A 55324-nucleotide genomic window follows, 5' to 3' on the forward strand; every position below is an offset into this window, starting at 1 on the left:
CGGAAGCCACCATCGAGCTGATGGCGCGGGCCGGACACAAGGCGGCAGGCGTGCTCTGCGAGGTGATGAACCCGGACGGCACCATGGCCCGCCTGCCGGAGCTGATCGTCTTCGCGGAAGAGCAGTCGATGCCCATCGTCAGCATCGCCGATCTGGTGGCGGAGAGCGGCCTGCAATCGGAGCGCTGAGCGGGTCCGGCCGCAGGCAAACGGGGACCGCCCTGTCGGAGCGATTGTTTCCGACAGGGCGATCCCCGTTGTGTGGCGTCGAGGTGGGGAGAGACCGGTTACTCGGCCGCCGTCTTCTGGCCGACGACAGTCAGCTCGGCCGGGGTGTGCTCGCCCGCCGGCTCGACATAGGCGCGCCCATAATAGCTGTCGACCAGCAGCTGCCTGATCTCGGCGACCAGCGGATAGCGCGGGTTGGCGCCGGTGCACTGGTCGTCGAAGGCGGCTTCGGCAATCGCATCGACCCGCGCCAGGAAGGCCGCCTCCGGCACCCCCGCCGCCTGGATCGAGGCCGGGATCTCCAGCGCCCGCTTCAACTCCTCCACCCAAGCAATCAGCTTCTCCACCCGCTCATGATCGCGGCTGCCGCCCAACTCCAGATGGCGGGCGATCTGCGCATAGCGCGCCACGCCCTTCGGACGGTCGTACTGGCTGAACGCCGTCTGCTTGGTCGGGATGTCCGCCGCGTTGTAGCGGATCACGTTGGCGATCAGCAGCGCGTTGGCGATGCCGTGCGGGATGTGGAACTCCGCACCCAGCTTGTGCGCCATCGAATGGCACACCCCCAGGAAGGCGTTGGCAAACGCGATGCCGGCCAGCGTCGCCGCGTTGTGAACCAGCTCCCGCGCCTTCGGATCCTGCGACCCGTTGCGGTAGGCCGAGGGCAGATGCTCCTTCAGCAGCTTCAGCGCCTGCAGGGCCTGGCCGTCGGAATACTCGTTCGCCACCACCGAGACGTAAGCCTCCAGCGCATGGGTCACCGCGTCGATGCCGCCCGCCGCCGTCAGACCCTTGGGCATGTCCATCACGAGATTGGCGTCGACGATCGCCATGCTCGGCGTCAGCTCATAGTCGGCAATCGGGTACTTCGTCCCGGTGCGCTCGTCGGTCACCACGGCGAAGGGCGTCACCTCCGATCCCGTCCCCGAGGTGGTCGGCACCGCCACCAGCTGCGCCTTCATGCCGAGCTTGGGGAAGGTGTAGATGCGCTTGCGGATGTCCATGAAGCGCAGCGCCAGATCCTCGAACGCCACTTCCGGCGCCTCGTACATCACCCAGATGATCTTGGCCGCGTCCATCGGCGAGCCGCCGCCCAGCGCCAGGATCACGTCGGGCTGGAAGGCGTTGGCGAGCGCCACGCCCTTGCGCACCACCGCCAGCGTCGGGTCGGCCGAAACCTCGAAGAAGGTCTCGACCTCCAGCCCCAGCGATTTCAGCACGCGGACGCTGTCGTTGACATGGCCGTTCTCGAACAGGAAGCGGTCGGTGACGATCAGGCAGCGCTTCTTCCCGCGCAGCTCCTCCAGCGCGAAGGGCAGGCAGCCGCGGCGGAAATAGATCGACTTGGGCAGCTTGTGCCACAGCATGTTCTCGGCCCGCTTGGCCACCGTCTTCTTGTTGATCAGATGCTGCGGCCCGACATTCTCCGAGATCGAGTTGCCGCCCCACGAGCCGCAGCCCAACGTCAGCGAGGGTGCGAGGCGGAAGTTGTAGAGGTCGCCGATGCCGCCATGGGACGACGGCGTGTTGATCAGGATGCGGGCGGTCTTCATCTTGTCGCCGAAATGGCGGATGCGGTCGGCCTGCCGGTCCTGGTCGGTGTAGAGCGCCGAGGTGTGGCCGATGCCGCCAAGCGCCACCAGGGCTGCGGCCTTGTCGCAGGCCTCGGCGAAGTCCTTGGCGCGGTAGAGCGCCAGGGTGGGTGACAGCTTCTCATGGGCGAAGGGTTCGCTGTCGTCGACGTCGGTGACCTCGGCGATCAGCACCTTGGTGGCGAGCGGGACGTTCAGCCCGGCCATGGCGGCGATGGCGTGGGCGGGCTGGCCGACGATGTCGGCATTGAGATGGCCGTCGGTCAGCAGCACCTTGCGCACGGCGTCGGCCTCGCGCGGCGACAGGATGTAGCCGCCATGGTGGGCGAAGCGGTCGCGCACGGCGTCATAGACGGCCTCGACCACCACCGCCGACTGTTCGGACGCGCAGACCACGCCATTGTCGAAGGTCTTGGACATCAGGATGGAGGCCACCGCGCGCTTGATGTCGGCGAACTCGTCGATGACGGCCGGCGTGTTGCCGGCGCCGACGCCGATGGCGGGCTTGCCCGACGAATAGGCGGCCTTGACCATGCCCGGCCCGCCGGTGGCGAGGATCAGGGCGATGTCGGGGTGGTGCATGACGGCGTTGGAGAGTTCGAGCGAGGGCTCGTCGATCCAGCCGATGATGTCGTCGGGGGCGCCGGCCTCGACCGCGGCGGCGAGCACGAGGCGGGCGGCCTCGCAGGTCGATTTGCGGGCGCGGGGATGAGGGGAGAGGACCAGGCCGTTGCGGGTCTTCAGCGCGATCAGCGCCTTGAAGATGGCGGTGGAGGTCGGGTTGGTGGTGGGGACGATGCCGCAGATCAGGCCGACCGGCTCGGCGATGGTGAGGATGCCGGCGTCGTTGTCTTCGGACAGGACGCCGCAGGTCTTGTCGTCCTTGTACTTGTTGTAGATGTATTCGGCGGCGAAGTGGTTCTTGATGACCTTGTCTTCCATAACGCCCATGCCGGTCTCCGCCACCGCCATCTTGGCGAGCGGGATGCGGGCGTTGGCGGCGGCCAGAGCCGCGCTGCGGAAGATCAGGTCGACCTTCTCCTGCGGGTAGTCGGCGAAGCGCGCCTGCGCCGCCTTCACCCGCGCAATCAGGGCGTTCAGGTCGGAAAGGGTTTTAACGGTCATGGTCATCATCCACTTGCTGTCCGCGGCCCGTGCGATGACGCCGTCGCGGTGATGTGTGGGGAAGGGCACCGTTCGGGTGCGCCGCCGCGCTTCGGGACGCCCAAAAATCATTTGGAGCGCCCGGCGTGCGCGGTCAGGAATTTGAAAAGGGTGCGGTGGAGGTCAGAAGCCGCCGGCGAGGTCGGCCAGGGCGTCGCGGTCCAGCAGGTCCAGCTTGCCGCCGACCAGGATGCGGATCAGGCGGCTCGACTTCAGCTTGGTCAGGGTGCGCGACACGGTTTCGGTGGTCAGGCCGAGATGGTCGGCGATGTCGCTACGGCCCATCGGCAGGTCGATGGTGCAATCGTCTCCCTTGCCGCCGCACTTGCGGTCGCTGAGGCGCAGCAGGAAGGTGGCGACCTTCTCGGCGGCGGTCTTGCGGCCGAGCAGAACCATCTGGTCCTGTGCGGCCATCAGCTCCGAGGTGGTGGCCGACAGCAGCTTGCGGGCGAAGGCCGGCTGGGCATCCATCAGGGCGTCAAGCTCCAGGCGCGGAATGCGCTGGATGGTGGTCGCCGTCACGGTTTCGGCGGTGTAGAGATACTGGGCGGCGAAGGCCAGCCCCATCATGTCGCCGGCCTGCAGGAAGCCGATGATCTGGCGGCGGCCGTCGGGCAGCATCTTGTAGAGCCGGACCATGCCGCTCATCACCCGGAACACCGAACCGGCCGCATCGCCCTCGGTGAACACCGTGATCTCACGCTCGTAGACCTTGGCGTGGCCCAGGCTGGCGAGCGGGTCGGCGGGGTTGCGCGGCTGGATGGCGGCGCCGCCACCTGCGCCCAGGGCGGCGTTCGGCGTCATCGCCAGGGCGGAGACCAGGTAACCAGGGACGGCGCGGTTGGCGTGGGCGGCAATGGCGGCGTGCGTGGACATGGTGACCTCGGCCTTGACGGTGCGATGCGGTCCGGTTCGTTCCGGTGTGCATCCGATGGCCCGAAGCTAACTTTCCCCTGTCGCCCTGTGCAGTTCGGTGATGTACCTAAGGAAGTTTGCGTACGTAAGTGTACCTACATATCGGGTGGCCGTATCAGGCGGCGGCCGGCATCAGGCCGTTCAGCATGTCGATCAGCTGGTCCTCGTCGAACGGCTTCTCCAGCACGGCGATGACGCCGGCCTCGCGGGCACGGGCGAAGGTGGCGGGGTCGCCGCGGCCGGACACCATGATGACCGGCATGCCGTGCAGGTCGCCGCGATGGCGCTCCAGAAACTCCAGCCCGCTCATCACCGGCATGTGCAGGTCGAGAACGAGGCAGCCCTTGGGGTTTCCGTCGTAACGGTCGAGGAATTCGCGGCAGGACGAGAAGTCCCGCACATCGAAGGAAAAGGCTTCCAGCAGCGCTTTCAGCGAGTCGCGGACCGGCTCATCGTCGTCGACGATGTGGACGATGCCGGCACCCGGCATCCCGCCGGACACGCTGCCTGGCCCGCTGCCGGGCTCGTTGCCCGACTCATTGCCCAGGCGATCCATGACGGCCTCCGAACTTCCATAACAGACAAACAGCGCCGACGGTGCGGCGCGTCATGGAAGATAAAAGGAGGCCGGGGCGCCGATATACGGAGCAATGCGTATGCGGCGCGCTTTTGATGCAGATCAGCCCCCTCCGGGCACGACACCGGCGGCAATCGCCATGCGGACCAGAGTGGGCAGGCTGTCGGCCTGCATCTTCTCCATCACCCGCGCGCGGTGGATTTCCACGGTGCGCGGGCTGATCGACAGCTCGAAGGCGATGACCTTGTTCGACTTTCCGGCCACCAGCCAGCGCAGCACGTCGAGTTCGCGCGGCGTCAGGGCCGACAGGCGGGCCAGCACCTCCGGCGGGGCGGAGGCGGCCGGCGGGGGGGCCGGCTGTTCCGGGGCCGCGGCCGGCGGGGGATCCTGCGCCGTCCGGCTGTCCGCCGCGCGGGCCAGGGCGGAGCGGACGGCGGCGAGCAGCGCCTCCTCCTCGAACGGCTTCTCGACGAAATCGACCGCCCCGGCCTTCATGGCGCGGACGGCGAGCGGCACGTCGCCATGGCCGGTCATCACCACCACCGGGATGGCGTGGCCGTCGCGGGTCAGCCGTTCCTGAACGTCGAGGCCGCTCATCTGCGGCATGCGGACATCGACCAGCAGGCAGCCCGGCCGCGACGGCGCGTCGGACTCCAGGAAGCCGAGCGGGGTGGCGAAGCTTTCCGCCCGGAAGCCGGCGCATTCCAGCAGGACCTGAAGGGAATCGCGGATGGCGTCGTCGTCGTCGACGATGAAGACGGTGAGGTCGGCGGTCATGTCGGATACGGCATCGGGCCTGGCGTCAGCGGGCATCGTCGGCATCCGCTGCGGACAGGGAAGTCGAAAGGGGGACGGTGAAGGCGAAGGTGGCGCCGGTGGATGGCGGCTCGGCCGGCGGTTCGGAGAGCGATTCGGCAGCCGGCTCCAGCCACAGGCGGCCGCCATGGGCTTCGATGATCGAACGGCAGATCGACAGGCCAAGCCCCATGCCGCTGCTCTTGGTGGTGACGAAGGGCTGGAACAGCTGGGCGCGCACCGTCTCCGGCACGCCGGGGCCGCTGTCGGTGACGGAGACGCGGCGGAAACCGCCGTCCGCCGGCTCGGGGCCGGTGCGGACGGTCAGCACCCGCTGCCCGCCCGGCGCGCCGCCCATCGCTTCGATGGCGTTGCGGACGAGGTTGAGGATCACCTGCTGGACCTGCACCTTGTCGATCAGCACCTGCGGGTCGGCCGGCTCGAAGTCGAAACGGACATGCAGGCCGCGCTCCTTGGCGCCGACGAGGGCGAGCGCGCTCGCCTCCTCCACCACCTTGTTGAGGGATTCGACGGAGCGGTGGGTCTTGCCCTTCTCGATGAAGCTGCGCAGGTGGCGGATGATCTGGCCGGCGCGGGTGGCCTGGGCGCTCGCCTTGTCGACCATGTCCATCGCCTTGGACACCGTTTCCGGGCGTTCCATCAGGCGCTTGGCGGCCTTGGCGTAGTTGATGACGGCGGTCAGCGGCTGGTTCAGCTCGTGGGCCAGCGTCGAGGCCATCTGGCCCATGGCGCTGACCCGGCTGACATGCAGAAGCTCCGACTGGAGTTCCTGCAAGCGCCGCTCGGTGGCCTGCCGCTCGGTCAGGTCGCGGACGAAGCCGGTGAAGCAGCGCCGGCCGGCGAGCAGCACCTCCCCCACCGCCAGTTCCATCGGGAAGACCGAGCCGTCGCGCCGCTGGCCCGACACGATGCGGCCGATGCCGATGATGCGGCGCTCGCCCGTCCGCCCGTAGCGCTCCAGATAGCCGTCATGCTGCTCGCGGTAGGGGGACGGCATCAGCATGCTGATGTTGCGCCCGGCCACCTCCGCCGCCGCATAGCCGAACAGCCGTTCGGCCGCCGGGCTGAAGGATTCGATCAGCCCTTTCTCGTCGATGACGATGATCGCTTCCGGCACCGTCTGGAGGATCGAGGCCAGCCGCGCCTCGCGCTCGCGCAGCGCAGCCTCGGCCTGCCTGGATGCCGTCAGGTCGCGGATGATGCCGATATAGACCGGCGGGCCGTCCTGGCTCGCCTCCCCCACCGACAAATCCATCGGGAAGCAGGAGCCGTCCTTGCGCTGGCCGGTCACCTCGCGGCCGATGCCGATGATCCGGCGCTCTCCGGTGCGGTGATAGCGCTCCAGATAGCCGTCATGCTCCTCCCGATAGGGGGCGGGCATCAGGATGTTGACGTTGCGGCCGACCACCTCCGCCGCGGTCCAGCCGAACAGCCGTTCGCAGGCGGGGTTGAACGACTTGATCCCTCCGCGGTCGTCGATGATGACGACCCCGTCGGGCACGGTATCCAGCATCGCCTGCAACTGCGACAGAACTCCCAGGTTTTTGTCCCGGTCATCGGCCCGGTCATCGTCTGCCACGTCACACCCTCGACCTCTCGTCCTTCGTCGGCAACAGAGTAGTTGAGTGCAACCGTGGGTCAAGGCTGGCGATCGGGGCCGGCGATCAGGGGCCGGCGGAGGCCGGGGCGGAGATGGCGCCGCTCAGCAGGGCGTCCTGCTCCAGATCGTCGACGGCGAGGTTCTTGGCCTTGGCCTCCACCTCGAAATCGGCCCAGGAGAGATGCTCCGCCACCAGCCGGTTGACGGCATGGTTCCACATGCGCTGGGAGTGCGCGCGCAGATCCCTGGTCGTAAGCCCGCGCGCCGCCAGGACCGCATAGTCCGGCAGGCTGTCGGGCGGCCAGTCGGCCAGCAGATCCTCGCGCGACACGCTGATGTGGGCGACCGGCCGCACCCCGCGCCAGGAGCCGGCGACCACGGCGATGCGCGGATCGTCGGGACGCAGATACTGCCCTTGCGTGCGGACCCAATGGTGGTGGAGGTCGAGCACGATGGGCACACTGTCGGCCAGCGGCAGCAGGTCGTCCAGGCCGAAGGACATCTCGTCGTTCTCGACCGTCAGCAGATTGCGCGCCTCCTCCGACAGCAGGGCATAACCGCGGCGGAAGCCGGCGATCCCCTCGCCGCGCCCGCCGCCATGGATGTTGACGTGGGCGCCCCGCGAGTGCCAGCCGCCGGTCAGCCCCATCATCCGCAGGATGTCGGCATGGTACTCCAGCTCCGCCACCGCATTGTCGAGGGTGGAGGGGTTGGCGCTGTTCAGCACGCAATACTGGTCCGGGTGCAGCCCGATGCGGATGTCCGCCGCCATCGCCTTGCGGCCGGCATGCTCCAGCCCGCTCCGCACCAGCGCCTGGACACCGGGCTGGCGGTAGAGCGGCCGTCCGACCTCGTGCGTATAGGCCGGCAGTAACCCGCTGTTGACGCGCAGCAGGCGGCGGTAGGCCGGATGCCGGGCGACCTCGTCCAGTTGCAGATGCAGGGCCTGGAGGTTGCGGCGCAGGACCTCCGTCAGCTTTTCCTCGGCACGGGCCGGGCTCAGCCTGCTCAACGTCGCGATGGTGACGGTGCCTGGATTCATGCGCCTGGCAAGTCCGGCGTCGCCATCGGGCGGAACATACTGGCAGCACCAGCCGAAACGGGCGGCGGACGGCGGCATCGGAGCGGAGGTGTCGGGCATCGGTCGGCATGAGGAAGCGGACGGGCCGCTTAATATGGACCGCGGATCCGGCGCTTCCACCGCAAGCCGATTGCGGCCGGGGTCATCCTATCTGGCCCATGCGGCGCAGCGCTCCCATCGCCAATGCCCGCGGATCCTGGGCCCGCGGATCCGGCGCCGCCGCTCCGCGCGGCGCAGCGTCGGCAAGGGCTTGCAGCCGGTCGGCCAGGGCGCGTTCCGGGGCGCAGAGTTCCTCGCACAGGGCGCGCATCTCGGCGATGGAGGGGCGCCATTTCCGGCTGCGGCGCCAGTGGCGGGCGGCGGCGTCGATCACCCAGGCCGGGTATTCCCCCAGATCCTCGGCCCAGTCGAGCGCCATCATGCGCTCGACCTCGGGCGACAGACCCTTGGCCGGGAAATGGCTGAGCAGGGTCAGCACGCGGCCCAGCAGATGGTCGCTGTCGGCCGGGGCAAGCACGGTCCCGGACAGATCCTCCAGGGTCTGGCGGGCAAGCGACGCCTGCGCGGCGGTGACGCCTGCCGGGGGAAACCACTGTTCGATCATGCCGTCGAAGCCATCCTCGCCGAAGCGCGGGCGCCGGTCGGTGCGGCCCTGGGCCAACAGCTCCTGAAGCGGCGGTGGCAGCGCGGCGGTCAGCCGGAATCCGGCGCTGGGGCGCAGGCAGGGTCGGGTCGAAGGCGGCGGCCGGCGAGGTCGGAAGGTGGGGCCGCGACAAAGCGGTGACTGTCGCCCTACCGGGGGCGGCGCTTCCGGGTCTTGCGGTCATCGGTCGTCCCTTCATCGCCAAGCGGGAGTGGGGGTGGGAGCGGTGGCGGAGCGCCGGCGCAGTTCGTCGGCGGCTGCACTCCAGGCACCGAGGCGCTGTTCGGTCATGACCGATTTGTGGGCGGGTGCGGCGAAGGCCGGGCGGTTGCCGGAGAGGGTGGGAGCCTTGCCGACGGCGGCGTCCTGCGACAGCCATGCCCTCCAGGCCGAGGAGACGTCGCGGTAACGGTAGCCATGGGCCCGGCAGCGCAGGATGAAGCCCTCGACATGGCGGCCAAGGTCGATCTCGGCATGGCGGGCCCTGGCCCAGGCGAGATCGTCGGCGGTCGGCATCCAGCCTTCCGGAACCTCCTGCGGTCGTGACTGAGCGCCCGCTTCCGTGCCCGCCTGTGTCCCCGTGTGCTCGCCCGAAGCGAGCGAGTCCGGAATCTGTTTGAATTGGACCTGTTCCTGACTCGCCGGCGGACAGGGGCTGTGCGTGGCGGAGTCATCCCTGTCGGCCGCCGGAACAGGGCGATCCGTGGCGGCATCCCGCTGTTCCGCATCCGGCCCGCTGCCGTCCAGCGGGGTGAAGCGCAGGCGGTAGAGGCAGGACAGGCGGGCGCCGTCGCGGCCGCGGCGATGTTCGATGCCGACCAGCCCAAGGTCGCTCAATGCCTGGATGATGCGGTTGACGGTCGGGCGCGACCGCTTGAGCTTGGCGGCCAGCGTCGATTGCGACGGCCAGCACAGGCCGCTGTCGTCGGCGAAGGTGGCGAGCGCCGCCAGGACGGCGAAACCGTCGGCCTCCAGGCCGGGATGGTCGAGCCACCAGGCGGGAATCCGGCCCCATCGGCGGGTGTCGAGAGGGTGCCCGTCGGATGGGGGCGATGTGGATGGCGACGATTTGGACGACATGGGGAAACTCCGCAAGGCATGGGAAACGGCCGGGTGCCGGTGGGTGAGGCTGCCGGACGGCCGGTGAACTTGCGGGCAAGGATTCCGCCGGTCGTGACGGCCGTCGAATCGCGGGCAAATGGGACAGAGTCGTTTGTGTCCCGTTGGCCCGCGATTCTGTCCCATCGGCCCGCGACCCTGTCGTCTTTGCCCGCGGTTCGGTCGGCTTTGGTCGCGCCAGCGCTGCGAATCGGATCCGATCCCGTTTGCCCGCGCTTCGCCGGATTCGCGCCGCCGGTCCCCTGGACAGGTTGTCCCACTTGCTCGCGGTTCGGCGGGCGGACTGTCGTTGGGCTGAGCTTGCGGGGTGTAGTGGGTCAATGGCTGCAATAAGGTATTGTGATTGTTCGATAAAATTCATGGAAAGGGAATTGGTCAGGGGAGCCGCCGCGCGCTTTCCCGAGAATCCTCGCCGTGCATCCCCCTCACCCTGACCCTCTCCCGCCTTTCGGCGAAGCTGTGCTTCGCCTGTCGGCGCCGTAAGCCAAGCTTGCGGCGGGGGGAGAGGGGATTCGGTCCCATTTGCCCGCGGTTGGGCGGTCCGTCACACGCTGGGCGGCTTGGCTTGTGTCCTGAATGCTCGCGTTTGGCGTCAGCCGTGTCCCGGGCTGTCCCATTTGCCCGCGCTTCGTCGCTGCGGCGCGGTGGAAGCGGCGAACCCGAGTCTGTGTCCCGAATGCCCGCGCTTCGTCGTTCCGCCCGCGATTCGCGGCGGTCGGGACCAATCCGGCGGCGTTGGGCAGAGGCGCTCCGGTTCAACCGCGAGCATTCGGGACACAGGCGCGGCCTGTTCCTACACAAGCGCGGTCAAATGGGACACAGACTTCGGGCTTCAGTCCTCTCCGCCGGTTGCCTCCGTCCGACACGAGCCCCTATCGTGGCCTGTGGCGAGGAGGGATGAGGCATGAGCAAGGCGAACGCGGTCCAGCTGACTCTGTTCGAGATGGAGGACCGCAGTCAGTCCCATATGATCGCGCTTTACGACACGGCACCGCGATTCGTGTTCGTGTCGAAGGGCCGGGGGACCGAGCCGGAACTGCCGGCCGCCAACGCGTTCGTCCAGTCGGTCCACAAGGAGTTTCCCTTCAAGGACGCCCTGTTCTCGCTGACCTTGCAGCCCGCCCGCATCTACCGCCCGGCCAAGCCCGGCCCCGGCGAGGATCCGGCGGAAAAGCGCATGGTCGAGTATGAGGTGTTCCCGTCGGAGCGCGAGCAGATCGTCGAGCAGGTGGTGCGCCGCCTCGCCATGGACCGCTCGCGCCTGTCGCTGATGGGCGACAAGCAGGACCGCGTGCGCGTGCATTTCTCGCTCTACGAGATCCGGCGGGAGCTGCGCGCGGTCAACCGCACCATGGACACGGCGGAGATCCGCGAGGCGCTGGAGATCCTCGCCCGTACCCGGATGATCATCAGCAAGATGCCGGAGAACGGGCGCAAGTCGGCGCGGCCGGTTCTGGAATCCTCGGTCTTCCCCACCCTCTACATCCGTCCGCGCACCGGCGAAGGCGGGGAGGAGGACGAGAACGACACCTATCTGGAGTTCAACGCGCTGGTCGCCTCGGCCATCCGCAACCTGGAATTCAAGCCGATCTCCTATCAGTGGATCATGCGGCTGAAGAGTCCGGTGGCGCGCTGGCTTTATAACCGGTTGTCCATCGAATATGGCGACCTCGACCTCAGCCGCCTGCCCGACGGCGTTCACGATGTGCCGCCGATGACGCTGTCGGCCGACGACATCATCAACAACAGCGGCATGAACGAGTGGAGCCGGCGGCGCGACACGCTGCGCACCGTGACCTCCGCCGTCGATTCGCTGGTCGAGGAAGGCATCCTCGATCAGGTCGAGAAGACGGTGTCGAAGGATGGCCGGCGCATCAACGACATCGAATACATCATGATGCCGAGCCAGAAATTCCTCGATCAGGTCCGCCGCGGCAACGTCGTGCAGGAGGCGAACGCCGCCACCTTCCGCGCCATCGCCGGTAGCGACGAACGACCGAAGGAGTTCCTGCCGATCTCCCCCGGCCAGAGCGTCGAGCTGCGACGCCGCCGCAGCACGCTGCTGGGCGCGCGCAACGGCCAGGGCGAAGGCTGACACTGTCGAGCGTAAGGCCTGACGCATTGGGCTTTACGCTTGCCCTCGATCGGCGGGCGGGGCCGCAGTTGCGACCATTGCCGTCCTGTTCAAGTGACCAAAGACGATTGAGCAGTTACTGGCAAGTCGCCTGATATTTTGGCGTGCTCGTGCCGATGTTGAGGGCATAAGCGTGGCAGGCTTTGGTCCACTTGTTGTCTTTGTAGATTCTGACGGTGATGTGATAATAGGTCTGGTCGAGCGTCGTGCTGCCGCCCTTGTGCCACCATTTGGTAATGCCAAGGTCGGTCTTCGCGACGCTGTTGTAGCCATTCTTGATCGACTCGTCCGCTGATTGCTGCAGCGCCATTTGGACGGTGATCTTCGTATCGGGCGCGGTCAGTGCCAATTGCGTCGCCGTGATCGGAGTATAATTATCGCAGTTGGTTTCGGATGCGCAGACATAAGTCGCCGCCGACGCCGCGGTTGCGAACAGACCCGACAGGCCGACGGCAAAAGCGAACGCCAGACCAAACCGTTTTTTCATCGCTGAATCCTCCTGCACATGACCGGGGAGCATAAACGCGCGCACTCGCCCGTGAGGTTGTGCTGAGTGCGCGCATGAGGGGGACGTTAATTGCGCTGCAGGTTGTTCTCAAGAGAAAGATGCATTTTTAAGGATATAATAACAAGATGCATACAAGCATAGGTATGCGGTGCCTTGTGGGAATGGCGCGCACCGAGGCGCGCCCTGGTCGAGCGGCTTGCCGACGTGCCGCGAAGTTCGACGGTGCGAGTCATCCTCAAGCGTCGGCGCATGGCCGGTCGACATCTGCTCTAATCGCTCGGCCCCGGCGGACAACCGCAGACGGGCATGCGACTTGGGAGATGAGCGATGCAGACGTCCGATGGACGCAGCGAAAAGGAAAAGATGCTGGCCGGCGATCTCTATGACGCCTCGGCCCCGGAAATCCAGGCGGATCAGGCCGCCGCCAAAGAGTGGATGGTCCGCTACAACGCCGCACTCGCCCTGCCGCCCGGCGACCGGCGCAAGCTGCTGCTGGAGCGGTTCGCCGCGGTGGGCGACGGAGCGGTCATCCGCCCGCCCTTCCATTGCGACTACGGCTACAACATCAGCCTCGGCGCCGGGGTGTTCCTCAACTTCAACTGCGTCATCCTGGACGTCGTCGCGGTGACCATTGGCGACAGGACGCAGATCGGGCCGGGCGTCCAGATCCTGACCGCCGACCATCCGCGCGACTTCGCCACCCGCGAGGCCGGTCTGGAGTTCGGCCGGCCCATCCACATCGGCCGCAATGTCTGGATCGGCGGCGCTGCGCTGATCCTTCCCGGCGTCACCATCGGCGACGACGCCATCGTCGGTGCCGGAAGCGTGGTGACGCGCGACGTGCCGGCCGGCGCCACGGTGATGGGAAACCCGGCCAGGGTGCGCTGATCCGCTTCTTCCGCTTTTTTACAAGGGTCTGTTTCTTCACAAGACGGGGTGCGGCCTCGACCGGTGGTGGCACCCCGTTCCGGCGGCCGATGCCGCGGCCGGGTTCGGAACCTCTCCGCCCGATGCGGATCCGAAGATTACGAAGTAATCCTCTCTTTGCCGCAAAACGGGAAACGCCCTCTACGGGATGGTTGTTTTTCTCCGGTTGTCTCTTAAAATAAAACGATCCCGAGAGATCGGTAAGATAATAAATAATTCGAAATAACCGACGGCGTAAATCATCGCCGCATGTCTTTCAAAAGTCCCAAATTCGATCCGCCATGAGGCGGAGTCTGCGGGGCTTTGTCTGGGAGGATGCCGTCATGCGCGAAACGCAGCCCCGTTTTCTGCGCCGTTTCCTATCCCGTGCCGATTTTCTGCATCGCCGCCGCGAAGGGGACGCGGGCCAGTCCTTACTCCCAGGCTCAAGCACCGTCCGCCCCTGCTTTGCCGTGCTGACGGTTCTGGCGCTGCCGGTGCAACTTGACGGCGTGACCGGGCGGTTCGACGGCTGTTGCCTGCTGGCGGCCGGGGAGGCTTCGGGCGAGGATGGCGGGGCTGACAGCACGCTCGACTCCTGGCTTGTCGTGCGCGAGAAGCCGCATGGCAACAGCCGGCAGGTCGACACCGTTGCCACCCATACGACGGTTCTGCCGAAATCGGGCGAGGCAACGACCGACTGGCGGCTGATGCCCTTCGTCGCCGCCCAGACGTCGGGCGGCATGCCGGGGCAGCCGATCCCGCTGTCCATCGTCGTCACCTCTCCCTACGGCCAGCCGAACCCGCAGTACGAGGCGATCACCTTCGTGCTGATCGACAATCTGCCCGACGGTGCCAGCCTGTCGCGGGGCCAGCGGAACAGCGACGGGGCCTGGAAAGTGCCGCAGGAGGAACTGTCCGACCTGACCCTGAGTGTGCCGCCCGAAACCGTCGCTCCGCTGACTTTGCACATCACGGCGGTGACCGATCACGGCGGCGGCGTGATCGCCAGACAGGCGGTGATGCTGGCGGTGCCGGTCTCCGACACCGTTGCGGTCGCCGACGCAGCCTCCAACTCCGCTGTCGACCCTCCGGCGCCGGCACAGGGGGGCTCGTCGCAGGGAAGCCCGGCGCAGGTCGTGGAGGAGGCGGCAAAGCCGGACATGGCGGAACCGGCGGTGTCCGGAAGTTCCTCCCCGCCTGTGCCGTCGGAGCCGCAAGCGCAGGGGCCGCAGCAAAGCGAACCGGCGGTCGCCGAGGCGCCAGCCGGCGCGACATCCGACCCGGTGTCGGCCCCGGTGCCGGAGCAGAAGGCCGCTTCCGCCGCGCCACCCCCCGCGACAACGGCCGACCCACCGCCGGCCGAGGTCCCGCCAGCCGCTCAGACGGTTGCCGCCCCTCCGCCGCCGCCGGAGCCGCAGATCGCCGCCAAGGCCGCTTCCCCGCCAGCCACCGTCGCCCTCGCCGCCGTTCCGGCGGTGGCCGCTCCTCCGCCGGAGCCGCCGCGGGCGGAGAAGCGGGAGGAGGTGGTGCACAAACCGGCCAAGCTGCCGTCCAACATTCCGGAGGCGGCGCTGATGAAGCGGGGCGACGACCTGTTCGCCCAGGGCGATCTGGCGGGCGCGCGGCTCTATTACCAGATGGTCGCCGAAACCGGCAATGCGAAGGCGGCTCTCGCGCTCGGCCGGACCCACGATCCGCTGGTGCACGAGCGGCTGCATGTCCGCGGCCTGCCGCCCGATCCGGAGCAGGCCGCCGCATGGTACCGGCGGGCGGTCGCCGCCGGCAGCGGGGATGCCGAACTGCAACTGAAGAAACTGACCGACTGGCTCGCCGGAAAATCCAGATAGCCGGCTCAGACGGAGCCATCGAGGGGGAAAAGCATCATGAAGGCATCGTTCGTCCGTATGTCTGCGCTCGGCCGCATGCTTACGGTGGGAGCCTGCATCGTCGGCGGAGTGTTCGGCCTCGCCGGCACGGCGTCGGCCGCCGATCCACGCGGCGTCAATGCCAACAGCGGCACCGTCGGCATCGTGTCGGGCGGGGTCGAGGGGACCTATGTGCGCATCGCCGCCGATCTGGCGTCGGTGCTGGACGACGGCGACACGCTGCGCGTCCTCCCGATGCTGGGCAAGGGCTCGGTCCAGAACCTGAAGGACGTGGTGCTGCTGAAGGGCATCGATGTCGGCATCGTGCAGTCGGACGTGCTGGCCTATGCCAAGCGCGAACGGCTTCTGCCCAATCTCGACCGGCGCATCAAATACATCGCCAAGCTCTACAACGAGGAACTGCACATCCTCGCCGGACCCGACGTGACGCGGATCGAGGATCTGGCCGGCCGCAAGGTCAATGTCGATGTCCAGGGAAGCGGGACCTCGATGACCGCCTCGCTGGTGTTCGACATGCTGGGCATCCGGGTGGAGCCGCAGGCGAACGACCAGGCGCTGGCTTTGGAAAAGCTGCGCAAGGGGGAGATCGCGGCGATGGCCTATGTCGCCGGCAAGCCGACCCGGCTGTTCCGCGACCTGAAGGCGGGTGACGGGCTGCATTTCCTGTCGATCCCGATGAGCGCCGCGCTGCTCGACACCTATCTGCCCTCGCGCCTGACCAGCGCCGACTATGACGGGCTGATCAAACCCGGCGAGCAGGTCGACACCGTGGCGGTCGGGGCGGTGATGGCGGTCTATGGCTGGGAGCGCGACCTGGAGCGGCACCGCAAGGTCGCCCGCTTCGTCGATGCCTTTTTCAGCAAGTTCGACGAGTTCCTGAAGCCGCCGCGCCATCCGAAATGGAAGGAGGTCAATCTGGCGGCCGACGTGCCGGGCTGGACCCGGTTCGCGCCGGCCGAGCAGTGGCTGCGTCAGGCGTCGGCGGCGAAGGAGCCGCAGACCGCCGCCGCCAGGAAGGAAGAGTTCCGGACCTTCGTCGAGCAGCGCGGGGTGTCGCCCCAGCAGGCGGAGAAGCTGTTCGAGCAGTTCCTGCTGTGGCAGGCGCGCTCGCCGCAGTAAGGAGGCCGCAATAGGAGGAGGCGTCAGGCGCGAAGCTCCTCCGCCAGGAAATCGGTGAAGCGCGGATCGTCGGCATAGGCGATGTTGATCCGCATGGCGGGTGCGGTCGGCGTTTTCACCGGCATGAACAGGCTGCCGGGCGCCAGGAAGATGCCGCGCTCCGCCGCCCGGTGGGTCATGCCCAGCTCGTCGATGTGTCCGGGCAGCTCGCCCCACAGGTAATAGCTTCCCGAGGCGGCGGGCGGCAGCCGCACCCCGATGCGGCCCAGCGCCAGCATCGCCTTGTCGGCATGGTCCTCGATCCGCGTCTTCAGCCGGCGCAGGTGGCGCAGATAATGGCCGGACGCGATGAAGCCGTAGACGATCCGCTCGACGTAATCGGAGGTGCTGACGATGGTCAGCATCTTGACGTCGCACAGCCGGTCGATCAGCGGACGCTTCGCCGCCACATAGCCGACGCGCAGGCTGGCCGACAGCGTCTTGGAAAAGGTGCCGACATAGATCACCCGGTCCAACTGGTCGAGTGCGGCGAGCCGCGGGCTGGCGGCCGGCAGGACGTCGGCGAAGGGATCGTCCTCCACCACATAGAAGCCGTGCTGGCCGGCGACCTGCAGCAGGCGGTGGGCGACGGCCGGCGTGATCGAGCCGCCGGTCGGGTTGTGGGCAAGCGACTGGGTGAAGAACAGCTTGGGCTTGTGGGCGGCGGCCTTGGCGGCGAGATCGTCGAGGTCCGGGCCGTCCTGGCGGCGCTGCACGCCGACGATGGCGATGCGCGACAGCCGCAGCTTGCCGAACAGCGGATAATAGCCGGGGCTGTCGACCAGCACCGTGTCTCCCGGCTCCAGCATCTGGCGGGCGACGAGGTCGAGCGCATGGTTGGCGCCCTGGGTCAGCAGGATCTGGTCGGGTGACGCCTTGATCGAACGTTCGCCCAGCGTCAGCGCCAGCCTTTCCCGCAGCGGCAGGAAGCCCCAGGGGGAGCCGTAGCCGTGTTCCGACGCCAGTCCGCGCACCGCCGCCATGAAGCGCGGGGCGCTGCCGATCTCGAACCGCTCCATCCAGCTGGGCGGCGGCCGGCCGTCGCCGATGCGCACGGCGTAGCTCTGCACCAGTTGCTCGCGCAGGAGCGAGACGAAATCCACCGCCTCGGCGACATGGGCCGGCTGCTGTTCGGCCGAAGCCCGGCGCACGCGCGCGACGTAATATCCGGAGCCCTGCTTGGCCTCCAGATAGCCCAGCGCCACCAGCCTGTCATACGCCTCCGCCATCGTGTTCTTGGAGACGCCGTGCTCGACGGCGCCGGCCCGGACCGACAGCAGCCGCTCCCCCGGTTTCAGCAGCCCGTCGCCGATCAGGCCGGTGATCCTGTCGACGATGCTCGCCACCCTGGTCATCTCGCGCGTCATCCGGCAGCCGGCCTTTCATTGGAGTGTCCCAGCAGAATCTCTGGGACAGTGTCCCGGAGATTCCGGCAAACTGTCCCTTGATCTGTCCCTTTGTATCACTGATCATTCCGCCTGCGAACGGCGTTCCCGCAGCACTCCGCCGGGAACGCCGTACCCTCATATCCACACCGACCGTCCCCTTCGGCGGACGCCCCTCCAAGGCGTCCGGGGACGGTTCCATGCCCTCTGTTCCGCAGACGGCCCGGCAAGACAGCAAGGTTCAGCAATGTCCAACCCACACCGCAGCTCCCGCATCTCCGGATTCCACAAGAAGTCGCCGACGGAGCGGCTGGCGATCGTTTCCGAATTCGCCGGTCTCGACGGCGCGGCCGCGGCGACGCTTTCCAACACCGGCAATCTGGATCTCGACCTCGCCGACCGGCTGGTCGAGAACGTCGTCGGCTCGATGAACATCCCGCTCGGCATCGCGACCAACATGAAGGTCGATGGCGAGGATTCTGCTGATTCCGATGGCGACGGAGGAATCGTCGGTCGTCGCCGCGGTCTGCAACGCGGCGCGGCAATGCTATGACGCCGGCGGCTTCACCAGCTCGATGTCCGGCACGCTGATGATCGCCCAAATCCAGGCCATCGGCGTCGCCGATCCCCATGCGGCGCGCCTGCGCATCCTCGGCCGGCGCGACGAGATCAAGGCGGTGTGCGACGGCTGCGACCCCATCCTGCTGAAATTCGGCGGCGGCTTCCGCGACGTCGAGGTGCGGGTGATCGACAGCCAGGGCGGGCCGATGCTGATCACGCACCTGATCGTCGACACCCGCGACGCCATGGGCGCCAACGCCGTCAACAGCATGGCGGAAAAGCTGGCTCCCCACATCGCCGAGTGGACCGGCGGCCGGGTCTATCTGCGCATCCTGTCCAACCTTGCCGACCGCCGCCTGGCGCGGGCGCACGCGGTGTGGACTCTCGACCAGATCGGCGGCGAGGCGGTGCGCGACGGCATCGTCAGCGCCTATCAGTTCGCCGACGCCGATCCCTACCGTGCCGCCACCCACAACAAGGGCATCATGAACGGCGTCAGCGCCGTCGTGCTGGCCACCGGCAACGACACCCGCGCGGTGGAGGCCGGCGCCCATGCCTATGCCGCCCGCGACGGCCGCTACCGCAGCCTGACCCGGTTCGAGGTCACCGCCAACGGCGATCTCAGCGGGTCGATCGAACTGCCGATGGCGGTCGGGCTGATCGGCGGCGCCACCAAGGCCCACCCGACGGCGCAGGCCTGCCTGAAGATCCTGGGCGTCGCCAGCGCCGAGCGGCTGGCCCGCATCATCGCCGCGGTCGGTCTGGCGCAGAACTTCTCGGCGCTGAAGGCGCTGGCGACCACCGGCATCCAGAAGGGCCACATGGCGCTGCACGCCCAGAACATCGCCATGATGGCGGGTGCGGTCGGCGGTGAGATCGACCGCGTCGCCCGCATCCTGGTGGAGCGCGGCACCGTCCGCCAGGACGTCGCCCAGGCGGTCCTGGAGGACATGCGCGCGGCCGCCCAATAGGCCAACCGATAGGCGGGGCATCGACCGCGCAGGTCCGTTCAAAGGTCCATTCAAGGACCCGGCAGGGAGCCCCCATGACCGGGGCTCCCGCCCCATGAAAGAGGAAACGCAATGAAGACGGGACGATTGATAGAGGTCTGGGGCGATACGGTCGACAGCGTCCATCTCGGCTTGGCGATGGCCATCGGCTGCGCCATCAGCCTGGGTGCCTTCCTGCTGGCCAACCGCATCCTGGCCGGCCTCGTCGCCGCGCCGGAGATGGCGCGCGCCTATTCCATGCTGGTCGGGCTGGCCGGCTGCCTGGTGGCCGGCGCGCTGTGCGCCCGCCTGTTCCCGCCCAAGCGCGAGGTGGTCGACCGTGCCGCCGATCCGGCCTGGCGGGAAACGCTGATGGCCGAGCTGCGGGCCGAGCCGGGCGGCTTCGGCCGGCTTGCCGACCTGCCCCCGGCGGCGGTCGCCGAGTTGAAGGAAATGGGACTCTACGACCTGTTCGCGGCGGAAGAGCGGGAAGCGGCTGCGGCGTCCCGGAACGGGCAAGAGCTTCGTCCCGGCACCCATCGTTCGGAACCGGCGGCGCGGGAGGCGCGGGCGTGATGGAACTTCTTCTTTCCAATTCTCTCTTGGTTGACTTTCTCTGGGCCGCGGGCATGGGGCTGGTCGGCGCCGTGCTGTTCGCCGGCATCGGGCTGGTGTCCGGCACCGACGAAACGACCACCATCGCGCCGCTGACGCTGCTGGTCGTCCTGCTCGGCGTGCCGCCGGCCGGCGTCTTCACCTTCTTCCTCGCCAGCGCGGTCGCCAAGCACATGACCCACGCGGTGCCGACGGCGCTCCTCGGCATTCCCGGCGACACCATGGCGATTCCGCTGATGCAGCAGGCGGGCGTGCTGCGCAACCTCGGCGTTCCGCACATCGCCCTGCGCAAGATGGTATCGGGCGCCATCATCGCCGCCTTCGTCGCCGTGCCGCTGGCGGTGCTGTTCGCCGTCCTGCTGGCGCCCTTCGGGCCGTCGATCACCAAGGCGGCCCCCTGGATCTTCGTCGCGGCGGCCGTCGCCATCGCCTATTTCTCGGCCGGACGCTGGGCGTCGGTTGTCGCCCTGTTCCCCTTCGTGCTGGTGATCGTGGCCCTGCAGGGGCTGACCGCCAAGTTCGGGGTGAAGCTGAGCATCAGCTATTTCCTCGGCATCGCCATCGGGCCGCTGGTGGCCGATCTCTTCTCCGTCCTGTCGCCGGCTGACCGCAAGCGGATCGAGCGCGACCGCGTCCGCAGCTTCGCGCTGGCCCCGGACGTGAAGAGCTGGGGCGGCTATTTCCCGAACCCCTTCAAGGTGCTGGACGCCTCGCAGGTCCGCTGGACGCTCGGCACCGCGGCGGTGTCCAGCGCGACCTTCGTCTTCAGCCCGGTCGCCATGACCGTGCTGCTGGGCGAGGTGGTCGGCTCGCGGGTCCGCCATGTCTACCACCGCATGACCACTGTGCTGACCGCACGCAACGGCGTCACGGAATCGACCTACATCGCCGAGGCGCTGATCCCGCTGATCGCCTTCGGCCTGCCGCTGAGCCCCGTCGCCGCCGGTCCGGCCGCCCCGCTGTTCAACGCGCCGCCGCGTTTCAGCGTCGATGCCGCCACCGGGCAGGTCAACAACCTGCACAATCTGCTGACGAACTGGGAGTTCCTCGGCTATGGGCTGCTGGCGGTCGCGCTGGCGGCGCTGGTCTCCTACCCCTTCGCCATGAACTATGCCCGCAGCGCCGCGGCCTTCGTCGCCCGCCGCCTGAGCCATGAGGCGATCATCGCCACCTTCTCCGGGCTGATCCTGGTGATCGGGGTGTGGGAAGGCGGGCTGATGGGCCTGCTGGTGATCCTCGCCATCGGTCTGATCGGCGGTCTGCTCTACCGGACGCTGGGCTTCAACACCGGCGTCCAGTTCATGGGCTATTACACCGCAGTCCTGACGGTTCCCGCCCTGACCAAACTGATCGGCGTCTGACGCCGGACCTGTCTTCGCCCCCTGCCTTCGCAAGGACCGGCGATCCCGTGACCGCACGGGATCGCCGGTCCTTGCGCCATTCCGTCAAGAAACGGGAGTTTCCATGCCTATGCCCGCATCTGTCCGCATCGTCGAGGTCGGCTCGCGCGACGGTCTTCAGAACGAAAAACAGCCGGTGTCCGCCGCCGCGAAGATCGCGCTGATCGACCGGCTCGGCGCCGCCGGGCTGAAGACCATCGAAGCCGGCAGCTTCGTCTCGCCCAAATGGGTGCCGCAGATGGCGGACAGCGCCGCGGTTCTCGCCGGCATCCGGCGCCTGCCGGGCGTCTCCTATCCGGTACTGGTCCCCAACATGACCGGCTTCGACGCGGCGCTGGCCGCGCAGGCCGGGGAGATCGCGGTGTTCGCCGCAGCCTCGGAAAGCTTCTCCCGCCGCAACATCAACTGTTCGGTCGCGGAGAGCCTCGACCGCTTCGCTCCGGTCGTCGCGGCGGCGGCGCGCAACGGCATCCGGGTCCGCGGCTATGTGTCCTGCGCGCTCGGCTGCCCCTATGAGGGCGCGGTCGCCCCGTCGGCGGTGGCGGAGGTGGCGCAGCGCCTGTCGGCGCTCGGCTGCTACGAGATCTCGCTCGGCGACACCATCGGCGTCGGCACGCCCGCCGCCGCCCAGGAGATGGTCCGCGCCGTCGCCGAACGGGTACCGGTGAAGCGGCTGGCGGTCCATTTCCACGACACCTGGGGACAGGCGCTGGTCAACATCCATGCCTGTCTCGAATTGGGCGTCGCCGTGGTGGACGGCGCCGTCGCCGGGCTCGGCGGCTGCCCCTATGCCAAGGGCGCGAGCGGCAACGTCGCGACCGAGGATGTCGTCTATCTGCTGGACGGGCTCGGCATCCGGAGCGGCGTCGATCTTGCGGCGGTGGTGGCCGCCGCAGACTTCATCTCGCGCGAGCTTGGCCGCGAGCCGGGTTCGAAGGTCGCCCGCGCGTTTCTCGCCAAGACCGCTGCGGAGCGCGCGGCCTGAACGGTCAGGCGGTGGCGCCCGGTCCGGGAACCGCTCCCGGCGGGCATTTGCCGAGGATGATCATGCCCAGCACCTCGTCCTGCGTCACGTCGGAGACGCGGGCGGTGCCGACCAGCTTGCCGTTCTTCATCACATGGATGCGGTCGGCCAGATCGAACACGTCGTGGATGTCGTGGGAGATCAGGAAGATGCCGATACCCTCCTGCTTCAGCTGCTTCACCAGCTCGCCGACCTGACGGGTCTCGGCGGGGCCGAGCGCCGCGGTCGGTTCGTCCATGATCAGGACGCGGGCGTCGAAATGGATGGCGCGGGCGATGGCGACCGACTGGCGCTGGCCGCCGGACAGCGCCTTCACCGGCTCCTTGAAGCGGCGGAAATGCGGGTTGAGGCGGCCCATCACCTTGCGCGCCTCCGCTTCCATCGCGTGGTCGTCCAGCGTACCCCAGGCGGTCAGTTTCTCGCGGCCGAGGAAGATGTTGGCGGCGGCATCGACATTGTCGGCCAGAGCCAGCGTCTGGTAGATCGTTTCGATGCCGCAGCGCTTGGCGTCGCGCGGGCTGGTGATGTGGACCGGCTCGCCGTTCACCCGGATCTCACCATGGTCGGCGGCATAGGCGCCCGACAGAATCTTGATCAGGGTCGATTTGCCGGCGCCGTTGTGGCCGAGCAGCCCGACCACCTCGCCGGGGTAGAGGTCGATGCTGACGCCGTCCACCGCCTTGATGCCGCCGAAGGCGATGGAGACGTCGCGCATCTCCACCAGCGGGGCTGCCGCCGGGACTGCCGTTGCGAGAGCGGTCATTTGAGCCCCCTGCGATAGAGCGTGTCGACATAGACCGCGGCGACCAGGACGAGGCCGACGACGATGTTCTGCATCGGCGCGTCCACCCCCAGCAGCACCATGCCGGATTGCAGCGACTGCATCACCATGGCGCCCAGCATCGCGCCGAGGATGGTGCCGACGCCGCCGGCCATCGAGGTGCCGCCGATGATCGCCGCGGCGATGACGTACAGCTCGTCCAGCGTGCCGTTGGCGTTGGTGGCGGCGTTCAGCCGGGCGGTGGCGATGCAGGCGGACAGGCCGCACAGCGCGCCCATCAGCCCGAACACCATCACCATCACCCGGCGGGTGTTGATGCCCGACAGTTCCGCCGCCTCCGGATTGCCGCCGATGGCGAAGACGTAGCGGCCGAAGCGGGTGCGCCGCGACAGGAAGGTCATCCCCACCCCCACCGCCACCGCGATCAGCACCGGGATGGCGAAGCCGTGGGCGACGAAGGGAAGCCCGCCGTCGGTGGAAAGCCCTTGCGCCTCCATCATCCGGCGCACCACCGGGACGGGAAGCGGATAGGCGTTGACCACGAGCACGGCGCCGACGATGGCGGCGGCGACCAGCAGGATCACCACCCCCTCCGCCCACAAGGGCCGGACGGGAAAGCCGAAGCCGGCCCGGCGCCGCCGCGTCACCAGGATGGCGGCGACCGAGAGCAGGACGGCGGCGATGCCGACCATCCAGCTCGGCCCGGCGCCGATGGCGCCCTCGAACCCGCCGCCCAGCCGTTTGAACAGGCCGTCCATCGGCGCCACCGTCTGGCCGGTGGTCACCCACCACGCCGCCCCGCGCCAGACCAGCAGACCGCCCAGCGTGACGATGAAGGACGACACGCCGAGATAGGCGATGATGGCGCCCTGCACCGCCCCGACCGCCCCGCCGACGGCAACCGCCGCCAGCACCGCCACCACCCAGGTCAGTGGATTGTCGAATCCCCAGATCTCCGGCAGGAATCGTGCCTGGAGCACGCCGACCACCATGCCGGTGAAGCCCAGGATGGAGCCCACCGACAGGTCGATGTTGCGGGTGACGATGACCAGCACCATGCCCGTCGCCATCACGCCGACGGACGCGGTCTGCACCGACAGGTTCCACAGGTTGCGCGGGGTCAGGAAGGCGCCACCGGTCAGGATGTCGAAGCCGATCCAGACGATGGCCAGCGCCCCGATCATCCCGACCATGCGGGTGTCCAGCTCCAGCGCGCGCAGGGCGTCGCCGATGCCGGCCCGCCGTCCGGCCGGCGCTTCCGCAGGGGGCGCCGGGGACAGCGTGGTGGACGGCTCCGCCATCAGTTGCAGGCCTTGACGCTGCCGGGCTTCACACCCTGGCAAACCACGTCCTTGGTCACCCAGCCGGCGTCGATCACCTGGCCGAGGTTGTCCTTGGTGATGGCGATGGGGGTGAGGAACAGCGAGGTCATCTTCTGCTTCTTCGGACCGCCGTCGAAGGTCGTGGCACCGGAGATGTCGGTCATCTTCTTGCCGCCCGCCAGATCCATGGCGATCTCGGCGGCGCGGCGGCCAAGCTCACGGGCGTCCTTCCAGACCGACACCGTCTGGGTGCCGAGCGCGATGCGGTTCAGCGCCGCCTTGTCGCCGTCCTGGCCCGACACCGGCACGGTCCCGGCAAGACCCTGCGCCGCCAGCGCCGCGACCGCACCACCTGCGGTGCCGTCGTTGGAGGCGACCACGGCATCGACCTTGTTGCCGTTCTTGGTCAGGATCTGCTCCATGTTCTGCTGGGCGATGGCCGGCAGCCACTTGTCGGTGTAGGCCTCGCCGACATTCTTCACGTCGCCGCGGTCCATCGCGGCCTTCAGCACCTCCATCTGGCCGGCGAACAGGAAGTCGGCGTTGGGATCGGTCGAGCTGCCCTTGATGAAGGCGTAGTTGCCCTTGGGCTTCATCGCGAAGACGCTGCGCGCCTGGAGCCGGCCGACCTCCTTGTTGTCGAAGGTGATGTAGAAGGCCGACGGGATCTCGATCAGCCGGTCATAGCCGACGACCGGGATGCCTTCCGCCGCCGCCTTCTCCACCGCCGGGCGGATGGCGTCGCTGTCCTGGGCCAGGATGATCAGCGCGTTGGCGCCGCGCGAGATCAGCGATTCGATGTCCGACAGCTGCTTGGCCGGCGAGGACTGGGCGTCGGCCGACAGGTATTTGCCGCCCGCCTTCTCGATCACGGCCTTGATCGCCGCCTCGTCGGTCTTCCAGCGCTCCTCCTGGAAGTTGGACCAGGACACGCCGACGGTGGTGCCGGCGGCCAGTGCCGCCGTCGAGGTCATGGTGGTCATGGCAGCCAGCGTCAGGAACAGGCCGGCGGCGGTCGCGGTGAGGCGGTGCTTCATCGTGTTTCCTCCTTATGTGGCCGTCCGGTCATGGCGGCCTTGTTGATCGACGGAAGCAGAGGGGCTGTGGGGCTCAGACGTAGCGGTTGACGATGTTCTCCAGATACTCCTGCCGGCCGGAGCGCGGCTGGGGGTTGAGGCCCGAGGTCAGCGCCCGCTCGGCCAGTGTGGCGAGGTCGCGCTTGCCGGACAGGATCGCCTGACCCTCCGCGCTGTCCCAGCCGGCGTAGCGCTCGGCCAGCGGCCCGGTCAGGGCGCCGTCCTCCAGCATCTGCGCCGCCTGCAGCAGGGCGCGGGCGCAGGTGTCGACGCCGCCGATGTGGCCGTGCAGCAGGTCGGCGGGGTCGAGCGACTGGCGGCGGATCTTGGCGTCGAAATTCAGGCCGCCGGTGGTGAAGCCGCCGCCCTTCAGGATGTCGTGCATGACCACCGTCAGCTCGCCGACGTCGTTGGCGAACTGGTCGGTGTCCCAGCCCAGCAGCGGGTCGCCGCGGTTCATGTCGAGCGAGCCGAAGATGCCGAGCGCCAGCGCCAATCCCACCTCGTGCTGGAAGCTGTGGCCGGCGAGGATGGCGTGGTTCTGCTCTATGTTCACCCGCACGTCGGCCAGCAGGTCGTAGCGTTCCAGGAAGCCGTAGACGGTGGCGACGTCGAAGTCGTACTGGTGCTTGGTCGGCTCGCGTGGCTTCGGCTCGATCAGGATCGGCCCGTCGAAGCCGATCCTGTGCTTGTGCTCCACCACCATCGCCAGGAAGCGGCCCATCTGGTCCAGCTCGCGCTTCAGGTCGGTGTTCAGCAGCGTCTCATAGCCCTCGCGCCCGCCCCACATGACGTAGTTGGCGCCGCCCAGCGCGTGGGTGGCCTCCAGCGCCGCGCGCACCTGCCCGCAGGCATAGAGGAAGACGTCGGGGTCGGGGTTGGTCGCGGCACCCGCCATGTAGCGGCGGTTGGAGAACAGGTTGGCGGTGCCCCACAGCAGACGGACCTTGGCGGTCTCCATCTTCGCCGCGAACAGCTCGGTGACGGCCTTCAGGTTGTCGACGCTCTCGGCGAGCGTTGAGCCCTCCGGCGCGGCGTCGAGGTCGTGGAAGCAGAAGAAGGGGATGTCGAGCAGGCGGAACATCTCGAAGGCGACATCGGCCTTGGCGCGGGCCGCCGCCATCGGGTCCTGGCCGGGGCGCATCCATGGGCGCTGGAAGGTCTCGCCGCCGAAGGGGTCGCCGCCCGGCCAGCAGAAGCTGTGCCAGTAGCAGGCGGCCAGCCGCAGATGGTCCTCCATCCGCTTGCCCAGAACCACGCGGTCCTTGTCATACCAGCGGTAGGACAGCGGGTCGCGGCTGTCCGGCCCGCGATAGGCCACCGGGGACAGGTCGCCGAAGAATGAGGCGGTGCTCAAGACGCGAACTCCTTGGCAAGGGGGTAGAGCCGGCGCCAGCGCAGCCAAGCCTGGCTGTACGCCTCGGCGCGGGCCGGATCGGGGGTGAAGGTCTCCAGACGGCGGGGCTTGCGGCAGACGGCGGCGGGGGATTCTCCGGTCGCCGCCATGCGGCCGAGATGGGCGGCACCCAGCGCCGCCCCGACCTCGCCGTCCTCGATGCGGTGGATGGTGACGCCGAGCGCGTCGGCGCAGATGCGCGCCCACAGCCCCGAGCGGGAGCCGCCGCCGGCAAGGTCGAAGACTGTCGGGGCGCCCTCCCCCAGCGCGACGAGATTGTCGCGGGCGGCGAAGGCGACGCCCTCCAGCACCGCCTGGACCATCGCGTCGCGCGTCGTCTCCGCCGACAGGCCGGCGAACAGGCCGCGCACGGTGGCGTCGTTGTGGGGGGTGCGCTCGCCCGACAGATAGGGCAGGAAGGCGACCGGCGACGGGCCGTCGACCGCGTCGCCGAGCGGGGCCAGCAGCGCCGCCTCCGGCGCGCCGAGGGTGGAGGCGGCCCAGGCCAGCGAGGCGGCGGACGACAGCATGACGCCCATCTGATGCCAGACGCCGGGCAACGCGTGGCAGAAGGCATGAACCGCCATTGCCGGGTTGGGCAGGAAGCGGTCGGTCGTCCGCCACACCACGCCGGAGGTGCCTAGGCTGAGGAAGCCGTCCCCCGGCGCGATGGCGCCGAGCCCGACCGCGCTGGCGGCGCAATCCCCCGCCCCGCCGGCCACCACCGGTGGATTTCGCATGCCCCAGCGGCGGGCCAGTTCGGGCGACAGCCGGGCGACGGCGTCGGAGCCTTCGGCCAGATCGGGCATGTGGGCGCGGGTCATCCGGGTGGCGGCGAGCAGATCGTCCGACCAGTCGCGCCTTGCCACGTCGAGCCACAGCGTGCCGGAGGCGTCGGACATCTCCTCCACCATCGCGCCGGTGAAGCGCCAGCGGACATAGGCTTTGGGCAGCAGCACCTTGGCCAGCGCCGCGAAGACCTCCGGCTCCTCCTCCGCCACCCACAGCAGCTTGGGCGCGGTGAAGCCGGGCATGGCGATGTTGCCGCTGAGGGCGCGCAGCGTCGGGAGGGTTTCCTCCAGGGTCGCGCACTGGCGGTGGGAGCGGCCGTCGTTCCACAGGATGGCGGGACGCAGCACCCGGTTGTCGGCGCCCAGCAGAACCGCGCCGTGCATCTGGCCGGAGAAGCCGATGCCGAGCACGGCAGCGAGCGCTTCCGGCTGGCGGTCTGACAGCTCGTCCACCGCGGCGATGGCGGCGACGACCCAGTCCTCCGGTTCCTGCTCCGACCACAGGGGATGCGGGCGCGAGACGGTGCAGGGGCGGGACGCGCTGCCGGCGACGGCCCCGTCGGCGTCGGTCAGAACCGCCTTGACGCTCGAGGTGCCGATGTCGATCCCGAGAAACATGACTGTCGACCTTCTCCGATGCCCGTCAGGGCGTTTTCCGATGTCCGTCAGAGCAAATTTCCATGTCCGTCAGGGCAGGTTGTCGCGCAGGATGACCTGGACCCTGATGTGTTCCTGCGCCGCGACGATCTCCTGGCCGGTGACCAGGGCGTGGAGCACCCGGCCCATCGAGCGCACCTCGTGCCCCGGATCCTGGGCGACCAGGGCGGCGAAGCTGCCGTCCAGCAGCATGCGGCGGGTGGCCGGCGTCAGTTCGTGCCCGACGCAGAGGATCTTGCGGGTAAGACCGGCCTCGGCCAGCGCCTCGCCGATGCCGACCGAGCCCTCGCCGGTGTTGTAGATCGCCACCAGATCGGGCGTGTCGGCCAGCATGCGGCGGACCAGATCGTGGTTGCGGCCGGGATCGTCGCGGCCCTCCACCGGGGTCAGGCAGGTCAAGTGGGGATACTCCTCCGCCAGCACCTGCCCGAAGCCGAAGCGCCGTTCGGCATGGTCGCGCAGGCTGCCCGATCCGGTGATGATGCCGACCGAACCTCCCCGATTCACGATGCCCGGCTCCCCGGCGCGCGGGGGCCCGAGGAAGCGGCCGACCAGCGATCCGGCGGTGCGGCCGGCGGCGATGTTGTCGATGCCGACATAATGCTGGCGCCGCGACGACGGGGCGTCCGACACCAACGTCACCACCGCCATCCCGCCCTCGACCAGATCGTCGATGGCAGCGCGGATGCGCGGATGGTCGAGCGCCACCAGCGCCACCCCGTCGAAGCGGCCCGGCAGGGCGGCCAGCCGCGCCGCCAGCGTGTCGGCGTCGAACACGTCGGCCTCGACGATCTCCACCCCGATGCGGCGGGCGCGGAACCAGTCGGCCTGGGCGCGGATGTTGTCGGCGATGTCCATCATGAAGCGGTTGCCACCGCCGGGCAGGATCACGGCGAAGCGCCAGGACCGCGCCCGCGCCAGTTCCGCCGCCGCCGCCAGCGGACGGAAGCCCAGCCGCTGCACCGCGTCCTGCACCTTGCGCGCGGTCTTGTCGCTGACGCCGGGCCGCCCGTTGACCACCCGGTCGGCGGTCGCAAGGCTGACGCCGGCCGCAGCGGCGACGTCGCGCAGGGTCAGGGGTCCGTCGCTGGTTTGATTGTTCATGCCGCAAACATATTCCTGCGCTTTGAGGTGCGCAACTCAAATCTTGAGCTCCAGCTTGTGCTCTGCCTTTTGATAGGTAGTTGCGGCGCTGGGCCGGTTCGCACATGCAAAATTTCAGGTGCGTACATCAGAATACCGCAAGGCGGCTTGCTCATAAGGCTTAGGCGGCGCGAATCGCTCTCCCCGGCCGGTTGCAGCATTACTCCGCCTGGGGGCTGTTACCTACGATTGCGCTCAAGACCGGGGGACTCTCGGCACTTTAGGCTTGCTCCTCCCTCGTGCCACAGCCAGCAGGGTGGAATGCCGCAGCTGAGAACCCATCAGCAACTGGTCAGCGCCATCGCCGACGCCATCGGCCAGCAGCAGACGGAGGTTCGCGACGTTCTGGCGGCGGTGACGCCCGGCGGGGGGAAATCGCTGTTGCCGGTGATCATGGCGGCGGCGCTGCACAAGGCCGGGCGGATCGACCGGGTCTGCTGGATCGTGCCGCGCGACAGCCTGCGCCAGCAGGCGGAGGAGGCCTTCGTCGATCCGCGCTGGCGCGAGGTGTTGGGACACAACCTTGCCCTGCGCGCCGCGGAGAACGGGCGCGACCTCTGCCGCGGCCTGCAGGGCTACGTCACCACATATCAGGCGGTGGCCGCCGCGCCGGACCTGCATCTGCAGGAGTTCCGCCGCCACCGCTATCTGCTGGCGGTGGACGAGCTGCACCATCTGCCGGCGGTGTTCGACACCGACCGCATGGCGGCGGTGGAGGAGGAAACCGCCTGGAGCCGGTCGATCCTGCCGCTGCTGGAGAATGCGTCGGCCCGTCTGCTGATGAGCGGGACGCTGGAGCGCGCCGACGGCCGGCCGATCCTGTGGCTGCCCTACCGTGCACCGCAGGGAACGCGCAAGGTGCGGGAGGTCGATTTCAAGGCGCCTGGCTGGGCGGTGGTCGGCTATTCGCGGCGGCAGGCGCTGGCGGAGAAGGCGATCCTGCCGGTGACCTTCGGGGCGATGGACGGGACGGCCTCCTGGCTGGATGCGGAGCGGACCAACCGTTGGGTCGATTCCCTGTCGAAGGCGGGTGAGAACACGCGCGACGCCCTGTTCACCGCGCTGCGCACCGGCTTCGCCCAGGCGATGCTGCGCGAGGCCTACCGCTCCTGCCGGGAGCATCGGGCGAAGCGGCGGGCGGAGATGAAACTGCCGGCGGGCCGCGACGATGCGGGGCTGGGCAAGCTGCTGGTGATCGCCCCCGACCAGGGGACGGCGCGCTTCTATCTGGAGACGCTGCAAGGCTGGATGCCGAAGGCGCAGGCGGGGCGCATGGCGCGGCTCGCCATTTCGGAATGCCGCGACGCGCAGGAGGTGGTGGCGGCTTTCCGCCTGCGCCCCGAACCGGCGGTGCTGGTTTCCGTCGCCATGGCCTATGAGGGGCTGGACGCGCCGTCGATCACCCATGTCGCCTGCCTGACGCACATCCGCTCCCGCCCCTGGCTGGAGCAGGCCATCGCGCGGGCGACGCGGGTGGACCCGCATGGCGGCCCCTACGACCGGCAGCGGGCGCTGGTCTACCATCCCTCCGACGCGCTGTTCGAGCAGTTCCGCACCATGGTCGAGACGCAGCAGGGTACCCGCGCCATGGTGAAGACCCGCCGCCCGCAGCAGGAGCTTCCCTTCGAACGGTCGTCGGAGCGCGAGCCGGAGATCATCCCGCTGGAATCCAACGCCACGGCGCTGAGCTTCGCGGTGGTGGCACCGGGACCGGATTTTGGCGCGCAGGGCAGGGATCCGGGGGAATTGCCGCTGACGCCGAGTGCTGCGGAGCATCACCTGCGCCAGCGCATCGGCCAGCTGGTCGCGGCCCAGGTGATCGAGGACGAGGACAACAACCTCGTCGCCGAGGGGCCGACCGGCTACCACATCTACAACGCCGTGCTGAAGCGGCTGATGAAGAAGGCGCGCTCCGAAATGACGCTGTCGGAACTGGAGGCGACGGTCGGCTGGCTGGAACGCAACCGGCTGTCGGACCACCGGCACCTGATCGTCGACGATCCGCAGTTCACATGGTCGACCCGGCGGCGGGGGTCGCACCGGGCGGGCTATGGGATGCCGGCGGCTCGCGGCGCCGGTGGAGTCCCCTCTCCCCCCCGGGGAGAGGGTTAGGGTGAGGGGGACGCACTGCGTGTCTTCCCGAGAATCCTCGCCACGACTCCCCCTCACCCCGACCCTCTCCCCGGGGGGGAGAGGGGGATATCGGGGAGGGAGTGGGAGAGCGGATAACGCCCTTCCAGCAGGTCGCGGTCGCGGGTCAGCGCGTCGGCCATGAAGTCGAGGAAGGCGCGGACGCGGCCCATGTGGCGCAGATCCTCGTGGGTCAGCAGCCAGAGCTTGGCGTCTGCCTCCTGCACCGGCTCGCCGATGCGGCGGAAGGCGGGGTCGCGGTCGACGACGCCGCAGGGCAGCAGGCCAAGCCCGATGCCGGCCCGCACCGCCTCCACCGCCCCCGCCACCGAATTGACCCGGTAGCGGACCGAACCCGCCGGCACCATCCGCTTCATCCAGTGGGCGAGGTTGGTGTGGTCGAAGGACTCGTCCAGCCCGACCCAGGGGTGGCGGTCGAGATCGCCGCCGGTGCCCGCCTCTTCCAGATAGCCGGCGCCGCCATAGACGGCGAAGGCGAGGCCGGACACCGCGCGGCCGACCAGATTCTCCGGCGGGCTGGTGGTGGCGCGGATCGCCACGTCGGCTTCGCGCCGGGTCAGGCTGAGCGAGGCCTCCGCCGCCACCAGATCGACCCGCAGGTCGGGGTGGCGGCGGCGGAAGGCGGCGATGTGGCGCGGCAGGACATAGAGCGTCAGGATGTCGACGGTGGTCACGCGCAGGCTGCCGCTGATCCGGGTGTCGCGGCCGGACAGCAGGCGGTTGGCGGCGGCCAGATCCTCCTCCATCTTCTGCGCCACCCGCTGCATCTCGTCGCCCGCCGCGGTCAGCACATAGCCGCCGGGCAGCTTGTCGAACAGACGGGCGCCCATCGCCTGCTCCAGCGCCGTCACCCGGCGCAGAACCGTGCTGTGGTTCACCCCCAGGACGCGGGCCGCCGCAGACAGCGACCCATGCCGCGCCACCGCCAGCAGATAGCGAAAATCATCCCAATTGCTGCTACCTAGCATTTATTCCCGCTCATTCCTGCATATGCTTTTTGCAAATCTCCCGAATTTGCGCTTACCAGAGCACAGGTTAGGGTCACGGCCAAGCGCAACCTGCGCCATCCTATCGAGACCCGGCCTTCCCCCATGTCCGAGCTGCTTCAAGACCCCTTCGTCCAATCCAGCGTTCTGCCGCTGCTGGTCAGCCTGATCCTGGTCGGCGCGCTGCATCTGCTGCGCCGCCCGCTGGCGGCGGCCGGCATCGCCGCCGGCTTCCTGGTCGTCTTCGCGATGGTGATCGGCCTGCCGGCCCTGCCGCCGCCGTCGAGCATGGGCAAGCTGTTCTGGGCGTCCGCCGCCGGGCTGCTGATCGGCGTGGTCGCCGACGTGGTGGGGATCCGCGGCCGGGTCGCTTCGGCGGTGCTGGCGGTCTGGCTGGCCGCGTCGCTGCTGTGGATCGCCCTGCCCGCGCTCGACTCCGCAGCGGCGATCGTCAGTCTTGTCGTCCTGCTCGGCACGGCGGCGTGGGTCGCTTTTGCCCGCGGTTCGCAGACGCAGGGGGGCGAGAGCCCGACCGCGCCGGCCGCCTCGCTGCTGGCGCTGGCGCTGGCGGTCGGCGGCACCGCGCTGATCGGCTCGTCGGCTTCCATCGCCCAGATGGCGCTGGCGCTGGCGGCGTCGGCCGGCGGGTTCCTGTTGTGGAACTGGCCGGTGGAGCGCCATGGCTGGGGCCTGTCGGGCCGGGTCGCCACCGGCATCGCCGTCCTGCTGGCTGCCGTGCTGGCCCTGTTCACCCAGACCCAGGCCGCGGTGCTGCTGCTGGCCCTGCCCGCCCTGTTCGCCGGCCATGTCCGCCGCTTCATTCCCCAGGGCGACGGCCTGATCGGCCGCGCCGCCTCGTCGGCCGCCGTCACGGTGGTCGCGGTCCTTCCGGCGCTGGTCGCCATCGGCGCGGCCTTCGCGCTGAGCGGCGGCGAAGCGTCGCCCTACTGATCCCCCTTCCCAATCAGTCAATCCTGTTTTCCGGAGTTTCGTTCATGAAGAAGACCCTGTTTGCCGCCGCCCTGTTCGTCGCGACGGCGACCGGTGCTGTTGCCCCCGCCTTCGCCGCCCCGGTCAGCTACAAGATCGATCCGGCGCACACGGCGGTCGCCTTCATCGTCAACCATGTCGGCTTCTCCAACGTGATCGGCCGCTTCAACACGGTCGGCGGCGATATCAGCTTCGACAAGGACGCCGTCGAGAAGAGCACGGTCAGCGTCACCATCGACACCACCAGCGTCGACACCAACCACGCCAAGCGTGACGATCACCTGCGGTCGCCGGACTTCTTCAATGCGAAGGAGTTCCCGAAGATGACCTTCAAGAGCACGAAGATCGAGAAGACCGGCGACAAGACCGGCAAGCTGCACGGCGACCTGACCATGCTGGGCGTGACCAAGCCGGTCGTGCTGGACGTCACCTTCAACAAGGACGGCGTCAGCCCGGCCAGCAAGCTGGAGACCGCCGGCTTCTCCGCCCGCGGCACGGTGAAGCGCACCGAGTTCGGCATGAAGTACGGCGCCCCGGCCATCGGCGACGACATCCAGCTGCTGATCGAGATCGAAGCGGTCAAGTCCTGATCGCGGGCAGTCTTCGACTGTTGCAGAGTAGGAGGGGCCGGTTCGCCGGCCCCTTCGCATATGTGCAAGATGGACAGGAGGAACCGCGATGCCGCAGCTTGTGAACGGTGTTTGGGAAAAGGGCGACATCGCGGCCAGCGAGATCAAGGGCGGCGCCTTCCACCGCGAGCCGACCCGCTTCCGCGACTGGATCACGCCGGACGGCGCGCCGGATGCCGAGGGTCGGCCTGCCTTGCCGGCGGTGGCCGGACGCTATCACCTCTATGTCTCCTATCTGTGCCCCTGGGCCTCGCGCACGCTGATCTTTCGCGCGCTGAAGGGGCTCGAGGGGGTGATCGGCATGTCCGCCGCCGAGCCGGTGCTGGGCGAGGACGGCTGGGTCTATGGCGAGGAGCAGGACGGCGGTCCGGGCGTCGGCCGCTTCCGCCACCATTACAGCCTCTACACGGCGAGCGACCCGACCTACACCGGCAAGGTGTCGGTGCCGGTTCTGTGGGACCGGCAGGAAGGCCGCATCGTCAACAACGAGTCGGCGGACATCATCCGCATCCTGAACAGCGCCTTCGATGGGCTGACCGGCAACCGGCTGGACCTCTATCCCGAGCCGCTGCGGCCGGAGATCGACCGCTGGAACGAGCTGGTCTACACGACCGTCAACAACGGCGTGTACCGCTGCGGCTTCGCCAAGTCGCAGGCCAGCTACGACGAGGCGTTCGACGCGCTGTTCGCCACGCTCGACCGGCTGGAGGAGCGGCTGTCGGCCAGCCGCTATCTGGCGGGGGAGCATCTGACCGAGGCCGACTGGCGCCTGTTCGTGACGCTGGTGCGCTTCGACGCCGCCTATCATGGCGCCTTCAAGTGCAACCTGCGGCGGATCGAGGATTATCCGAACCTGTCGGCCTATCTGCGCGAGCTGTACCAGTGGCCGGGCATCCGCGACACGGTGAAGATCGACGACATCAAGGCCGGCTACTACACCAACCCGGCGATCAACCCGACGCTGATCGTGCCGAAGGGGCCGGCGCTGGATTTCGAGCGCAGCCACGACCGCGACCGGCTGCCGGGCGAGGGCATCTGGCAGCGGGCGTGACACGGCAACGACAGGAAGGGTGGTTTCCATGAGCAGCAGCACAACAGACTGTTCCGGCGAGGTCCTGCGCCTTGCTCCGGCCTCCGGGACGGCGGCGCGGCGGCTGGTCATCCTGCTGCACGGTGTCGGGTCGTCGGGCGCCGACCTGATGCCGCTGGCCCAGGCATGGCGGGGGGCGCTTCCCGACACCGCCTTCGTGGCGCCAAACGCGCCGCAGCCGTTCGACATGGGCAACGGGCATCAGTGGTTCAGCATCGCCGGCGTGACGGAGGAGAACCGTCCCGCCCGCGTCGCCGCCGCCCTGCCGGCGCTGGCCGAGCTGATCGAGGCCGAACGGCAGCGGGCGGGCGTCGCCCCCGCCGACGTGGCGCTGGTCGGCTTCAGCCAGGGCAGCATCATGGCGCTGCATCTCGCCATGACCGCCCCGGAGCGGTGCGGCGCGGTCGTCGCCTTCGCCGGCCGAATCGCGGCGCCGGTTCCAACCCCGGACGGGGCGGGACGGCGTCCGCCGGTTCTGATGGTCGGCGGTGCGGCGGACAGCATCATGCCGCCCACCGTGGTGCAGGCCGCCGCCGCGCATTTCCGCTCCGCCGGCTTTGCGGTGGAGGAGCATCTGCTGCGTGGCGTTCCCCACACCATCACCGCCGCCGGTGCGCAGCTCGGCCTAAACTTCCTGGAGCGCGTCCTGCCGTCGGCGTGACCGCCGCGGCCGGGTGAGCAGAACCCCGGCGGTCAGCAGCTGGCCGAGGGTCCAGAAGACCGCCGCGGCGGTCAGCAGCGTCATCGACGGCCACCCGACCGCCGTCAGGCGGAGAACCGCGGCAGCGGCCATGAGTCCGACGGCGACGCTGGCGGCGGGTGGGAAACGCTCCGGCTCCGCTTCGCGCTGAAGGGTGGTGCGGATCATCATGGCGCTGGCGAGGATGCCGAGCGCGCCGACCCCCAGCATGTGCCAGCCGGCAGCAGGCGGCAGATCGAGCAGCGGGGTGCCGGCGGTCAGCAGCCAGCCGGCGCCGAGGCAGAAATAGCCCAGATGAAGGCTGGCGATCTCCGGCCGGCGCAGCAGCAGATGCGGCTTCCAGCGGGCGAGCCGCAGCAGCGCGCTCGCCCCGGCCATCGCGGCCCCGGCGCCGCCGGCGAGGGGCAGCAGGCCGGTGGCGGCCGACAGCAGGCAGAGGGCGGCCCCGGCGATGCCCATCGCCTCCAGCCTCGGCTGGACCCGGTGCGCGAGGGTGACGCCCTGGCGGCGCAGGGCACCGGCGGTGGCAGCGGGGATGACCCGCCCGCCCATGGTCAGCAGCAGCGTGGCGATCAGCAGCAGGGCCACGGGCTGGCCGTTGCCGGGGACAAGGCCCAGCTCCCCGGCCCAGAACAGCGCCTCGGCACCGAGGAAGGCACCGATCAGCGGGCCGAACACTGCGTTGTGGCCGCTGCGGCTGGTGCGCAGGAAGGGCAGGCCGGCGACGACGAACAGCAGCAGCGGATAGGCGAAGCAGAGCGGCAGTGCCAGCAGCGGCGGCAGCCCCAGCAGCAAAGCCAGCCGGCCGGCGAGCCAGGACAGGAGGGCCACCGCCAGCATCGGACGCGACAGCCGGGTCATCAGGAAGCCGCCGACCACCGCCAGCGCATAGCCCAGCGTCATCTCGTGCGCATGCACGGCCGGCGACCAGCCCGCCGGCAGCAGGCCGCCGACCTGCGCCAGCCACAGCGGGACGGCGAGCGCCGCATAGAGCGCCGCCGCCGGGTACATCGGCCGGTGGGCGCTGGTGACGGCGCCGGTGGCGGCACCTGTAATGGGGGTGGGCATGGCGGGGACCTTCGCTGGGATGCTGCGGCCATTCTGGCGGCATGCCGGATTTCGCGCTTTGAGCCGCAACAAAGTCGTGCACGAATGGATGCCCTTCACGCCCCCGATCACGCCCAGCGCGCCAGGACGACCGCCATGCCCCCGCCCCCCGATCCCGCCATTCTGCGCGGCATGCCGCTGTTCGCCGGGCTGGATGCCGAGACGCTGGCCGAGGCCGTTGCGCTGGCGCGGCCCCGGCTGCATGTCCGCGGCACCGCCGTCTTCAGCCAGGGCGAAGCGGCGGCGGCCGGCCATGCGCTGATCGACGGGCGGGTGAAGATCGTGCAGACCGGCCCTGACGGGCAGCAGGTGGTGATGCGCTTCATCGGTCCCGGCGAGATGTTCGGCACGCTGGCGATCTTCACCGACGGGTTCTATCCGGCCGACGCCGTCGCGGTGGCCGATTGCGTCGAGCTGTCCTGGCCGGCCGCCGCGATGACCGAGCTGATGGACCGCCATCCCGCCATCGCCCGCAACGCGCTGTCGATCGTCGGCGGGCGGCTGCGCGAATTGCAGAACCGCCTGCGCGAGGTGGCGACGGAGCGGGTGGAGCGCCGCATCGCCCACGCCCTGCTGCGGCTGGTGCGCCATGCCGGGCGGCGGGTGGAGGCTGGGGTGGAGATCGATTTCCCGCTGTCCAGGCAGGATGTGGCGGAGATGACCGGCACGACGCTGCACACCGTCAGCCGAACCCTGTCGGCCTGGGAAAGCCAGGGCATCGTCGAGAGCGGCCGGCAGCAGGTGGTGATCCGCAAGCCCCATGCGCTGGTCGCCATCGCCGAGGATTTGCCGTCCCCGGCGGCCAAGCGCGACTAAGGGGACGGGAGTGATGGGTCGGGAGTGACCGGCGGGCGGGGTTGCGGTGGCGCAAAGACCGGCCGCGGCCGGGCGGTTAGGGTGGCGGCCTGTCCCCCGGTGCCGGAGCATGCCGAGATGGCCGTCCAACCGTCCCCCGCCGATTTGACCATGGCCGATTTGACGATGGCCGAGCTGATGAGTGTCCGGCCGGCGGCGGTGCCGGTGCTGCTGCGCCATGGCCTCGCCTGCCCCGGCTGCGCCATGGCGCCCTTCATGACGGTGCGCGAGGCGGCCGGGGCCTATGGGCTGGAGCTTGGCGCCCTGCTGGACGAATTCGCCGCCGTGGACGGGCGGACCATCCCGTCCGCAATCTCTTCCGGGGAGACCGTGCGATGCACACCGACAGCCTGACCGGACGCCTCCTGCATGACGACCACCACCGGGTGATGGAGCTGCTGGACCGGCTGGACGCCCTGTTCGTCCGCCATGGCGAGGACAGCCTGCCGGTGCTGACGGCGGAGGACCGGGACATCGTCGCCGATCTCGCCGCCGAACTGGACGGGCCGCTGGACAGCCATTTCGCGGCGGAAGAGGCGCTGTTCCCGGCGCTGGCCGCGGCGGGCGGGCACGAATGGACGGCCGACCTGCTGGACGACCACGAGCACATGCGCCCGATTGCCCGCCGTCTGGCCCGCTTCTGCGCCCTGGCTCTGCGGGAGGGGTTCGACTGGGACAGTTGGCCGGTCTGCCGCAGCTTCGGCGAGGAGCTGGTCCGGGTGCTGGTCCTGCACATCCAGAAGGAGGAGACGACGCTGGTGCCGGCCACCGACGCCCTGCTGTCGGCCGCGGAGGACCGGGCCTTCGCCGCCGCGATGGGCGGCTGAGCGCCCGACCCGTTCCGGGGTTTGTGCTGGAGCAAAGAAGGGGGCGGCGATCCGGGCTACAGGGGGACATGGCGATCCTGCCGCTCCCCCACAGACCAGACGGACGACGATGCCGACCATGACCTCCCCCATTGCGCCCACCGCGCCCGCCGCCCAGGCCGAACCGGTTCTCGATCTCCGCGCGATCCCGCCCTACCAGCGCCATCAGCTGATCTTCGCGTCGGTGCAGGATTTGACGCCCGGCGACGGTTTCTCGCTGGTCAACGACCATGACCCGCGCCCGCTGCACCACCAGCTGCTCAGCCTGTTCGGCGCCAGCTTCTCCTGGGAGTATCTGCAACAGGGGCCCGAGGTCTGGCAGGTCCGCATTGCCCGGCCCGAGGGGGCGGCGGCGGCCAGCCTGCGCGTGAGCATCGACCGCAACGGCGACGTGACGGTTGCCGCCGGCGATGCGAAGCTGGGTCCGGACGGCAGCGGCGCCTCGGTCTGCGAGGTGACGGATGTCCCGCCCGGCACGCTGGAGGGGGACGTGCTGGCGCTGTTGCAGGGCGTGATCCCGCCGGCCGGCGTGGTCAGCATCGCCTATGAGCGGTTGCTGGCCCGGCGCAACGGGTCCTGCTGCGGTGGCATGTGCGGCTGAGGATACCGTTTCGCTGATGGGCAGGGTTGCGGCAACCATTTCCGTCCCCGTCCGGTTCTGTGTGCGAGGCATCGCCGTATCGCACACAGCACGCCGGATCAGGAGACAGGCATGGACCGCAAGGACGACACCGTCACGCCGCAGGACCCGCGCACGAAGTATCCGCGCCCGCCCTTCAACGGCCAGTCGCAGCCCTGGCCGGGGCTGGCCCGCGACATGGATCCGCCGCCCGACCATGGCGAGACCAGCTACAAGGGCTCCGGCCGGCTGGCCGGGCGCAGGGCGCTGATCACCGGCGGCGATTCCGGCATGGGCCGGGCCGCCGCCATCGCCTATGCCCGCGAGGGCGCCGACGTCGCCATCAATTATTTCCCGACCGAGGAGCCGGACGCCCAGGACGTCGTCGCCCTGATCGAGGAGGCCGGCCGCAAGGCGGTGGCGATCCCCGGCGACCTGCGCGACGAGGAGTTCTGCAAAAAGCTGGTGGCCGATGCCGTCGCCGGGCTGGGCGGGCTCGACATCGTCGTCTGCAACGCGGCGCGCCAGCAGGCCTTCCCGTCGATCCTCGATGTGAGCAGCGAGGAATTCGACGCGACGATGAAGACCAACATCTACGCCCCCTTCTGGATCATCAAGGCCGCCCTGCCCCACCTGGAGCCGGGATCGGTCATCATCGGCACCACGTCGGAACAGGCCTACGACCCGACGCCGGACCTCTACGCCTATGCCCAGACCAAGGCGGCGACGATGAACTATGTCAAGTCGCTGGCCAAGCAGCTGGCGGACAAGGGCATCCGCGTCAACGGCGTGGCCCCCGGCCCGATCTGGACCCCGCTTCAGGTGAGCGGCGGCGCCAGCCAGGAGAAGCTGAAGCAGTTCGGCAGCCAGACCCCGTTCGGCCGCCCCGGCCAGCCGGCCGAGCTTGCCAGCATCTATGTCCAGCTCGCGGCGGAGGATGCCAGCTTCACCACCGGCCATGTCTACGGTGCGGCGGGCGGCAGCGGGCAACCGTAAGGAAGGCTCCTTCGGGGAGGATGGAACGGCGTGGAACAGCGGGCCGGGTGATGTTCCATCCCGCCCGCCTCCTTTTCCTCACCCTGATGTCAGGCCTTCAACGGCATCGTGAAGGTGAAGCATGTCTCGTCGGCGTCGGAACGCACGTCGATCCTGCCATCATGGGCCTGGGCGATCTGGGATGCGATGTAGAGTCCCAGCCCCAGGCCCTTGCTTTCGGTCCTCCCCTCCCCCCGCCTGAAGGGCAGGAAGAGCGTATCGACCTGTTCCGGCGGGATGGGCCGTCCCGCGTTGGTCACGCAAACGGTCAGTTCGCCCGCGACGACGGTGGCGCTGATCCGGACCGGCATCGTGCCGGAGCCATGGGTGACGGCGTTCGACAGCAGGTTGGACGCCATCTGGGCGAGGCGGGGATGGTCGGCGGCGACGGTCGCGGGCAGGGCGAACAGTGCGGATATCTCACGGCCGGGATGGGCGATCCGCATTTCGTCGACGACGTGCTGGAGAGTCGCTGCGAGATCGCCCTCCGCCACCGCAAGGGCGATTCCCCCGCCCATCCGTGCCCTCGCCAAGTCCATGACGTTCTCGACGAGGCCGGACATCCGCGAGAGGCTCGCCTTCATCAGCCTGAGCACCAGCGGGCTCTGGTGGGTCCAGCCGCTATTCAGGAGAAGGGTCGTCCCGGCGTCCAGTGCCGCGATGGGGTTGCGCAGGTCGTGTCCCACCGCCGCGACGAACTGTTCACGGAGGTCCGCCAGTTCACGCTCCCGGTCGAGCGACGCGGTCGTCGATCTGAGATGGGCCTCCGTGTCGAGATGATGGGCGATGAGTTCGGCGAAAAGCCGGAAGGCGCCCAGCACCTGCGGGTTGTCGACCTTGGCCGGGTTCGGGTCGATGGCGCACAGCGTGCCCCAGAACTCGCCGTCCGCCAGGACGATAGGTTCGGAGATATAGCTCCTCAGCCCATAGACCCGGGGGGTGTGGTGGTCGCAATACCGTGGATCCGCGGTGGCGTCGTCGAAGGCGATGGTCCGGCGATGGCCCCGGATCTCGTTGCAGAGCGTGCTCTCGACCGGCAGTTCGTCGCAGGGTTTCAGACCGAAGCCCACCGGGTCGAGCACCTGGCAGGCGACCCAGCGTGTCTCCGTCACTCGGGCGACGGCGGCGAAACCCATGCCCGTCATGCGCAGCACGACGTCGAGGATGGTCGGTACGGCGGCGATACCGGCGACCCTGCCGACGGTCCCGGCGATGTCCTCGGCGGCGGTGTCATGCCCCAATATGCGGGGATGCGCCTGCTGTCCGGCCTTCAGCGCCGCAATGACCTCGGCGGTCTCCAGGGCGGTCGCGGCGGCGTCCGCCAGCGCTTCGAGCGTTTCGACTTCCCAGCCATCCGGGTCATAGGTCTGCGCCCAGTAGGCCCCGATTGCCGCGACGGGGTTATCGGCACGCACCGGAACCATCGCGACCGCGCGCACGAAGGTTTCGCGGTAGAGCTCATAGGGAATCCGGTCGTCAAGCGAGATGTCGGGAATGACGGCGGTTTTCCGGTTGATCATCGACCATCCGCTGATGCAGGCGGAGGCGGGAAACTTCTGCCCCTTCCACAGCGGACCGATCGCGTCCTCCTCCACATAATGGCAGAGGTCGCCCTCCTTCAGGACGATGGCGATCCCCTGGCAGCCGATCAGGGACCTCGCGCTGGCCCGGATGGTCGCGACGACGTCGTCCGTGCTTTTGGCCCGCGAGATTTGCGCGAGCGCTTTGGTGAGCATGGCGAGTGGCGTGGATGGTCTGGAACGCTGATCCATCGGGGTACGGTCCTCTCCGGCGAAGGCCGTTTCAGCAAGCCGGCACTTTCGCATGAATCCCGTCCGAAGGGTATGACATCGATGAAGACCCGATCGCGGTCGGGGTCATGGTGCGGCCGAGCCGTTGCCGGGACCGGGGATCGGCCAGGTTTCAGCCCATCATGTCCTCGCCGGACCGCCGGCGGGCGGATGCAGCGGCCCTTGCCCCGGCGGTTTTCGGCGGCGGAGCGATGCAGAGGTCGAACCCGGCCAGCAGGCCCAGGCTCAGGATCGACGTGGCGGCGCTGATGCAGAGGATGGTCATGGGATCGCTCCGTCCGAAAGGGCTGATTCTCGGTGCCGTTCAATCGACCGGGGATGGTCGGCGGCGATGGGGCGATCCTGGACGCATCCGGCCTCCGGTGCTGTGAGGGGGGCCACAGCCCGGCTCATTCCGAAGCGCGGACAGAGCGGCGCCCGGCAGCTTCGGCGGGTGCTTACCGCCTGTTGGCTTCGTTGTCCTTCTTTGCCTGCTCCTCCTTCGCCCGATCATGATGCCACTTGATGGCGAAGAACATCCCCGTACCCAACACGATGATCTTGAACGGGAAGAAGACCAAAGGGAACCAGTCGTACATTTTGAACGTCTCCAGGATACGACGCCGTTTTCCGTCAGGGGAAACCGACGGCAGTCAGATCGGGCGCGGGTCCTTGTCTGCGGGCGGAAGACAGACGGTTGGGTTGGCGTGGCTGTACCGGAGAGGCGGCCACTCCTGTTCGGATGACATCGCGTGGTTCCCCAGGAGGAAATCCAAGCAATTCATGCATACAATGCGCGACTGTATGCTCCGTTGAGGCCTACAATGTCAACAGATATGCATGCAATGCACCGTTGAGATTCATACAGCCATGGAAGACACAGGCGGATGCCTCGGCCGGAAAATCGGCCGCTTGGCGCGATCCCTGGGCGTGATCCCCCAGCGCAATCCCTTGGCAGGCCCCGGCGGTCTTTCGGGGCGCTGCGCTGAAACACCGCATCGGCCGGGAGGATCGCCGGCTGTACGACCTTGAGCGGCCGCTCCTGAGCCGGCGAGCGCGGCCTGACGCCAAGGGCTTTTTCAAGCGTGAACTTGACCGAGGTCAATGACGTCAGGCGGTTACCGGCTTTCATGGGCGGCGGAATGACCGATGAGGAGGGAAGCCGCCCATGCGCGATCCCGATGTCGCACAGACTGTTTCCGTTTCCAATTCCCCCGCCGGCGAGCGGGCCCGCCGGTTCGAGACCGGATTGAGCCGGGCCGGGCTGGGGCTGGTGCCCAGGCTGGGGCGGCGGGCCAGCGATGCGCTGCTCGCCCGGCTGCTGCGGCTGCTGGCCGACCGTCATCCGCGCGCCTTCGAGGCCCTGCGCGAGATGCCGGACGCCCGCGTGCTGATCGAGCCGGTGGACGCGCCAGTGGCGCTGCTGATGCGCGTCGGGCCCGAGTTGTCGCTGCATGCCCTGCCGCGCGGCACCGACGGTGTGGGCGAGGCGGGGGCCGATGCGGTGGTGCGCGGGCCTTACGACAAGCTGCTCGACCTGCTGGAGGGGCGGATCGACGGCGATGCGCTGTTCTTCCGGCGCGAGCTGAGCATTTCCGGCGACACCGCGCTGATCCTTGCGCTGCGCAACACGCTGGACGGCGAGGACGAGATGGATCTGGTGGCCGATGCCGCCTCCATCGCCGGACCGCTGGCCCGCGCCCTGCCGGTGCTGCGGCGCAATGCCGGGCCGGTGCTGGACCGGATCGACGCGGCGCGCCGGCTGCTGCCGCCGCCGCTGCGCCGCGGGATCGAGCGGCTGGAGGCACGGCTCGCCGGGACGGCGGGGACGCTGCCCGGCACTCCGCCCGGCACTCCGCCCAGGACCTTGCCGGGAACGGGGGCGTAGGGGATCATGGACAATTTCGAGCTGATCTGCCCGGCGGGGACGCCGGCCGCCTTGCGTGCCGCCGTCGATGCCGGGGCCGATGCCGTCTATCTCGGCTTCCGCGACGAGACCAACGCCCGTAATTTTCCGGGCCTGAACTTCACCCGGCAGGATGTGGCCGACGCGGTGGATTACGCCCATGCGCGCCGGGTCGAGGTCTATGTCGCCATCAACACCTATCCGCAGGCGGGCAATCTCGGCCCCTGGCGGAAGGCGGTGGACGATGCGGAACGGCTGAAGGTGGATGCCGTCATCATGGCCGATCCGGGGCTGCTGGCCTATGCCGCGAAGCGCCATCCCGACCTGCGCCTGCATCTGTCGGTCCAGGCGTCGGCCGCCAATGTCGAGGCGATCCGGCTGTACCGCGAGGCCTTCGGCGTGCGCCGGGTCGTGCTGCCGCGCGTGCTGACGGTGCCGGAAATCGCCAAGCTGAATGCCGAGATCGACATCGAGACCGAGGTGTTCGTCTTCGGCGGCCTCTGCCCGATGGCGGAGGGGCGCTGTTCGCTGTCCTCCTACGCCACCGGCCTGTCGCCCAACAAGCAGGGCGTCTGTTCGCCGGCCAACCATGTCCGTTACGAGCAGCGGGGCGGGTCGCTGGCCTCGACGCTGGGCGGCTTCACCATCAATGTGTTCGGCGAGGGTGAGCAGGCCGGCTATCCGACGCTGTGCAAGGGCCGCTTTGTCGCTGGGGACGGGCCGGCCTACCTGTTCGAGGAGCCGACCAGCCTCAACGCCATGGATTTGCTGCCGGAGCTGAAGGCGGCCGGCGTGCGGGCGCTGAAGATCGAAGGGCGGCAGCGCGGCAAGGCCTATATCGCCGCGGTGGTCCGCGCCTATCGCGAGGCGCTGGAAACATTCGCCGCCGGCCGGCCGGTGCCGCACATCGATCTGCAGGCGATGGTCGAGGGCGGGACCCAGACCACCGGAGCCTATACGCGCGCGTGGCGGTAAGCCCGGGTGCGCTGAGGAGTTTTACGGAATGACTGCGTCACTCACTTTGGGGCCGGTGCTGTTCAACTGGCCGGTCGACCGCTGGCGCGACTTCTACGCCCGCATCGCCGACGAGGCGCCGGTGGACACCGTGGTCGTCGGCGAGATCGTCTGCTTCAAGCGGGCGCCCTTCTTCGCCGAGGCGATGGGCGAGGTGATCGAACGGCTGAGCGCCGCCGGCAAGACGGTGTGGCTCGCCAGCCCGATCCTGGTCGGCAGCGAGCGCGAGCGTTCGGCGATGCGCGATCTGGTGGGATCGGATGCCGGGCTGCCGGAGGGCGGCTTGGTCGAGGCGAACGACATGGGGGCGCTGGCCCTGCTGGCCGGGCGGCCCCATGCGGTCGGGCCGACGATCAACGTCTACAACGAGGCGACGCTGGGCTGGATGGCCGGGCGCGGGGCGGTGGCGGTGTCGCTGCCGGCGGAACTGCCGGCGGCCACCGTCGCCGTGCTGGCGAAGGCCGGGCGGGAGCTGGGGATCGAGACCGAGGTGCAGGTCTGGGGGCGGGCGCCGCTCGCCATCTCGGCACGCTGCTATCACGCGCGCGCCCATGGGCTGCACAAGGACGGCTGCCAGTTCGTCTGCGGCAACGACCCGGACGGCATGCCGGTGACGACGATGGACGGCCAGCCCTTCCTGACCGTCAACGGCACCCAGACGATGTCGCACGGCTGCCTGTGCCTGGCGGCGGAGATGCCGGCGCTGGTGGCGATGGGGGTGGACCGCTTCCGCCTGTCGCCGCAGGCGATGGACATGGTGCGGGTCGCCGAGGCCTTCCGGGCGATGCTGGACGGGCGGCGCGACGGGGCGGAGGTCGCCGCCGAACTGGGCGGGCTGATCGACGCGCCGCTGGTCAACGGCTTCTACCACGACACCGCGGGGGCTCTGCGGGTGGCGTGAGGGGTTTCTCCCCCTCCCCAGCCGGGGTAAGGGGGATGCGTGGTGGGACCTTTGTGGAAATCCTGCGACGCTCCCCCCTCACCCTAACCCTCTCCCCGCTTTCGGCGGACCAATGGTCCGCCTGTCGCGTCAGCGCAAACGAAGTTTGCGCGTGAGCGGGGGAGAGGGGATTGTCACGGCCTCGTCCCCGTCCTTCAGGCCGGCCTTGAAGCTCTTGATGCCCTTGGCGAAGTCGCCCATGACGGACGGCAGCTTGCCGGCGCCGAACAGCAGCAGGACGACCAGCAGGACGATGGCCCAGTGGAACAGGCTGAAGCTTCCCATGACGATGATCCGATCCTTCAGGCGGGCAGCCGCAGGATGCGGCCGTCGGGGTGGGTGAAGCGGGCGGTGACGCCGGGATATGCGGCCAGGATGGCCGGAGCCCGCTCCGCCGGCACCACCGACAGGGCGGTCGACAGGGCGTCGGCCGTCGTCGCGTCGGCGGCCTGGACCGTCACCGCCAGCCATTGGGCGGCGCAGGCCCCGCTCGCCGGGTCGAACAGGTGGGTGAAGCGGCCGGCGGCGTCGAACTGCGTGCCGTAGCCGCCCGAGGTCGCCATCGCGCCGTCGGTGAGTTCCACGGTGGTCGTCGTTTGGTCCGGGTTGGCCAAATCAAAGTTTGCCGGATCGGCGAGGCCGACCGTCCAGGGGCGGCCCGAGGGGTGATGGCCCAGCGCCCGCAACTCGCCCATGTCGACCAGCACGTTGCCGATGCCTTCGGCCTTCAGGCGCTCGGTCACGCGGTCGGTGACGTAGCCCTGGGCGATGCCGTTCAGCGTCACCGCCATGCCCCCGGCGGCGAAGGCGATGCGGTCGGGCTCCACCCGCAGGGCGCGGACATCGACCAGCGCGCGGGCGGCGCGGATTGCGCTCTCCGGCGGGCCGGCGGGGTCGGCGTTCGCGCGTTCGAAATGGCCGGCATAGAGCTGCCACAAAGGCTGCACCGTGGGATCGAAGGCGCCGCCGGTGGCCCGGCCGAAGGCGGCGGCCTCCGACAGCAGGCGGACGAGGTCGGCGGGCGGGGAGTCCAGCCGGCCGTCGCGGTTCAGGCGGCGCAGCGCGGAATCGGCGCGGTAGAGGCTGAAGACGCGCTCAAGCCTTTCGACCTCTTCCAGGCTGAGCGCGATCAGGCGGTCCGCTTCCGCGGGATCGGGATGGGCGATGGTCAGGCTGGCGTCGGCGCCGAGTGCCACGCCGCGCCAGACCCGGACGGGAACCCCTTCCGCCCGCAGCAGGCGGTGCGGCAGAAGCGACAGGCCGGCCGCGACGGCGCCGATGGCGAGGAAGCGGCGTCTGGCCAGGGGGCGGGTGAGAGCGGTTTCCATCAGTGCTCTCCCTCGGCCATGGTGGCAGCGGGCGGGGTGAGGATCTGGTCCTCGTGCACGTCGGCGAAGCGCAGGACCGTGCCGCCGTTGGCGGCGGCGAAGCGTTCGGCGGCGGCCTTGTCGGAGAAGGGATAGGGTTCCGCCTCGCCCATGCCGCCGCGGAGCTTGCTGCCCAGCACATACCAGGCCTTGCGCGCCTCCACCCAGGCCGTCATGTCGGGGGCGGCGGGGTCCTTGGCCTTGGCAACGTCGGTGACGTAGATGGCGCCGATCTCCTTCGGCTCCTCCGGCAGCATGGTGAAGGCGAAGGTGTCGCGGACGGAGGACAGCCAGATCGGCCGCTCCTGCCCTTTCACCAGGATCTGGCCCTTGGGGCCGGCATGGTCGGCGAGGTTCATGCCGCAATAATGGCCGACGGCGTCGGCGGTCAGGATGGCGGGCGGCGGCGGGGCGACCTCCGCCTTTTCCTGCTTGCAGGCCGCGAGCGGCAGCAGCAGGGCGGTGGCGAGAAGTGCGGTTCGCAGGATGGGAAGGGTGCGCATCAGATCTGCTTCCTCGAAAAGAGGGCGGCGGCCAGCGCCAGCGGGGCGGCGATCCAGCCGGCCATCACCGCCAGCAGCAGCGGGACCGAAAGCTGGACATGGGCGGCGAGGCCGGCGGTGCCGGCGAAGGCGCTGACGCCCTTGAAGCCGGTCAGGTTGAACAGGCGGTAGGCGTCGGCCGGGTTGGCGAGCAGCAGCCAGTTCAGCGTCTCCACCCCCAGGCCGCTGCCGCTGGCGAGGATGCCGAGCAGGGCCATGTCGTAGAGCAGGACGAAGCAGAGCCACACCGCCACCGCGATGCCGGCCGCCGTGCCGCGGTCGCGGACGATGGTGGAGGCGAGATAGCCGAGCGCGGTGAAGGCGGCGCCCAGCATCACGCTGGACCCGATCATCGCGGCGAAGGCGCGCCAGCTCTCAGGCCCGATGGCGGTGCCGCCCATCGCCAGCGCCACCCCGGCGGCGCCGTAGCCGACCACCGTCGCCAGCGCGATCACCGCGGCATGGCCGAGGAACTTGCCGAGCAGAAGCTGCCAGCGCGCCACCGGGTAGGACAGCAGCAGCGTCATGGTGCCGCGGTCGATCTCCCCCACCACGGCGTCGAAGGACAGCAGCAAGGCGATCAGGGGAAGGAGGAAGATGGTCAGGCTCGACAGGCTGACGATGGTGACCTCCACCGGGCCGACGCCGACCGTGCCGGTGGGGACGGAGCCGAGGAAGCTGAGCGTCAGGGCCAGCGCCGCCATCAGCAGGGTGGTGGCGACGACCCAGCGGTTGCGCGTCGCCTCGCGCAGTTCCTTGCCGGCGATGATCAGGAGCGTGTTCATTCGGCGGCCTCCCGGCGCAGGAAATGGGCGTACATCTCGTCCAGGCTGGGCTGGAGGATCTCGATGTCATCGACAGCGATGGGAGCGGTGGGGCCGTTGCAGGTGATGCGGCGGACCAGGGCGACCTTGTCGTCGTTGGCGCAGGCCAGTTCGACCACGCCGCCGGCCAGCCGGGTCAGGGCGGCGCCCTCCCCCACTCTGGTTGCCAGTGCGTCGATCTCGCCGGTCGGCAGGGTCAGGCGGATGCGGACCGGAAGCTGGGCGAGGCTGCGCAGGGTGGCGAGCGAGCCGTCGGCGACCTTGCGGCCCCGGTTCATCACCACGACGCGGTCGGCCTGCCCTTCCAGCTCGGTCAGGGCGTGGCTGCACAGCAGGATGGTGGTGCCGCGGTCGCGCAGTTCGGCGACGATGGCGTAGAAGCTCTGGCGCAGGGCCGGGTCGAGGCCGGTGGTCGGCTCGTCGAGGAACAGCAGCTTCGGGCCGCCGAGCAGGGCCTGGGCCAGGGCCAGGCGCTGGCGCATGCCTTTGGAATATGTGGAGACGCGGCGCCTGATGGCGGCGGGCTCCAGCCCGACCTTCTCGAACAGGGCGTCGTTGTCACGGCAGGGCGCGCCCTTCAGCCGGGCGTAGAAGTCCAGCGTCTCCCGCCCGGTCATGCTGGGGTGGAAGGCGACATTCTCCGGCAGGAAGCCGATCCGGCGGCGGATGGGGGAGCAGGCGGCGCTGGCCGGGTCGCCGCCCAGCACGCGGATGCGGCCTTCCGTCGGGGTGGTCAGGCCGAGCATCAGCTTGATCAGCGAGCTTTTGCCGGCGCCGTTGTGGCCGACCATCGCCACGCATTCGCCGGGCGCCAGCGTCAGGTCCACGCCGCGCACCGCCTCGGTCTCGCCGTAGCGCTTGGTGACGCCCTGCACCTCCGCGGTGAAGTCGGTCATGGCTGTTTCCTTTCGGCATTCAGGCTTTGGAGGGCCAGGCTTTGGCCGGATTGGACGGATGCGGACATGGGGGGCGGCGTCATCAGGGGCGCGCTGTCGATCACGCCGCCGGGGTGCAGGGCCGGGAACTGCTTCTGCGCCCAGCGGATCACCTGGACGCCGGGGCTGTTCATCAGCAGCTTGGCCGCCGGGTACTCCCACATCACCCGGTCGACCACGTCGTTGGGGCGATAGGGCTCGTCGGAGATGCCGTCGCCGTTCAGGTCGAAGGCGGCATTGTCCGACCAGTAGTTGCCGCGCCCATTCTCCGACCAGTCGAGATAGCGGGTGCCGACATACTTCACCTGGGTGCGGTTGCCGATGAAGGCGTTGCCGGTCAGGCTGTTGCGCTCCGACCCGGCGGTGAAGTGGACGCCGATCTCGCAGCCGTCGAAGCGGTTGCCGGTGAAGCGGTTCTTGTTGGCGTTGTAGATGAAGACGCATTTCCAGGTGCCGCTGCGCAGCCGGTCGCTCATCGCCTCGCTGTCGCGCGGGATGTCGCTGTCGGGCAGCGCCTCGCCGGCGTCGGACAGCGCACCGGCGAAGCGGCCTTCGATCACGTTGCCTTCGATGCGCGAGCTGTTGGCGTTGTTCAGCATCAGCCCGTGTTCGCGGTCCGCCCTGGAGCGGTTGTTGCGGATCAGCAGGTTGTTGGAGAACATCACCGCATAGCCGACATTGTTGGCGACGGAGACGTTGTCGGTCAGCTCGGAATCGTTGGTGTACATGTAGTGGACGGCGAACCGGACATGCTCGAACCGGTTGCCGGAGAAGACGTTCTTGCGGGACGAGGTGGTGAACAGCCCGTCGCGCCCCTCGCGCACGCTGTTGTCGAGCACGCGGGTGCCCGGTGCGTTCCACAGCTGGATGCCGTTGCCGCGTTCCGACACGCGCAGGTCGGTGCGGCCGACGATGTCGTTGCGGCGGACCAGGCTGTCGGCGGCGCCCCAGATATAGACGCCGATCAGGTTGTCGCGCAGGCGGTTGTCCTCGACCACCGCGCCGCGGGCCTCCTTGCCGAGGAAGATTCCGGCATTCTGGTCGATCAGGCTGAGGCCGGAATTGCGGATTTCCAGATGCCGCAGGGTGACGTTGGGGGCGAGGATGGTGAGCGTGCTGCCGTTGCCCTGCCCGTCGATGATTGCCCCCGGCTTTCCGGTCAGGGTGACCGGGGTGCGGACGGTCAGCGGGCCGGGATGGACGCCGGCAGCCAGCACCAGCGTGTCTCCGGGCGCCGCGGACGCCAGCGCCGCCTCCAGCCCGCCGGGGGCGACCGTCGCCGTGGCGGCGAGCGCCGGGGCCGGCAGGGCCAGGGCGGCGGCGAGGAGTGTCGCGGTGCGGAGGAACATGGCGGGACCTTTGGGAAATTCACGCTTTGCATCCCCCTCACCCCGACCCTCTCCCCGGGGGGAGAGGGGGATTTGGGAGAGCTTTCAGGCGATCAGGTCGAGGACGGCTCGACGATCATGCGGCCGGCCATCTCCATGTGCAGGGCGTGGCAGAACCACTGGCAGTAGTACCAGTAGACACCCGCACGGTCGGCGGTGAAGGTGACCGAAGCGGTCGCCTGCGGGCCGACTTCCATGCAGACGCCGTAGTTGGTGATGCTGAAGCCGTGGGTCAGGTCGTCGATGTCGTCCATGTTGGTGACATAGACGGTGACCTCGTCGCCTTGGCGGACCGTGAAGTCCTCCAGCCCGAAGGCCGGGGCGCGCTGCCACATGTAGACGCGGACCTTCTTGCCGTCGCGGATGACCTTGGCGTCATCCTCCAGCACCACGCCGTCCTTCTTGGCCTGCTGGCGCGCCTCTTCCCACAGCGGGTCGTTGCGGTCGTAGACCGAGCGCGGGTTCACCTTGGAGCGGTGGACGATCAGCGTGTCGTGCGGCTCGGCGAAGGTGGGGCCGTCATGCACCAGCTTCATCTCGTCGCCGGAGATGTCGATCAACTGGTCGTTCTCCGGCTTCAGCGGGCCGACATTGAGGAAACGGTCCTTGGAGAACTTGTTCAGCGACACCAGCCACTTGCCGTCGGCCTCCTTGGTCTCGCCCATCGAGCTGTGGTTGTGGCCGGGCTGGTACTGGACATCCAGCTTCTGGACGATCGGATCGACCTTCTCGCCCTTGAAGGCGCGCCGCGCCTTGTCGATGTTCCACTTCACCAGCTGGCTGTCGAGGAACAGGGTGGTGTAGGCGTTGCCGCGGCCGTCATAGGCGGTGTGAAGAGGCCCGAGGCCAAGCTGCGGCTCGGCGACCACCACGTCGCGCGGCTTGATCTTGTCGTCGAACAGGTCGTCGAGCAGGCGAACGTCGAAGACGGTGACGGTCGGCGACAGCTTGCCGTTGACGGTGACGTGGATGCCGTCGGGAGCGGCGTTGATGCCGTGCGGGTTGGCCGGCACCGGGATGTAGCGGGTGTAGGGGCTGCCGTGGCGGCCGTCGACCACCGGCACGCCGTTCACCGCCTGGATCTTGCCGGCCTTCACCGCCTCGTCGATGCGCTTCAGGTTGAAGACGACGACCCAGTCCTGCTCGCCGCTGGTCATCTCCGCCGCGGTGACGCCCTCTTCGGAATCGTAGCAGGTGGAGAAGGCGTATTTGCCCTGATAGTCGGCGTCGGTGTTGTCGAGGTTGCCGTCGACCCAGACCTGCCACGCGATCTTCATCGTGTCGCCGTCGATGGCGGTGAAGTGCGACTTGTAGGCCTTGGTGGCGGTCAGGTCGCGGCCGTCGTTCGGGGTCGGCACGCGCTGTTCGCCGTTGGCGAAGACGTAGCCGGTGCGAGGGTAGCGCTGCGGACGCAGACCGTGGATGGCGGCGGCGTTGGGGATCTCGATGATGGTGTCGGTCTTCATGATGTCGCAGCGGATGCGCGCGACACGGGTGTTGGCCTTGTCGTTGATGAAGATGTAACGGCCGTCGTAGGTGCCGTCGGTGAAGGACATGTGCGGGTGGTGGGCGTCGCCGTTCAGATAGATGCCGCCGCGCGTCTCCAGAAACTTCTTGGTTTCCGGCAGCATATGCTCGGTCAGGATCTTCCGGCTCTCGTTGGTCATGCCCCAGCCGGTGGCGGAGCAGCGGTTGAAGACCGGAATCCGCATCAGCTCGCGCATCGACGGCAGGCCGAGGATGCGGACTTCGCCGGAATGCCCGCCGGAATGGAAGGCGTAATATTCGTCGAGGTCGCCCGGCTTCACTTCGGCGTTGAGGTGGCCGGCCTGGGCATTGGCGGCCATCGCTTCGGTGGCGCCGAACAGGGCGCTGCCCGCGATGCCGCCGGCGGTCGCTCCGCCCACGGCACCGCCGAGGCCGGCAAGGGCCGCCGCCTTCGCCGTTCCGCCCAGTAGCGCGCGGCGGTTGACGCCTGCGCTGTTGTTGGTCTCGCTCGACATGGTCTGCTCCTTCGCTGCCCCCGTCTGGGGGGTGTCATGGGGCCCGTTGCGACCGGGTCCCGTTATCGGGGTTGTGGGGATGGCGGTCAGGTTCCGTGCGGCCGGATCGTCAGCCGGCCGGTGGCCGGGTCGGCGGTCGCCGCCGTGCTGCGGGCCGGAGCGCTGCGGGCGGCGGCCTCTTTTTCGGCGGCCAGCTTCGCCTCGGCGGCCTGCCACTTCTCGCGCTTCTGCCGCTTCTGGATCATGACCGGGCATTTGTGGTCGTGGTGGTAGAGCATCTGGCAGTGCAGGCACTGGATGCATTCGTTGGGGTTGATCGAGCCGTCGGGGTGGATGGCCTGCACCGGGCATTCGTTGCCGCAGCGCTGGCACGGGCTGCCGCATTCCTTGTAGCGGCGCAGCCAGTCGAACATCCGCAGCCGGCCGGGGATCGCCAGCGCCGCGCCCAGCGGGCAGAGATAGCGGCAGAAGAAGCGTTCGATCACCAGGCCTGCCGCCAGCAGCGCCACGGCGAAGGCGACGAACCACCAGTCGCGGATGAAATGCAGGATGATGGCGGTCTTGAACGGCTCGATCTCCGCCGCCTTCTCCGCCGTGCCCAGCGATTGCAGCGACACGCCGAACAGCAGCAGGAAGACGATGTACTTGATCGGCCACAGGCGCTGGTGCAGGGCGAAGGGGACGGCGATCTGGCGGATGCCGATCTTCTTCGCCGCCTTCGACGCCAGTTCCTGGAGCGCGCCGAACGGGCAGAGCCAGCCGCAGAAGGCGCCGCGTCCCCAGAACAGCAGCGACGCCGCCACCGAGAACCACAGGATGAACACCAGCGGGTCCATCATGAAATAGTCCCAGCGGAAGTCGGTGCGCAGCGCGTTGGCGAAGGTCAGGACATTGACCACCGACAGCTGGGCCGTGGCGTACCAGCCGAGCCAGACCAGGGTGAAGACCAGATAGGTGGTGCGCACGCGCTCGTACAGCTTCGGGCGTTTGGTCAGCTGGTCCTGGAAGAAGAAGATGCCGGTCAGCAGCAGGATGGCGGAGGTCAGCACGGCGACGTCGAGCTGCCGGTTCTGCCAGATGCGCTGCCACAGCGGGACTTCGGCGGCCTCCTCCGCGGCCTCGGCACCGGCGGCCTGGATGGCCGGGCTGTGGCTGGCGGACGGGTCGGGGGACTGGGCGACTGTGGGAGCCGGCTGTTCGGTCTTCAGGAATTTGTCGGGCGGCTGGTAGCCGAGGTCGAAGGTGACGAACACCTTGTCCAGCGCGGCGATGGCACGCTGGACCAGAAGCTGGAGGCGCCAGGTCTCGGCCGGGTTGAACTCGGTGCCCTCCGGCAGGACGAACAGGCCGATTTCCGGGAAATCGGGGGCACCGGCGGCGGCGACGCCGCCCAGGCGCTTGTGCATCTTGTCGCGGAAGCGGATCGAGCCCTCATGCTGGATCATCTCGACCCGGTCGAAGATGCCGCCGCGGACATAGCCCGAGCCCTTGAAGGAATAGCGCCCCTGCCCCGCCACCCACACCGCCTGCTGGCCGGGCTTCAGCCGCCTGGTCAGCGTCTCGTACTCGGCATCGCCCAGCAGCGAGCGGCCGATGGACGGGATCGACACCAAGGCGGCGTAAAGGTCGATGAAGGTCTCGTCGGGGCTGCCGGCCTCGGCGCGGGCGATGGCCTCGCTCCTGCCGGTCTTCTCGAAGGCGGCGTTCACCTCCCCCACCGTCAGGGTCAGGCGGCGGACCGAACCGTCGCCGATCAGGGTCGCCCAGTCCTCCACCGCCGTCTTCGACAGGTCGACGGACTTGACGATGGTCGGCGCGCTGTCCGGCCCGGCCTTCCCAAGGCTTTGCATCACCTTCTTGCCGGAGCGGATGATGGAATCGCCGATCACCATCACCGTCACCGTCGCCCCCGACACGATGTCGACCGGCGGGCTGGCGGCGCTCTGGGTGGCGAGCGTCAGCACGTTCTTGCCGACATAGCCGTTGATGAAGCCGGCGATGCGGGCCGGCGGGATGCCGATCAGCACGATGGGCTCGTGATGGTCCATCAGCCGGGCGCCGGTCACCGTGCCATCCGCCGTCAGCCCGACGACCACGTCGATGGGGCGGCCGGAATAG

At 68.9% G+C, this 55324-nt stretch carries 50 protein-coding genes and 1 pseudogene (2 of these 51 cut by a window edge); 22 read left to right on the forward strand and 29 right to left on the reverse strand.

Annotation, left to right across the window (positions count from 1 at the left end; all coding sequences use genetic code 11):
* Positions 1-188: the 3' portion of a 3,4-dihydroxy-2-butanone-4-phosphate synthase gene (ribB, locus tag ABNQ40_RS04395; protein ID WP_109049761.1), read on the forward strand. The gene continues 475 nt to the left of window position 1, outside the view; only the last 188 of its 663 coding nucleotides appear in the window; the start codon falls outside the window, past its left edge; the stop codon is at positions 186-188.
* Between the two features lie 98 nt (positions 189-286).
* Here the strand turns inward: ribB and adhE are convergent, their stop codons facing one another.
* The 8 genes from adhE to ABNQ40_RS04435 all read right to left on the reverse strand — a co-directional run bounded on the left by adhE (position 287) and on the right by ABNQ40_RS04435 (position 9695).
* Entirely contained in the window at positions 287-2944 is a 2658-nt protein-coding gene (gene adhE / locus ABNQ40_RS04400; RefSeq protein WP_391345613.1) for a bifunctional acetaldehyde-CoA/alcohol dehydrogenase, read from the reverse strand.
* Positions 2945-3106: 162 nt separating this feature from the next.
* Positions 3107-3859, reverse strand: coding sequence for a helix-turn-helix domain-containing protein (locus ABNQ40_RS04405; RefSeq protein ID WP_109051037.1), 753 nt, complete (start codon positions 3857-3859; stop codon positions 3107-3109).
* A gap of 154 nt (positions 3860-4013) precedes the next feature.
* Positions 4014-4454 (reverse strand): response regulator transcription factor, encoded by a 441-nt coding sequence (locus ABNQ40_RS04410; protein ID WP_247879936.1) that lies wholly within the window; start codon positions 4452-4454, stop codon positions 4014-4016.
* Positions 4455-4577: 123 nt separating this feature from the next.
* The gene (locus tag ABNQ40_RS04415) at positions 4578-5288 is read right to left on the reverse strand and encodes a response regulator transcription factor (RefSeq protein WP_247879935.1); all 711 of its coding nucleotides are present in this window, start codon (positions 5286-5288) and stop codon (positions 4578-4580) included.
* Positions 5278-6804, reverse strand: a complete 1527-nt coding sequence (locus ABNQ40_RS04420) for a PAS domain S-box protein (protein ID WP_391345725.1) — start codon at positions 6802-6804, stop codon at positions 5278-5280. Before ABNQ40_RS04420 ends, ABNQ40_RS04415 begins: the two co-directional genes overlap by 11 nt.
* 151 nt (positions 6805-6955) lie before the next feature.
* Positions 6956-8032 (reverse strand): UV damage endonuclease UvsE, encoded by a 1077-nt coding sequence (locus ABNQ40_RS04425; RefSeq protein ID WP_391345616.1) that lies wholly within the window; start codon positions 8030-8032, stop codon positions 6956-6958.
* Positions 8033-8114: 82 nt separating this feature from the next.
* Positions 8115-8633, reverse strand: coding sequence for a hypothetical protein (locus tag ABNQ40_RS04430; RefSeq protein WP_391345618.1), 519 nt, complete (start codon positions 8631-8633; stop codon positions 8115-8117).
* Positions 8634-8810: 177 nt separating this feature from the next.
* Positions 8811-9695, reverse strand: a complete 885-nt coding sequence (locus tag ABNQ40_RS04435; protein ID WP_391345620.1) for a helix-turn-helix domain-containing protein — start codon at positions 9693-9695, stop codon at positions 8811-8813.
* Positions 9696-10638: 943 nt separating this feature from the next.
* On the opposite strand from ABNQ40_RS04435, the gene ABNQ40_RS04440 reads away from it, so the two are divergent.
* Positions 10639-11829 (forward strand): plasmid replication protein, encoded by a 1191-nt coding sequence (locus ABNQ40_RS04440; RefSeq protein WP_109051033.1) that lies wholly within the window; start codon positions 10639-10641, stop codon positions 11827-11829.
* A 115-nt stretch (positions 11830-11944) separates the two neighbouring features.
* Here the strand turns inward: ABNQ40_RS04440 and ABNQ40_RS04445 are convergent, their stop codons facing one another.
* Positions 11945-12355, reverse strand: coding sequence for a hypothetical protein (locus tag ABNQ40_RS04445; RefSeq protein WP_391345621.1), 411 nt, complete (start codon positions 12353-12355; stop codon positions 11945-11947).
* 348 nt (positions 12356-12703) lie between these two features.
* Here ABNQ40_RS04445 and ABNQ40_RS04450 point away from each other — a divergent pair, with 348 nt between their 5' ends.
* The 3 genes from ABNQ40_RS04450 to ABNQ40_RS04460 all read left to right on the forward strand — a co-directional run bounded on the left by ABNQ40_RS04450 (position 12704) and on the right by ABNQ40_RS04460 (position 16290).
* Positions 12704-13264, forward strand: coding sequence for a sugar O-acetyltransferase (locus ABNQ40_RS04450; protein ID WP_109051031.1), 561 nt, complete (start codon positions 12704-12706; stop codon positions 13262-13264).
* 362 nt (positions 13265-13626) lie between these two features.
* Positions 13627-15132: a sel1 repeat family protein gene (locus tag ABNQ40_RS04455; RefSeq protein WP_109051030.1), complete on the forward strand. Its 1506-nt coding sequence runs from the start codon at positions 13627-13629 to the stop codon at positions 15130-15132.
* Between the two features lie 36 nt (positions 15133-15168).
* A complete protein-coding gene (locus tag ABNQ40_RS04460; protein WP_247879930.1) occupies positions 15169-16290 on the forward strand; it encodes a TAXI family TRAP transporter solute-binding subunit in 1122 nt (373 codons plus the stop codon).
* A 23-nt stretch (positions 16291-16313) separates the two neighbouring features.
* Here ABNQ40_RS04460 and ABNQ40_RS04465 read toward each other — a convergent pair whose 3' ends face one another.
* Positions 16314-17684 carry a PLP-dependent aminotransferase family protein gene (locus tag ABNQ40_RS04465; protein WP_109491081.1) on the reverse strand — a complete coding sequence of 457 codons (1371 nt, stop codon included), beginning with the start codon at positions 17682-17684 and terminating at the stop codon, positions 16314-16316.
* Positions 17685-17961: 277 nt separating this feature from the next.
* On the opposite strand from ABNQ40_RS04465, the pseudogene ABNQ40_RS04470 reads away from it, so the two are divergent.
* From ABNQ40_RS04470 to ABNQ40_RS04485, 4 genes and pseudogenes are all read left to right on the forward strand, one after another.
* Positions 17962-19246: pseudogene (locus tag ABNQ40_RS04470) on the forward strand (hydroxymethylglutaryl-CoA reductase, degradative).
* Positions 19247-19357: 111 nt separating this feature from the next.
* On the forward strand, positions 19358-19840 hold the full coding sequence (locus ABNQ40_RS04475) for a hypothetical protein (RefSeq protein WP_199235378.1): 483 nt from the start codon (positions 19358-19360) through the stop codon (positions 19838-19840).
* A complete protein-coding gene (locus ABNQ40_RS04480; protein ID WP_109051028.1) occupies positions 19840-21240 on the forward strand; it encodes a tripartite tricarboxylate transporter permease in 1401 nt (466 codons plus the stop codon). The genes ABNQ40_RS04475 and ABNQ40_RS04480 overlap by 1 nt, the downstream gene beginning before the upstream one ends.
* 103 nt (positions 21241-21343) lie before the next feature.
* Positions 21344-22264, forward strand: a complete 921-nt coding sequence (locus ABNQ40_RS04485) for a hydroxymethylglutaryl-CoA lyase (protein ID WP_109051027.1) — start codon at positions 21344-21346, stop codon at positions 22262-22264.
* 4 nt (positions 22265-22268) lie between these two features.
* Here ABNQ40_RS04485 and ABNQ40_RS04490 read toward each other — a convergent pair whose 3' ends face one another.
* From ABNQ40_RS04490 to ABNQ40_RS04515, 6 genes are all read right to left on the reverse strand, one after another.
* Positions 22269-23066, reverse strand: coding sequence for an ATP-binding cassette domain-containing protein (locus ABNQ40_RS04490; RefSeq protein WP_109051026.1), 798 nt, complete (start codon positions 23064-23066; stop codon positions 22269-22271).
* A complete protein-coding gene (locus tag ABNQ40_RS04495; RefSeq protein WP_109051025.1) occupies positions 23063-24385 on the reverse strand; it encodes a sugar ABC transporter permease in 1323 nt (440 codons plus the stop codon). The genes ABNQ40_RS04490 and ABNQ40_RS04495 overlap by 4 nt, the downstream gene beginning before the upstream one ends.
* Positions 24385-25389: a D-xylose ABC transporter substrate-binding protein gene (gene xylF, locus ABNQ40_RS04500; protein WP_109491080.1), complete on the reverse strand. Its 1005-nt coding sequence runs from the start codon at positions 25387-25389 to the stop codon at positions 24385-24387. The genes ABNQ40_RS04495 and xylF overlap by 1 nt, the downstream gene beginning before the upstream one ends.
* Positions 25390-25516: 127 nt before the next feature.
* Entirely contained in the window at positions 25517-26839 is a 1323-nt protein-coding gene (gene xylA, locus ABNQ40_RS04505) for a xylose isomerase (protein ID WP_109051024.1), read from the reverse strand.
* Entirely contained in the window at positions 26836-28287 is a 1452-nt protein-coding gene (gene xylB, locus ABNQ40_RS04510; RefSeq protein WP_109051023.1) for a xylulokinase, read from the reverse strand. The genes xylA and xylB overlap by 4 nt, the downstream gene beginning before the upstream one ends.
* A 69-nt stretch (positions 28288-28356) precedes the next feature.
* Entirely contained in the window at positions 28357-29430 is a 1074-nt protein-coding gene (locus tag ABNQ40_RS04515; protein ID WP_109051022.1) for a LacI family DNA-binding transcriptional regulator, read from the reverse strand.
* A gap of 300 nt (positions 29431-29730) precedes the next feature.
* Here ABNQ40_RS04515 and ABNQ40_RS04520 point away from each other — a divergent pair, with 300 nt between their 5' ends.
* Positions 29731-31581, forward strand: a complete 1851-nt coding sequence (locus tag ABNQ40_RS04520; protein ID WP_247879929.1) for a DEAD/DEAH box helicase — start codon at positions 29731-29733, stop codon at positions 31579-31581.
* A 53-nt stretch (positions 31582-31634) separates the two neighbouring features.
* Here ABNQ40_RS04520 and ABNQ40_RS04525 read toward each other — a convergent pair whose 3' ends face one another.
* On the reverse strand, positions 31635-32588 hold the full coding sequence (locus ABNQ40_RS04525; protein ID WP_109051021.1) for a LysR family transcriptional regulator: 954 nt from the start codon (positions 32586-32588) through the stop codon (positions 31635-31637).
* A gap of 123 nt (positions 32589-32711) precedes the next feature.
* On the opposite strand from ABNQ40_RS04525, the gene ABNQ40_RS04530 reads away from it, so the two are divergent.
* The 4 genes from ABNQ40_RS04530 (at position 32712) to ABNQ40_RS04545 (ending at position 35976) form a co-directional block, all read left to right on the forward strand.
* Positions 32712-33557 (forward strand): hypothetical protein, encoded by an 846-nt coding sequence (locus ABNQ40_RS04530; protein WP_109051020.1) that lies wholly within the window; start codon positions 32712-32714, stop codon positions 33555-33557.
* Between the two features lie 44 nt (positions 33558-33601).
* The gene (locus ABNQ40_RS04535; protein ID WP_109051019.1) at positions 33602-34186 is read left to right on the forward strand and encodes a YceI family protein; all 585 of its coding nucleotides are present in this window, start codon (positions 33602-33604) and stop codon (positions 34184-34186) included.
* 88 nt (positions 34187-34274) lie between these two features.
* Complete coding sequence (locus ABNQ40_RS04540) at positions 34275-35276, forward strand: glutathione S-transferase family protein (RefSeq protein WP_109051018.1); 1002 nt, start codon at positions 34275-34277, stop codon at positions 35274-35276.
* Between the two features lie 28 nt (positions 35277-35304).
* The gene (locus ABNQ40_RS04545) at positions 35305-35976 is read left to right on the forward strand and encodes an alpha/beta hydrolase (protein ID WP_109051017.1); all 672 of its coding nucleotides are present in this window, start codon (positions 35305-35307) and stop codon (positions 35974-35976) included.
* Here ABNQ40_RS04545 and ABNQ40_RS04550 read toward each other — a convergent pair.
* Positions 35941-37083 carry an NnrS family protein gene (locus ABNQ40_RS04550; RefSeq protein ID WP_109051016.1) on the reverse strand — a complete coding sequence of 381 codons (1143 nt, stop codon included), beginning with the start codon at positions 37081-37083 and terminating at the stop codon, positions 35941-35943. The genes ABNQ40_RS04545 and ABNQ40_RS04550 overlap by 36 nt on opposite strands.
* 135 nt (positions 37084-37218) lie before the next feature.
* Between ABNQ40_RS04550 and ABNQ40_RS04555 the strand changes: the two genes are divergently transcribed.
* The 5 genes from ABNQ40_RS04555 to ABNQ40_RS04575 all read left to right on the forward strand — a co-directional run bounded on the left by ABNQ40_RS04555 (position 37219) and on the right by ABNQ40_RS04575 (position 40458).
* Positions 37219-37938: a Crp/Fnr family transcriptional regulator gene (locus ABNQ40_RS04555; protein WP_109051015.1), complete on the forward strand. Its 720-nt coding sequence runs from the start codon at positions 37219-37221 to the stop codon at positions 37936-37938.
* Positions 37939-38055: 117 nt separating this feature from the next.
* Positions 38056-38331 carry a DUF1858 domain-containing protein gene (locus ABNQ40_RS04560; RefSeq protein WP_109051014.1) on the forward strand — a complete coding sequence of 92 codons (276 nt, stop codon included), beginning with the start codon at positions 38056-38058 and terminating at the stop codon, positions 38329-38331.
* Positions 38313-38804 (forward strand): hemerythrin domain-containing protein, encoded by a 492-nt coding sequence (locus ABNQ40_RS04565; protein WP_109051013.1) that lies wholly within the window; start codon positions 38313-38315, stop codon positions 38802-38804. Before ABNQ40_RS04560 ends, ABNQ40_RS04565 begins: the two co-directional genes overlap by 19 nt.
* A 118-nt stretch (positions 38805-38922) precedes the next feature.
* Entirely contained in the window at positions 38923-39444 is a 522-nt protein-coding gene (locus ABNQ40_RS04570; protein ID WP_109491079.1) for a DUF2249 domain-containing protein, read from the forward strand.
* 111 nt (positions 39445-39555) lie between these two features.
* On the forward strand, positions 39556-40458 hold the full coding sequence (locus tag ABNQ40_RS04575) for an SDR family oxidoreductase (RefSeq protein WP_109051012.1): 903 nt from the start codon (positions 39556-39558) through the stop codon (positions 40456-40458).
* An 89-nt stretch (positions 40459-40547) separates the two neighbouring features.
* Here the strand turns inward: ABNQ40_RS04575 and ABNQ40_RS04580 are convergent, their stop codons facing one another.
* The 3 genes from ABNQ40_RS04580 to ABNQ40_RS04590 all read right to left on the reverse strand — a co-directional run bounded on the left by ABNQ40_RS04580 (position 40548) and on the right by ABNQ40_RS04590 (position 42886).
* Positions 40548-42269, reverse strand: a complete 1722-nt coding sequence (locus ABNQ40_RS04580; protein ID WP_109051011.1) for an ATP-binding protein — start codon at positions 42267-42269, stop codon at positions 40548-40550.
* A gap of 151 nt (positions 42270-42420) precedes the next feature.
* Positions 42421-42573, reverse strand: a complete 153-nt coding sequence (locus ABNQ40_RS04585) for a hypothetical protein (protein WP_158285609.1) — start codon at positions 42571-42573, stop codon at positions 42421-42423.
* A gap of 172 nt (positions 42574-42745) precedes the next feature.
* Positions 42746-42886: a hypothetical protein gene (locus ABNQ40_RS04590; protein WP_199235376.1), complete on the reverse strand. Its 141-nt coding sequence runs from the start codon at positions 42884-42886 to the stop codon at positions 42746-42748.
* A 569-nt stretch (positions 42887-43455) separates the two neighbouring features.
* Here ABNQ40_RS04590 and ABNQ40_RS04595 point away from each other — a divergent pair.
* The 3 genes from ABNQ40_RS04595 to ABNQ40_RS04605 are packed head-to-tail and all read left to right on the forward strand — an operon-like array spanning position 43456 to position 46108.
* Positions 43456-44175, forward strand: a complete 720-nt coding sequence (locus ABNQ40_RS04595; RefSeq protein WP_391345631.1) for an SCP2 domain-containing protein — start codon at positions 43456-43458, stop codon at positions 44173-44175.
* A gap of 6 nt (positions 44176-44181) precedes the next feature.
* A complete protein-coding gene (locus ABNQ40_RS04600; protein ID WP_109051009.1) occupies positions 44182-45168 on the forward strand; it encodes a peptidase U32 family protein in 987 nt (328 codons plus the stop codon).
* Between the two features lie 28 nt (positions 45169-45196).
* A complete protein-coding gene (locus ABNQ40_RS04605; RefSeq protein WP_109051008.1) occupies positions 45197-46108 on the forward strand; it encodes a U32 family peptidase in 912 nt (303 codons plus the stop codon).
* Between the two features lie 129 nt (positions 46109-46237).
* Here ABNQ40_RS04605 and ABNQ40_RS04610 read toward each other — a convergent pair whose 3' ends face one another.
* The 8 genes from ABNQ40_RS04610 to ABNQ40_RS04645 form a co-directional block, all read right to left on the reverse strand.
* The gene (locus tag ABNQ40_RS04610) at positions 46238-46432 is read right to left on the reverse strand and encodes a twin-arginine translocase TatA/TatE family subunit (protein ID WP_109048940.1); all 195 of its coding nucleotides are present in this window, start codon (positions 46430-46432) and stop codon (positions 46238-46240) included.
* Positions 46433-46449: 17 nt separating this feature from the next.
* Entirely contained in the window at positions 46450-47475 is a 1026-nt protein-coding gene (locus ABNQ40_RS04615) for an FAD:protein FMN transferase (protein WP_109048941.1), read from the reverse strand.
* Entirely contained in the window at positions 47475-48017 is a 543-nt protein-coding gene (locus ABNQ40_RS04620) for a nitrous oxide reductase accessory protein NosL (protein ID WP_109048942.1), read from the reverse strand. The genes ABNQ40_RS04615 and ABNQ40_RS04620 overlap by 1 nt, the downstream gene beginning before the upstream one ends.
* On the reverse strand, positions 48017-48841 hold the full coding sequence (locus ABNQ40_RS04625; RefSeq protein WP_109048943.1) for an ABC transporter permease: 825 nt from the start codon (positions 48839-48841) through the stop codon (positions 48017-48019). Before ABNQ40_RS04625 ends, ABNQ40_RS04620 begins: the two co-directional genes overlap by 1 nt.
* On the reverse strand, positions 48838-49776 hold the full coding sequence (locus tag ABNQ40_RS04630) for an ABC transporter ATP-binding protein (protein WP_109048944.1): 939 nt from the start codon (positions 49774-49776) through the stop codon (positions 48838-48840). Before ABNQ40_RS04630 ends, ABNQ40_RS04625 begins: the two co-directional genes overlap by 4 nt.
* Positions 49773-51164, reverse strand: a complete 1392-nt coding sequence (locus ABNQ40_RS04635; RefSeq protein WP_109048945.1) for a nitrous oxide reductase family maturation protein NosD — start codon at positions 51162-51164, stop codon at positions 49773-49775. Before ABNQ40_RS04635 ends, ABNQ40_RS04630 begins: the two co-directional genes overlap by 4 nt.
* A gap of 92 nt (positions 51165-51256) precedes the next feature.
* Complete coding sequence (gene nosZ, locus ABNQ40_RS04640; RefSeq protein ID WP_109048946.1) at positions 51257-53206, reverse strand: TAT-dependent nitrous-oxide reductase; 1950 nt, start codon at positions 53204-53206, stop codon at positions 51257-51259.
* An 86-nt stretch (positions 53207-53292) separates the two neighbouring features.
* Positions 53293-55324 carry the 3' portion of a NosR/NirI family protein gene (locus tag ABNQ40_RS04645; protein WP_109048947.1) on the reverse strand. Its footprint extends 281 nt past the window's final position, so the window shows 2032 of its 2313 coding nt (coding positions 282-2313); its start codon lies off the right edge, out of view; its stop codon occupies positions 53293-53295.

It is taken from the genome of Azospirillum sp. A23 (assembly GCF_042938965.1).
Taxonomy (GTDB): Bacteria; Pseudomonadota; Alphaproteobacteria; order Azospirillales; family Azospirillaceae; genus Azospirillum; species Azospirillum melinis.

Coding starts and splice junctions, on each gene's coding strand:
- ABNQ40_RS04425 (WP_391345616.1), bottom strand. CDS start 8,032: ATGCCCGACACCTCCGCTCCGATGCCGCCGTCCGCCGCCCGTTTCGGC.
- ABNQ40_RS04540 (WP_109051018.1), top strand. CDS start 34,275: ATGCCGCAGCTTGTGAACGGTGTTTGGGAAAAGGGCGACATCGCGGCC.
- ABNQ40_RS04585 (WP_158285609.1), bottom strand. CDS start 42,573: ATGACCATCCTCTGCATCAGCGCCGCCACGTCGATCCTGAGCCTGGGC.
- ABNQ40_RS04420 (WP_391345725.1), bottom strand. CDS start 6,804: ATGCTGGATACCGTGCCCGACGGGGTCGTCATCATCGACGACCGCGGA.
- ABNQ40_RS04530 (WP_109051020.1), top strand. CDS start 32,712: ATGTCCGAGCTGCTTCAAGACCCCTTCGTCCAATCCAGCGTTCTGCCG.
- ABNQ40_RS04445 (WP_391345621.1), bottom strand. CDS start 12,355: ATGAAAAAACGGTTTGGTCTGGCGTTCGCTTTTGCCGTCGGCCTGTCG.
- ABNQ40_RS04490 (WP_109051026.1), bottom strand. CDS start 23,066: ATGACCGCTCTCGCAACGGCAGTCCCGGCGGCAGCCCCGCTGGTGGAG.
- ABNQ40_RS04450 (WP_109051031.1), top strand. CDS start 12,704: ATGCAGACGTCCGATGGACGCAGCGAAAAGGAAAAGATGCTGGCCGGC.
- ABNQ40_RS04460 (WP_247879930.1), top strand. CDS start 15,169: ATGAAGGCATCGTTCGTCCGTATGTCTGCGCTCGGCCGCATGCTTACG.
- ABNQ40_RS04410 (WP_247879936.1), bottom strand. CDS start 4,454: ATGGATCGCCTGGGCAATGAGTCGGGCAACGAGCCCGGCAGCGGGCCA.
- ABNQ40_RS04545 (WP_109051017.1), top strand. CDS start 35,305: ATGAGCAGCAGCACAACAGACTGTTCCGGCGAGGTCCTGCGCCTTGCT.
- ABNQ40_RS04435 (WP_391345620.1), bottom strand. CDS start 9,695: ATGTCGTCCAAATCGTCGCCATCCACATCGCCCCCATCCGACGGGCAC.
- ABNQ40_RS04535 (WP_109051019.1), top strand. CDS start 33,602: ATGAAGAAGACCCTGTTTGCCGCCGCCCTGTTCGTCGCGACGGCGACC.
- ABNQ40_RS04615 (WP_109048941.1), bottom strand. CDS start 47,475: ATGGAAACCGCTCTCACCCGCCCCCTGGCCAGACGCCGCTTCCTCGCC.
- ABNQ40_RS04600 (WP_109051009.1), top strand. CDS start 44,182: ATGGACAATTTCGAGCTGATCTGCCCGGCGGGGACGCCGGCCGCCTTG.
- xylF (WP_109491080.1), bottom strand. CDS start 25,389: ATGACCACCATGACCTCGACGGCGGCACTGGCCGCCGGCACCACCGTC.
- ABNQ40_RS04605 (WP_109051008.1), top strand. CDS start 45,197: ATGACTGCGTCACTCACTTTGGGGCCGGTGCTGTTCAACTGGCCGGTC.
- ABNQ40_RS04440 (WP_109051033.1), top strand. CDS start 10,639: ATGAGCAAGGCGAACGCGGTCCAGCTGACTCTGTTCGAGATGGAGGAC.
- ABNQ40_RS04480 (WP_109051028.1), top strand. CDS start 19,840: ATGGAACTTCTTCTTTCCAATTCTCTCTTGGTTGACTTTCTCTGGGCC.
- nosZ (WP_109048946.1), bottom strand. CDS start 53,206: ATGTCGAGCGAGACCAACAACAGCGCAGGCGTCAACCGCCGCGCGCTA.
- ABNQ40_RS04565 (WP_109051013.1), top strand. CDS start 38,313: ATGCACACCGACAGCCTGACCGGACGCCTCCTGCATGACGACCACCAC.
- ABNQ40_RS04455 (WP_109051030.1), top strand. CDS start 13,627: ATGCGCGAAACGCAGCCCCGTTTTCTGCGCCGTTTCCTATCCCGTGCC.
- ABNQ40_RS04560 (WP_109051014.1), top strand. CDS start 38,056: ATGGCCGTCCAACCGTCCCCCGCCGATTTGACCATGGCCGATTTGACG.
- ABNQ40_RS04620 (WP_109048942.1), bottom strand. CDS start 48,017: ATGCGCACCCTTCCCATCCTGCGAACCGCACTTCTCGCCACCGCCCTG.
- ABNQ40_RS04625 (WP_109048943.1), bottom strand. CDS start 48,841: ATGAACACGCTCCTGATCATCGCCGGCAAGGAACTGCGCGAGGCGACG.
- ABNQ40_RS04415 (WP_247879935.1), bottom strand. CDS start 5,288: ATGCCCGCTGACGCCAGGCCCGATGCCGTATCCGACATGACCGCCGAC.
- ABNQ40_RS04595 (WP_391345631.1), top strand. CDS start 43,456: ATGCGCGATCCCGATGTCGCACAGACTGTTTCCGTTTCCAATTCCCCC.
- ABNQ40_RS04465 (WP_109491081.1), bottom strand. CDS start 17,684: ATGACCAGGGTGGCGAGCATCGTCGACAGGATCACCGGCCTGATCGGC.
- ABNQ40_RS04475 (WP_199235378.1), top strand. CDS start 19,358: ATGAAGACGGGACGATTGATAGAGGTCTGGGGCGATACGGTCGACAGC.
- ABNQ40_RS04570 (WP_109491079.1), top strand. CDS start 38,923: ATGACCTCCCCCATTGCGCCCACCGCGCCCGCCGCCCAGGCCGAACCG.
- ABNQ40_RS04520 (WP_247879929.1), top strand. CDS start 29,731: ATGCCGCAGCTGAGAACCCATCAGCAACTGGTCAGCGCCATCGCCGAC.
- ABNQ40_RS04405 (WP_109051037.1), bottom strand. CDS start 3,859: ATGTCCACGCACGCCGCCATTGCCGCCCACGCCAACCGCGCCGTCCCT.
- ABNQ40_RS04590 (WP_199235376.1), bottom strand. CDS start 42,886: ATGTACGACTGGTTCCCTTTGGTCTTCTTCCCGTTCAAGATCATCGTG.
- ABNQ40_RS04630 (WP_109048944.1), bottom strand. CDS start 49,776: ATGACCGACTTCACCGCGGAGGTGCAGGGCGTCACCAAGCGCTACGGC.
- ABNQ40_RS04575 (WP_109051012.1), top strand. CDS start 39,556: ATGGACCGCAAGGACGACACCGTCACGCCGCAGGACCCGCGCACGAAG.
- ABNQ40_RS04495 (WP_109051025.1), bottom strand. CDS start 24,385: ATGGCGGAGCCGTCCACCACGCTGTCCCCGGCGCCCCCTGCGGAAGCG.
- xylB (WP_109051023.1), bottom strand. CDS start 28,287: ATGTTTCTCGGGATCGACATCGGCACCTCGAGCGTCAAGGCGGTTCTG.
- ABNQ40_RS04515 (WP_109051022.1), bottom strand. CDS start 29,430: ATGAACAATCAAACCAGCGACGGACCCCTGACCCTGCGCGACGTCGCC.
- ABNQ40_RS04580 (WP_109051011.1), bottom strand. CDS start 42,269: ATGGATCAGCGTTCCAGACCATCCACGCCACTCGCCATGCTCACCAAA.
- ABNQ40_RS04610 (WP_109048940.1), bottom strand. CDS start 46,432: ATGGGAAGCTTCAGCCTGTTCCACTGGGCCATCGTCCTGCTGGTCGTC.
- ABNQ40_RS04635 (WP_109048945.1), bottom strand. CDS start 51,164: ATGTTCCTCCGCACCGCGACACTCCTCGCCGCCGCCCTGGCCCTGCCG.
- ABNQ40_RS04525 (WP_109051021.1), bottom strand. CDS start 32,588: ATGCTAGGTAGCAGCAATTGGGATGATTTTCGCTATCTGCTGGCGGTG.
- adhE (WP_391345613.1), bottom strand. CDS start 2,944: ATGACCGTTAAAACCCTTTCCGACCTGAACGCCCTGATTGCGCGGGTG.
- ABNQ40_RS04555 (WP_109051015.1), top strand. CDS start 37,219: ATGCCCCCGCCCCCCGATCCCGCCATTCTGCGCGGCATGCCGCTGTTC.
- ABNQ40_RS04550 (WP_109051016.1), bottom strand. CDS start 37,083: ATGCCCACCCCCATTACAGGTGCCGCCACCGGCGCCGTCACCAGCGCC.
- ABNQ40_RS04485 (WP_109051027.1), top strand. CDS start 21,344: ATGCCTATGCCCGCATCTGTCCGCATCGTCGAGGTCGGCTCGCGCGAC.